Genomic DNA, 46,228 nt, shown 5'->3' on the forward strand with positions numbered 1-46,228 from the left:
TCAACAAGTACCGATGCAAAATACGAACCATCTCGGTTTTGGGATACCGTTACAGTTTTGATCGTGCCATCATACTGGCGATGAATCTTGGCTTTGACTTCACCAATAATCGGAAATTTTATAGTGTCCTCCAGAATTTTCACATTCTGGGGATAGGTGACAGATTGCCTGTTGTGCTTGGATTTGAAGCTAGGAAACCCACCACGTTTCTCAAAGAAGTTTTTGTAAGCAGTTGATAGATTCAGTGCTACTACTTGCAAGCTTTGTGAGTATGCCCCATCTTTCAACCAAGGGTATTCCTTCTTGAGCGCTGGTAGCATACCTTGGATAGCCAATCTGCTCAATCCCTTACCAGTTTCCTTGTAGGTTACTTGGCTCTTATTCAAACTATAGTTCCAAAACCATCGACAACAACCAAAAGCACCAGCAAAATACTGTTGCTGGTGGGCGCTTGGATAGATTCGGAACTTGTAAGCTTTCAGCATTTATCGGCTATCGGTGTTTCTGATAAAAGATTAACACAAGGATTTTGCGGTTGTCAATAAGTTGGCTTGTTTTCTCATCCAGCCTCAAACCTCAAACGCTGCGCGTTATGCGACTCGGCTGTAATCGTCAACTCGCTCGCCTTCGATCCCGACGCTCACGGATTGTACAGGTAGAGCGCGGGACTTCCCGGGTGTATGGTTAAATTGTAAAAAGTCCAGCATCACTATTTTGTCCGGAGGAGCTCAGTTGTGGAAATCATAGGAGCAATCGTAGGTTTTTTGGCGGGGATAGCAGTTGCTTACTGGTTAGTGGAAAAGCGGTTGCACAAGCAAAAGCAAGAACACTTGCTGCAAACTCGCAGAATAGCTCAGGATATAGAACTAGCTCAGATATCTCGAATGCAACAAACTACCGAATCTCCACACCAAGAAGGAGAAGATCGGTTGAGAAAGGCTACTGTTGAACACGAAAATTTACTCAGACAAGTTACAGCTCAATACGAAAATCAGATTCAACAAGTTGCGACTCAATACGAAAATCGACTCCAACAAGTTTTAGCAGAACGCGATCGGCTCCAACAAGTTGGAGGCTCCCACGAGCAGCAGATCCGACAAGTCACCCAGGAATTAGAAGCCGCTTACAATGCTAAGCTTCAGGAAAACATACAATCTTTGCAAGCCGAACACGAACGTCATATACTCACACTTTCTGACGAATTGCATGACAGTTATCAAGCTCAGATGGATGAACATTTTCAAAACCTGCAAAAACAACACGAAATTCAATTGAGACAAGCTGCCTCGCAATATGGGAACAGCGAATTTGACATACAATCAACGACGGGGGCTTTGCAACAGCAATACGAGAGTCAGTTGCAAGCCGCTCAGGAGCAGTTTCAAGCTCGCGAAGCTCAGATGCTAGCTACTATCAGGTCTTTGCAAGAGCAATACGAGAGTAATGTACAACAACAAGAAATCCCGGAGCAACAGTTCAGTCAGTTAAATCCAACAGAATTTACATCGGATTTACCACAACAGGAAGTTTGGCAAGAAGACCCATATAATCAATTCAATCAACCAGAGTTCAATCAACCAGAGTTCAATCAACCAGAAGTTGAACAAGAGTTAAATTACACAGGATTTTCCGAACCACAATCAATTGATTTAGAACAACTCGAAATCAGACAAACGCTTGAATCTCCCAGACAAACACCAAACTACTCATCGGTGGCGCAGTTGATGGGATGCGTTCAAAGTCAGGACACAGAAACTCGCAAATTTGCAGCGTCTGCTTTAGGTAAAATGGGTGCGGCTAATGCTTTGAGAACCGACGGTCAGCGAGCCATAGAAACCTTGGGTAAATTAGCTCAAGATTTCAACCCGGAAGTGCGCGAAGCTGCTGTAGAAGCACTAGCAATGATTAAGTCTGAAAAAGTGATTCCGCTCTTGCAAAGAGCTTTGCGAGATACAGATAGCGGTGTGGCAAAATCGGCAAGTGCGGCGCTCAATAAGTTTAAGTTTTACCCGCGCACTCCGGCGGTGAAACCGAAACTGATGGATATCAAGAAACCAAAGCGTTAAGCAGTTACGAGCCTAAATATAGCAATTTTCAATTGCCTAAAACAAATTAGGTACGTAGTTGCGCTTCAGCGCTCTTCATAAATATCAGGAAAGAGCGCTGAAGCGCAACTACGTACCTTTGTACCTTTATCGTCAACTGTCAACGAAGAGGGCGGGCCCGCACCATCCACCGCCCCTACAACTATCAACTATTTAAAATCGCTGTTTTGTACCGAGTACAAATTTGATGTCCCCGTCATCGCTGACACCCATATCCAAGCGAATTAATCCCAAGGACGATCGCACTCTGACACCCAAACCAACACCAGCCCCAGTCCCCGGTTTATCCCTGACTACCGCCGGTTTTCCCAACACGCTGTCACCCGTTCCCAAATCCGACGCAAAATCAACAAATATCACGCCACCCACATCCCTACCAACCGGAAACCGATACTCGCCGGAAGCCAAAAAATAACTCCGCCCGCTGCCAATTTCCCCGCCGTCGTAACCCCGCACAGAATTGCGGCCACCCAGGCGAAACGCTTCCGTCGGTGGCAAATCTCCAATTACCGTCCCCCCTTGCACGTTAAAAGCCAACATTTCTGGCAAAGCTTCCGACTCGCTGATGCCCAGCAAAGTTACTGGTACATATTGTATATAATTGGCTAGCAGTCGGTTGCTCGCAATGTTGCCGCGTCCCAGAGGTATCGACTGTTCTGTACTGAGGCTGAGAATTGAGCCGCTGGTTGGGTTGAATGGATTGTTTCGCCGATCGAGCGTAGCGCCAAAAGAAACAGTATACAATTCGTCAACACCCGCACCGCTGAATGTGAGAGGATTGCCGAGTACGTCCCGGCGAGCAAGATTTAAATTGCGATCGCGCGTGCTGATATTGGTATAATTCAGTCCCAAAGTTCCCCGCCAATCGCCCAAAGGTCGCGTAACAGCGAGATTTCCGCCCATCCGAATTTCTCGAACTCGATCGCCGTTGGGCAAATTAATATCTTTGTTGAAAATTTCCGAAATTCTGCGATCGCCAAAAGCTCTCACACTGTATCCCAAACGGTCATCGGCGGCAACGTAAGGACTGACAAACTGCACGTCGTACTCGATACCTCGGAGACTGGGCTGAATTTCCACCGACAACCGCTGCCCGTTTGTCCCGAAAGTGCGATCGACATAGGAAAGAGGAACAGCCACACCAACATCATCACTCAAAGTGACACTCGCCCCAACAGAACGAGCCGATCGCTCTTGGACATTGTAAATTACATTAATATCCGTCCCAACTTCTTCAGTAGAAACCGTCACCTTGTCAAACAATCCCAACTGCTGCAACTGCTGCAAATCCGATCGCACAACTTGCTGGCTGTAATTATCCCCCGCCTTAAGTTTGAGCTCGCCTCGGATAAAATCTTCCGAAGTTCTCCCCTTAATCGGATTTCCTTTTTTATCAACAGCTTCGCCTCGGGAATTAACAAAGCGAATTTTCACCTCTGCAACGTAAATGCCCTCAACATTTCTCCCTTGACTGATTGGTAGAGTACCGCCTAGCTGTTGCGCGTTGCCGTTGACTGCTTCCGGGATTTCGACTTTGGTGGCGATCGTCCCCGCAGTTGCTAACAGAGATGTAAAATCTTTATGGCGATCGGACTTGAGTGAGGGCGATCGAACTTCTGGAGCAACAGCAATCTCATCAGATGTTGGCAAATCCGGTACAGTTGCACTCACCTCATCCTCCTCCCTCTGCGCCCTTGTGGAATAGGCGTCTCGCCTGTCAACCTCTGCGGTTCCTTCTCTAACCTCCATCTCACCCTGCGCGACAGTCAGATCGATCGCCCGCGCCGCCAATTCCCCACCAGCCACCGCCGCCAAACTCAAAAATGCAATAATCCGAATTCGCATAAACATAAAACTAAAGAATACTCAACGCATATTACTCAAATTCGGTCGTGATGCCTAATACCCCATCTGGAAATAATACCCCTCTATTCTTCAGTCGGCGGAGGCCGACTTCGCTTGTGCAGTCGCGGTTTCAACCGCCGACTCCTCTCGACGAGAAGTTTCAACCCAGATTTAGTAACATTAGCCAACAAGAAACCCGGTATTTTTGAAGATACCGGGTTTCTGAGATGATTAAACTTGGGGAAAGATCGATCGCGGGCGATCGTACAATTGGGAAACCAAAAAATTATTTAAAGAGATTGCCGAGAAACACGCTTCTCAAAATGAGCCTGAGTCTGCTGCAACAGTTGTTCGCGACTGTCCTTAGCAGTGGTAATGGTAGGGAGCAAGTTTCGAGCTTGTAAAGTCATGTGAAGTTGTAAGTGTGCTACGTACTCACTGACATCTTCGCGCAGGGAGCAAGCCGGGTAACGTTTTAAAGTAGAGTTCAAAGTTTTCTCCTGCTTCGAGTTTGCAGTATTTTTGAAATAATAATAGAGACTATCACGCTCTATTTCTAATTCTGTACTCTGTAATGAAGTTTAACCTATGGACTGCTGTTTTGTTACAATTGTTTACGAGTATTGCTTTAAAGAAGTAAATCCACCTCATTAAAAGTAAAATGTCGATCGCCAAAAAGCTTACTGTGTATATATTCTTCCTTCTCCGTCAATAACAAAAGCCCTCTTCCCTCTTCCCTCTCCCCTCTTCCCTCTTCCCTCTTCCCTCTTCCCTCTTCCATCAAATTGTCAGGAGTCGATCGCCCATGCAGTCTCAAGCAGCAGTAGCACACAAGCACACATTAACTACATTTGTCAATAACCACAGCCAAACAGCCACCTACCTCGACATTGGCACTGGCCCATGCTTATTGCTGCTGCACGGTTTTTTCGGAGAAAAAACTTGCTGGCTACCCTTAATTGAATTATTGCAATCTCAATTTCGGTGCATCAGTTTAGATATGTTAGGTTTTGGAGAATCCAGCAAACCACAAATCCAATACGACGTAGCTGTAGAAGTTGCTTTTGTGCGGCAAGTTTTACAACAACTAAACATCGAACCATGCGGCATCATCGGGCATTCTTTTGGCGGCTGGGTAGCATCTGCATACGCCCTAAAATATCCCAAATCTGTCAGCAGTTTAGTGTTAGCAGCACCTGCGGGAATCCGGGACGACAGTTTTTGCGGTCAGTACGATGCTTTGCGACCCTTGCTGTGGCAAACGCCCGCCGTTGATTGGGCCTTGCAGCTAGCAAAACCTTTTGCTAGATTAGCGGGGAAAAGTGAGAAATTGCAAGAAATTTCCGGGTGGCGCAGGGAGCTAATGTATCAACCAGTAGCAAGGTCATTTTTAATGAGCCGGATGCGGCCAGAAGACGCCGTTGACACAGTAGAAAAAGAAATTCACAAATTGCAAATTCCTACCTTAGTCATAGCAGCAGATAGAGACGAAACAATTCCTCTATGGCACTGTCAAACCTACGCCAACGAGATACCGAGAGCTGAGTTAGCAATTATCCCTAATGCGACTCACGGGTTGCCGCAAACTCAAGCTCAAATCATGGCAAAGTTGATCGGTAAATTTTTGGATAATTAAGAAAACCTTTACAATAAGCAAAATGCTAAAAGATATGATAGGGCACCTTCGAGGGTTAGGACGCTCTGAATAGCTTTTTCCCAATGCAGTTGATTGCTTATTCTTGTTATTTTTCCTTATTTTTCCTTCTTTATTTTGCTACAAGCAACCAATAAAAAATAATTGTATTAAAGTATACTACTTTAATAGTAAAAAGAGCATATATTGCTTAGTGTATTGTACATTTTTTTTATGGTTATACAATCTTGTGTCAGCACGAACTACAAACATTTAGTTGATTCTGGAGTATTACGAATGGCGGCACTGAGAAACTACTTTAATCTGGAAGAAATTACGACAGCCAGAAAAGTTAGTGCAGCGGTAATTAACATCAGCGGCCGCCAGCGAATGCTTTCCCAGCGATCGGCATTTTTTTGCATGAGGTTAGTTAGCTCTGGGAATGCGGCAGAAAGAGCCAAACTGCGCGGGAATTTGTTAGAGGCGATCGAGCTTATGGAAAAATCTCACCACGATTTAATTCATACTGACAGCAGCATCAACTTGGCGAGTCCCCCTTCACCCACCGTCAAAGCGATGTATTTTGAGGCGCCGCTGTATCTAGACAAGCAACTGCGCGAATATATCGATCGCATAAAAGCATTAGTGCAAGTTCCCGACACCGAACTCAGGCAGGAGAATCCCCATCTACAGTACATTATCGAAGCTGCCGGTGGCGAATTGTTAACAGCTTTCGATGCCGTCGTGAGTCAGTACCAGCAAGAAAGCGAAATCGAACAATTTGAAATCGACCTCAAACAGGTTGAACTCTATCAAGAAAGCTGTGCAGCCACCTCCAAAGCCGAAGCTCAAGCAGCCCAAATCGATCGCGCACTTCGCGAACTCAAGCAAACTCAAGCTCAACTCCTCCACAGCGAAAAAATGTCTTCCCTGGGAGCCCTAATGGCAAGTATCGTCCACGAAATTAATAACCCAGTTAGTTTTATTTACGGCAACTTGAGCCATGCCGAAATTTATACCCAAGATTTACTGAACCTGCTGCGTCTATATCAAGAACACTATCCCAACCCCTGTTCCGAAATAAAAAATCAAATCCAAGACATCGATCTCGAATTTCTAGTTGAAGACTTACCTAAAGTTATGTCTTCCATGCACATGGGTTCCGATCGCATTCGCGAAATAGTCAAATCCATGGGCAGCTTTTCGCGAACAGATAACACTAACATGAACCTGTGCGATTTGCACGACAGTATTGACAGCACCATCCTAATTTTGCGTAACCGTCTCAATGCTAAAAAAGACCGTCGCGAGATTCAAATAGTTAAAAATTATGAAAAATTGCCTGGTGTAGAGTGTTATGCCGGACAACTAAATCAAGTATTTATGAATCTAATTAGTAACGCGATCGATGCTTTGGACGAGGCAGCAAAAAATCGGCCCGATCCAGCCCTAAAAATTTCGATACGCACAGAACTCGCTGGGCTAGATCGCGTCAGAGTCAGGATTTCTGACACGGGATCGGGAATGACAGCAGAGGTAAAAAAACGAATGTTCGAGCAGTTTTTTACCACCAAGGCGATCGGTAAAGGTACTGGTTTAGGATTATCTATTGTCTACAAAATCCTAGTAGAAAATCACCGAGGAACGCTCAGGTGCGAGTCCGAACCGGGGAAGGGAACCGAGTTTATCATTGAACTGCCAGTACAACAAACTTAAACAGTTGATAAGCATCCAAATTTATGATAAATTGTGGCACGGGCGTCCCGCTTGTATAAATAATTGTGCTTAAAAATTACCAGAAAGAATTGGTTGAAAGCCTGCACCCCGGGAGAAATTAAAATCAGACTATTCATTACCCGAAATAATTGGTTGAAAGCCCCAATCCCGGGAGAAATTAAAATCAGACTATTCATTACTCCAATCCTCTTCCTTCTTTTGTCAACTGTCAACTGTCAACTGTCAACTGTCAACCGTCAACTGTTAACTGTTAACTGTTAACTGTTAACTGTCAACTGTCAACTGTCAACTGTCAACTGTCAACTGAAACATCACCTACTCCAATTGTAACTTCAAAGTTGGCAATAGCTTTTCTAGATTCTTGAGAGATTTCTGTTGCCAAGGAACATCTTGTGAACCCACTACCAAAAGTTGAATCGTTTTCTTTTTCCGTACACTAATCACAAACTTAGACAGCATATTAATACCAGAACTATTAACAAAATCCAATTTTGTTAGGTTCAAGGTAATAGTAGGCGGTTCAGGATTAGCTACCTCATCTAATAGATCGACGATTGGCTTATAATCTGGCGCTCCATCTAAGCTGAGTTCGCCTTGGAAACAGACTGTCACCGATTTTGGATCGTATTGAATACAGTAGTCTTGACCTTTGATTTCGTGAATATCCATTGTTTTGTCGTTTCCTGAGTGAATTATTGTCGGACAAAAGAGCCAGTCGATTTTCCATTTTTCGATTTGAGATTGACTCCACAGATCAATTGAGGAGGTTCAACTTCGGTCTAAAATTTGGGGTTAACCACTGAGCAGTGTCGGGGGCTTGTATCCATTTGTGAATTCGTCAATCTTGAAAAAAATGAAACTAAACGCTAATTTGAACGATTGTCGTAATAGCTAGCATATTGGAACCATCAGACATCCTCTCAAATTTCCAACCAATCTTAGCTGAATAGTCATTAATCATCGTCAGCAATCCCAGTCCCGATGTTTCACTTTCAGATTCAGCATTCTTTTCAAGCTGCTGTAAATATAGTTCATCAGAGTCGGAATTAAACAGTTCTGCAATGAATTCCTGCAATTTATTCGCCGCTGGTTGCTGCACGTAGTTAGTGGCAAAAATTACGGCAGTCACATCAGATTCTCCTATAAAGTGTATCCCAAACCTTACCTTATGATTGCAATTATCATCAGTAAACTTGATGGCATTTTCTAATAGTTCATTGGCAATGTAGCTCACAGCTCCCTTACTTTGTTTAATCCGTTTCTCGCTGCTAGCATCCTGCTCGTCCACCGGGAGAAAGCTGGACAAATAATCGGCAACAAAATGAGCCGATACCCTATTGTTGCGCCAGCGCTGCTTGATCGGGCGAGAACTTGGCGTAAATGTAAGTTCTAGGGAGTCGTGTTCCGGTGGAAACTGGTCGATGAATTCTCCAAAGACTTGAATCATAGTTTGTAAACTTCCAAATGTCATTATTTTTCTGCCTCCTGTTAATATGTCAATGTCACTTCTGGGTAAATTTCCAGACGCCATTCCAGTTAGCGGGAAGACTATTTTTTAACAATTCTTGGATGCGTCTTAGGTAAATTTGCCTGGGTTTGTCAGCAGGATTTAGCTCTACTATATGTTCAAAACAATCTTGGGCATTAGCAAAATTTACCTGACAATATTGTTCTAGACCTTCGTCAAAAATAGGCAAAGTTTGAATCTTGAGCGATCGCACAGGTTCTACTTCAACATCTAACACCTCACAAACAGTAATGGCTTCTTGTCTACCTTTGACAATTGCCCGATCCAAAAATCGAATATGATATTTTTCGGGTTGACTCAAACGTTTTACCACAGCTTCTGAAATTAATAAAGATACCCCATAATACTTAGTTAAACTTTCCAGGCGAGCCGTGAGATTGACACGATCGAACAGCGCATCAGCTTGCATCCGATTGGCATCTCCAATAATTGCAACCATCGTATCACCGACATGGATACCAATGCCAATATTCAGCGGTATCTCCCCATTTATTTTACGGCTTTGATTTAATTTTTTCAACTGTTCAACCTTCATAATTCCCGCCTGAATAGCATCATCAACGCCGTCGGGAAAAACTGCCATCAGTCCATCTCCCATATACTTGACAATAAAACCGTTGTGCTTGCGAATTTCGGGACTAATTTGCTGTAAGTATGTATTGATGAAATTGAAGTTTTCTTGAGGAGTCATTTGCTCCGCCATCGTTGTAAACGAACGCAAATCCGAAAACATGATTGCCATTTCTTTGTTCACGCAATCTCCAAGCTGGAAATCTACAATGCTTTGCTTTCCCAGAAAACGGATTTTTTTTCGCTCGATCGCTGTTTATGACTATAACTTACAGTGGAAAATCTCTAAATCCGGATTTTGCTTCGATGCTTCAATACTAAATGAAACAGCGATATGATAAACCTGGCCGATGACCGTCAATCATAAATTATGCACAATATTTCCCTGTTGCTTCAATACTAGCAAAGTAATGTCATCAAATACCTTTTGCGCTCCAATGAATTTTCGCAAATCATCGATCGCAGATTGCTTGATTTGTTCGGCGCTCAAATGCCAGTTTTGAGAAACCACAGCACAGAGTCTTTCCATGCCGTAGAATTGTTTGTGGATATTTCTAGCTTCGGGGATGCCATCAGTGTAAAGCACGACACCATCCCCCGGCTCTAAATCTACTAAAAGATGACCGATCCAATCTGAAATATCCTCATCTAAGCCTATGGGAAATCCTAAATCCATCATGTCAATGCGTTCAATCTTACCACCTTTTCGGACTACGAGAGTTTCCTCATGTTGACCGCTAATACTAATTTGGCTGTCTGCGTAATTGAGGAGAGCTAGCGTCAGGTTTTTGTCCGAGTTCATCCGCTGAATATTTTTATAAATAGTGCGGTTCAGGGTATCTAAAAAGCGCACGGGGTCAAGTTCTTTAACTTCCTTGAGAGTCCGAACAGCCGTTTGAGTCATCACCATCAAAATACCACTTTCTAGTCCGTGTCCGGTGACATCACCAATGCAGAGCGTTACCACCCCATCATTAAAAAGTACGTCGTAGTAATCGCCACCAACTTCATCGGCTGCTTCCATAAATCCTGCAATATCTAACTCTGTAATTGCTGCTAATTCCGCTGGCTTTGGTAGAATTAACTGCTGCATTTGTTTGAGGAGATCGAGTTCTGCACTCATCCGAACATTCTCATTTTTGAGGCGCTGGTTGAGGGCAGAAATTGCTTGATTAGCTTGAGCAAGTTCGGCAGTACGTTCTTCTACTTTATCTTCTAGAGTTTGATAGAGCAGAGCATTTTCAATGGAGATAGCAGCTTGGGAAGATAGGATTTTTAATACTTCTAATCTGTCAGCAGTAAATGCACCTGTGGCGAGACTGTTTTCTAAGTACAGAATGCCGATCGCTTGACCTTTGTTAACAATGGGAGTACACAATACAGATTTAGGTTGGTGCTGAATAATGTAGGGATCTGCTGCAAAGATATTTTCTACAGCAATATCGTTAATTACCAAGGTTTCTCTGGTACGCCAGACGTAGTTAATGGCTGTGATGGGAAGATCTTGGCTTTGAGAAACTGGAATATTTGGCAAATAGCAGTGTTTGTCTACACATTTAGCAACAATCAATAATTTACTATCCCTTTCTAAGATCAGAGAGCCTTTGGATGCGCCTGCATTTTCGATCAGTATTCGGATCAAGGTTGATAGCAGTTCCTCGACGTTGATTTCTCCCGATATGGCTTGAGAAGCTTTAATTACTGTTTCTAGATCGAGAAAATTGGAAACATTTTGGCTGCTGGAAGTAATCTCTGCTACAATTGTTTCTGCAATTGTCTCTCCTGTATAAAAAGTGTTGTCTTGTTGGAGAATGGGGCCGAGTAATTGGGAATATTTTTGTTGTAGATCGTGGACTTTGGCCTGGGAACCCCAGCGAGCGTAAGCGTAGTAAGCGTCAGTTAGATAGACGCGGGCAATTTTATCTTTGCCTAATTGCAGGTAGAATTTAGCTGTAAGTTCGCTGAAGAGTGCTTCTTCTTGAAGGTATTTGTTTTCTTTGGCGGTGGCAATGGCGCGATCGTACAAATCGATGGCTTCGAGCCTGTTTCCCAATACTCGTGCTATTTCTGCTGCTACTAAGTCGTACTTGTGTTGGTAATTCATGGGTGCGTGGAATGCCCAGGTTTGCATTTTTTCCTGATTGGCTCTCACTTGGCTCAAATATTGCGATCGCGCGATCGGCTCAGCATCGGCATACATCGCCAGCAGGGCTAGGGAATGGTAAAAGTTGTGCTGCGGTACCATCATCAGCGAACCGACACCAACGACATATTGCTCTGCTAGCTGGGCATTTTCCACGGCACTTTCGATTTCGCCAAACAAATAATTGAGAACCAATTTAGCAAAATAAACGCCAAACAGGGAAGATACATTATTTGCTGCTACCAAAACTGGCAGCAGTTCATCTTCATTAAAACTCTCACCAACTAACCGACATTTGTCCTCAGCTAATCCTTGTAAATTTAATGCTAGCTGTCGCCATATCTTGGTATAATAAGTCTGATATTCTTGCTTGGACTTGACCATTGATTCAAGATACTGGTCGTATTTTAGATCTACAGATGTTAAGTCTTCACCGCTAAAGAAGCTGTAGATGCAAAGATACATAGCAGAATAGCAAGCATACTCCATATCGCCGCTTTCTAAGCCGCTTTGGACGGCCCAGAGCAAAGACGGTATTGTCGCTCGACTAGGTTCTTTCCAATGTCTCACGCAAGCATTGTAGACCATTATAACTTTAGATTCAAATTCTGTGGAGGTAAATTTATCTAATACTTGCAAAGATAGTTGACCGTATTGATAGCCTAATTCAATGTCTCCGATTGTTTCACAGATTAAGCTGCAACAAGCATAGGCATAACTAGCCGGGGCAGAGTTTCCATATTTACTGCAAATATGTGCCATTGTAAAGACAACGGCTGGGTAAATTTCTGGACTAGCTAGATAAGCGGCAGAGGCGATCGCACATAAAATCCTCAAAGCAGCAATTTTATAAGGATCGTTGATTTCTGGGAGATTAGCTAAAGCGGGTATCTCCACCACCGCCGGCAGTTGTGTTTCCAAAGCAACACCCAGCATTCCCAAAACTTGCAATCCAGTATCCACTGCCGATTTCATCTGATTTTGGGCAATATAAGACTGAATTTGGGCTTCGTAAACTCGGAATTGATCGAGGAGGTTGTGCGATCGAGATATAACTATTTGGGCCAGTTGGTGCGACAAATCGAAATTGGTATTCAAATATTCGGCTGCAACCGCTTCTACATAAAGATCGATCGTCAAGTCGTATAAATTTGTCCAGCTATCCTCTGGTAGCAGATTTCTGCCGATAGTTAAGTAATCAACAGCAGCAGCATAAGCTGTGGAAGTTTTAGCTTTGCGCCCAGCAATTAAATTCAAGGAAGCTAGTTGATGTCTTTCGGTGCGATCGACAATTAATTCCACTGCCATGTTCAAATGGTTGACAATATCAAATATCCGATCTTCCGTAGGGGCGGCGGATGGTGCGTGCGGGCCCTTGTGCAGTAGCAATCTGCCAATTTTCAGGTGAGTTGACTGCTTGGCATCGTCTGGAATCAAAGAATAGGCGGCTTGTTGAACGCGATCGTGCAAAAATTTGTAACTTGGCAATTGACAATCGGCAACCGCTAATGGCGCAGAGTCTCCACCATCTCCAAAAAATTTATAAACTTCACTTTGCGGTAAAATTAAACCTTCTTGCAATGGTTTCCACAAGTAGGCTGCGGTGTCTCTTTGAGATTTTTCACAGACAAGGGCTAAGGTTTCTAAATCAAATTGGCTACCAATACAAGCAGCTAATTTTAAAACATCTTGAGTAGCGATCGGCAATTTCTGCAATTTATTCGCCACAAACTCGACTACATCATCGCTGACTGCCAATTCTCTGATTTTAGTAAGATCGCACTGCCAACCACCCCGATCTACCCCTGGCAATGGGGAGGCAAAATCGAAATAGATTAACTTATCTTCGTGGAGTTGCTTGAGGAATTGATTGCTAAAAAAAGGATTTCCATTAGTTTTGTTGAAAATGATTTCTGTCAAGGAAAAAGCTCGGTGGGTCGCACAACTTAAAGCATCAGCAACCAGACGATTCAAGTCCACTATTGAAAGTGGCGCGAGATTAATTTGATTAATTATAGTGGCCGAGCGATCGCTGCCCTGTTTTTGTAGAGAAGATGAACCCGCACCTAGCTTGCGAATCTCTGATAAAGTCAGCATTAAGGGATGAACGTTGGAGACTTCATTATCTCGATAGGCGCCAATTAGCAACAAATGTTGACCTTCTGATTCGCCCACCAACAATTGCATTAATTTCAGAGATCCTGAATCTGCCCATTGCAAATCATCTAAGAAAATGACTAAGGGGTGATTTTTGGTAGCAAAGACACGAATGAACTTTTGAAATAATAGATTGAAGCGATTTTGTGCAGGATTTGGTTCTAGTTCAGAGACAACAGGTTGCTTGCCAATCAGCAGTTCTAATTCTGGGATAACATCAATAATTACCTGAGCATTATCCCCTAAAGCTGACAAAATTTTGGCTTGCCACTGCTGAACGCGAGCAGCACTTTCTGTGAGTAATTGCCGCATAAAACTTTGCAGAGCTTGTACCCATGCCGAAAAGGGAATATCGCGCTTGAATTGGTCAAATTTCCCTTTGATAAAGTATCCCCGCTGCTGAACTATGGGCTTGTGAACTTCGTTAATCACAGCGGTTTTGCCAATCCCAGAAAAGCCCGCTACCAGCACGATTTCGGTAGTAGCTGTACGGGGTATTTTCTGCGGTTCTCGGCTGTTGGAAGACGAAACATCCAAATCGGCTGCTGGGGGATTTTCCTGGGGACAGGCGACGCGCTCGAAGGCTGCTAATAGGCTCGAAACTTCGATTTCTCTGCCATAAAGTTTTTCTGGAATTACAAAGCGTTCGGAAATGTCTCTGCTGCCTAATTCAAACAGTTGAATAGTGCCACAATCTGAGTATTGTTTTAAGCATTTTTCTAAATCGTGTTTGATGCCAAAAGCTGTTTGATAGCGTGCTTCCGCTGTTTTAGCCATCAGTTTTAGCACGATGTCATTCAATACTTGGGGGATGGCAGCATTTAGGGCGAGTGGGGGAATTGGCTGGCGAGCAATGTGACAGTGAACCAACTCAATCGGCTCCTTAGATTGGAAGGGCAATTGTCCTGTCAGCAGTTCGTAAAAAGTTACTCCCAGCGAGTAAAAATCGGTGCGGTAGTCAATCCCGCGATTCATTCTGCCAGTTTGTTCTGGAGACATATAAGCTAATGTCCCTTCCAAGATATTGGGGTTTTTAATTTCTTGGTTTTCTTTCGGCAAAAACGATGAGATGCTAAAATCTATAAGTTTGATTTCTTTGGTTGTAGGGTTGATTATAATATTCTGTGGTTTGATATCCTTGTGAATAATGCCGCTGTGATATATTGTTTCTAATGTCGAGCAAATTTGAATGGCAATTTGCAAAAAAATGTCTAGGCGATTGGTGAATTTACCCTGGACTCCAAAAGCATCGTTGGTGATGTATTCAGCCAGAGAAATACCGCCAAAGTCCTCCATTACTAAAGCAAAACCGTTACGATATGTTTCCAGACTTAAATGTTTGACTATACCGGAATTATCAATATTTTTAGCAATGGTGTACTGATTGCGAAACTGCACCAGTTCGGTGAAAGTCGGATACTCAGACTTGAGAAATTTGATGACGACTGGTCGATTGTCTGATTCCGAAAAACCTCGATAAACCAAGGTTCGGGTGCCGGAGTAGAGTTGTTCGCTCATGCGGTAGCCGGGAATTGCGATCGGGGTCATAGTTGCTAAATCCTAGTCAGCTTTTATTTTAAGAGGACTTACGCACTCCGACGTTCATAACCGGGTTTTTTACCTAATCCGCTAGCTACAGCCTCTGTATTGTAGTAAAAAAACCCGGTTTCTGGCTGCCTGCGTGTAAGTTATGTTTAAGCACTATCAAACTTGTTTGTGTTCATTATTTATTAGTTTACTACTGCTCCCAAGATTTCGGGAAGATTTGACAAAAAATAATCATATGTCGAGCGCTAACCATCGCACGTATCATGAATTTTGTTAAAAATCTTTGAAGCGCTTGCTTCCGGGAAGCGGGAGCCTGTTCAAGTCACATCTGGGATGTCCAGCTTTCTGTTGGTTGAATTCGCTACAAATTTCTTGGTACAATAGATAGACATTTTGAATGGACGGAATTACGTTTTAAAAGCTCTAGCTACAGTTAATTAATTTTTGTGACGGTATTAAGAGCAACTAATAATGTTATGATATCAAAAAATCTACTAACCTCAACAAATCTGCGTTCATTAGCGCTCATCTGCCTGCATCGGCGGTAAAAAAATAAATACCAAATACAAATGCAAATTAATCAAGCCCTCCACAGCGCCCTGCTCGTTTCCAACCTCGAAAAATCCCAACACTTTTACAGCAATGTATTAGGACTGCAAAAAATCGATCGCGAATTAAAATTTCCCGGCATCTGGTATCAAGTCGGTAACTTCCAGCTACACCTAATTTTGGCGGCAACAATTATACCAGATGCCGTAGACTATGAGAAATTGGGGCGCAACCGACATCTAGCGTTTGCTGTGGCTAACTTAGAGGCAGCCAAAGAGCAATTAATCGCTCACAATTGCCCGGTACAAATGAGCGCGTCAGGTCGATCGGCATTATTTACCCAAGATCCAGATGGGAATATCATTGAACTGGGCGAGTAATACCATTTTTTTATGAGGCTGCTCCCGAATTCGGATCCCCCCTAACCCCCCTTAATAAGGGGGGGATAAGATTCTTTTCAAAGTCCCCCTTCTTAAGGGGGATTTAGGGGGATCGAGATATGTGCAACTTCACATTAAATTGGTATAACAGATGAAAATCATCGCCTACTCTTACACCGAACCGCTGCTAGAAGCCGCACCAGCAGCCGAAATTTGGGGCCAAGAGGTCGATCGCACATACCAAGACTTAGGAGGGCGCCAGCAACTCCAGCAACTGCTAAAAGACTGCCAAACAGAACCAGTCAAATACTTGCTAATTCAGCGTTTTGAAGAACTCGGCGACACAGTACAGCAAGTGTGCGCCCACCTCGAACAACTAGAAAACCTCGGCATTCAACTAATTGTCACAGACGAAAAACAAACAGAAAATAGAGCCAACTTGCTCAAACTCCTCGCCGAACTCCAGCGCAGCCAACACAGCCGCAGCATTCGCAAAGGACACGCCCGCAACCGCATCAAATCCCTTCCCCCACCCGGAAAAGCCCCCTACGGCTATCGGCGCGGCAAAGACAAATATGCGATCGACAAAACCGCCTCCCCCGCCGTCAAAGACTTTTTTGAACACTTTCTCATCTACGGTTCCCTGCGCGGTTCCGTGCGTTATTTAGCAAAGAAATACAACAAAAAAATCTCCGTCAGCACAGGCCGCCGCTGGCTGACAAATCCCGCCTACCGAGGCGATTTAGAATATCAAAACGGCGAAGTAATTTCTAACACCCACGTCCCGATTATTTCCCGAGAAGAAGCCGCCCAAGTAGACAGATTGCTGCGGCGCAACAGTCGCCTTGCTCCCCGCAGCGCCAGCGCCCCGCGTTCCCTCGCAGGTTTAGCAATTTGCGCCGAGTGCAAGTCGTCCATGACAGTTACGAAAGTCACAGCCTACCGCAAAGACAAAGAATACCTTTATTTGCGACCGATTAACTGTCCCCAACAGCCTAAATGCAGCGGCATTTCCTACGAAGAAGTGTTGCAATTAACCATAGCAGGGATTTGTCGCGATTTGCCCGATGCGATCGCCCAGTTGCAAATGCCGGACATCCAAGGCATCAAAGCCGGAATCGCTGGGGCGATCGCATCTAAACAAAAAATTATAGAACAACTGCCCGCCCTGATTGAAAGCGGCATTTTGGACGCAGAAACCGCAGATTTGCGATCGTATAAAATCCGCACAGAAGTTGCAGAAATGCAAAGCAAATTAGCGAAAATGCCCCCCGTAAATTTGCGAGAAACTGCTCAAACTGTTTCTCTTCCCCAATTTTGGCTGGATTTGTCTGAATCGGAACGCAGGTTTTATTTTCGAGAGTTTATCGATCGCATTGAAATAATTCGGGAGAATTCAGAAGTGAAACTGCAAATTATTTTTATTTTTTAATATTGAAAAATTGACAATTAACAATTCATATCATTGTCGATAGAATGAGTTTGTAGTGAGGACTTTAGTCCTGGCAATCGAAGGAATAAAGTAGTAGTAGGGTGCGTCAGCGACTTCTGGCGGACTACCTAAAAATTAGGCTAATCGCTGACGCACCCTACAATATCTTAGACTATTAACTGTCAACTGTCAGGGGTTTTAACTGTCGATCGCACTGCTGCACAAAAGAGGTAACTACAGAGTGATAAAATCGGTAGCGGTGAGAGCATTGGCAGCAACACCGTTAAGCTTCGCTAACAATTGATTGGTACCCGTCACGCTAATCAAAGTTTGATTGCTGCTAGACGCAATGCTGAGTTGATTGAAACTCAAACCGGGAGCCAACCCAATTAAATCCTCGCCCTTGCGGAAATCAGTAATGATGTCGCTACCCAAACTTTGATTTAGGAAAAACACATCACTTCCCGAACCGCCAGTCAAAGTATCATCTCCTATATCCCCGGAAAGGAAATCGGAACCAGCACCGCCAGCAAAGAGATCGTTACCCTTACCGCCGAAAAGCGTATCGTTACCGGCGTCACCGCATAGAACATCGTTTGCATCGTTACCAAACAGTACGTCGTTGCCAATACCGCCATCGAGACTGTCGTTTTCTTTGCCGGAGTAAATCGTGTCATCTCCTGCCCCGCCAAACAGCAAGTCTGTACCTTCATTACCAAACACAAGATCGTTGCCGTTGCCAGCATTGATAGTGTCATTTCCTAAGTTGCCGAAAAGGAAGTCGTCGCCATCTTCACCGATCAAGATATCGTCATCTTTGCCGCCAAAAATGGTGTCGTTGCCGATACCGCCGGCAACAGTATCTTTGCCCAAATCTCCCATTAAGAAGTCATTGCCATCGGCGCCAAGAATAGTGTCATTATCTTTGCCACCACTGATGGTATCGTTGCCAGCGCCACCTTGGATTAAATCAGTGCCGTCATTGCCGAAGAGCAAGTCGTTATCTGCACCGCCGTCAATGTTGTCATTGTCGCCCATGCCGTAGATAGTGTCGTTGCCGCCCAGTCCGTTAATCGACTCGGGGATGCTGCTACCCATGATGAAATCGGCATTGTTACCCCCATTGACAGTTTTTTGGACGGGGTTGGGGGTAATGGTAGCAGAGTTTAATTCCGGGGCGCTGAATCGATCGAGCAAACAATTATCTGTGCCCGGTATCGGAGTCGGAGTTGGTGCCGGTGTCGGCGTGGGGGCGGGTGTGGGTGTCGGAGTTGGAGTTGGTGCCGGTGTCGGCGTGGGTGCGGGTGTGGGTGTCGGAGTCGGAGTTGGTGCCGGTGTCGGAGTTGGGGCGGGCGTGGGTGTCGGAGTCGGAGTTGGTGCGGGTGTCGGAGTTGGTGCGGGTGTCGGAGTTGGGGCGGGTGTTGGTGTCGGAGTTGGTGTCGGAGTCGGCGTGGCTGTCGTTGTGAATTCAAAAGCGCCGATATCGACGATCGCACTGCCGTTACCATCACCATCCTGGGGGCGAGTCACACCGCGCTGATCCTTAGCTGGCGCGCCCGCACCAGTACCTGTGTCAATGGCGGGACTTCCTGCTAGCAGGGGCAACACGAAAGCACCGTTGATATTTTGCAAAGGGCCGAGTTTCGGATCTGCGATCGTCACCTTTGCTGTAGCGTTATTGTCGTTTGGATCGCCTGTCGTGAGTTTAGCTGGAAACTGAAGATTATTCCCGCCATCAATTAGTTCTCTTCCAGTTTGGAATTTAACTTTAAAAGGATTGCCAGCCGTGTTGCTATCAAAAATCGAATTTTTGACAGTAATTGGCTGATTGCCAAAGGTTGCAATACCTCCCGAAAACTCTCCAGCGGTGTTCTTGGCAAAAGTCGAATTGACGATGTTAGTCGAAAAGGCATCTTTGTTACCGACAACCATTCCGCCGCCTTGTTTAGCAGCCGTGTTGCCGGAAAATGTACTGTTGACAATGTTGATATTACCCTCTTCTCCCAGCCACAAGCCACCACCGTTATCATCGGCTGTGTTGTTAGCAAAGGTGGTATTTGTCACTGTCAAATCTACATTTCCGTGGCGAACTCCACCACCAGAACCTCCCTGACCCGCTGCATTTTTGATAGCCTTGTTGTTAATAAAAGTGCTATTTTCCAAAACTACTTTGTCTTGGTTGTAACCAAACAAAAAGGCTCCACCTCCTTCTCCTGTCCCGATATTGCCGTCAAAAGTGCTGCCTCGGATGATAATGTTGCCAGGAGTAGGGCCTGGTGTTGCATTGGGCCCAGAAGCATTAGCGCCATCGACGTAAACTGCCCCGCCAACGCCTTTATCTGTGCGGTTGCCAGTGAATTTCGAGTTTTCGATCGTCATGCTGCCCAACAGGTTATTCACAGCCCCGCCGTAGCTGCCTTTGTTGTTGGTAAATTCGCTATCTTTGATACTCAGAACACCGCCGCTTTTAGTGGCGATCGCCCCGCCGCCGCGTTCGGTATTGCTAGCCAAAGAACCGTCATTGCCGCTAAACTTGCTGTTAATTACTGTTGTGGTGCTGCGGAAACCGGTGTAAACGCCACCGCCGAAACCGGCAACATTATTGTTGACTTGGCAATTTTCTAAAGTTAAAGTGCTGTTACCGCCAGTTTGAATGCCGCCGCCGCTGCTAGTCGCCTCATTATTCGGATCGGTTCCCGACACTTTGCCGTCGGCAACAATCAGGTTTTTTAGAGTAACATTGGTGGAACCTTCGGTGAGGATTACCCGCGAAGTGTTGTTGCCACTGATGGTTAAATTGCTAGCAGCACTTGCATCAATTGTCAAGTTTTTGTTGATGACAAGTTGACCGGAAGTGAGGGTGATTTTTTGATTGGCAAGAGAGGAGGAAAATTGAATAATATCGCCGGCTGCTGCGGAGGCGATCGCGCTTCTCAACGAACCTGCTCCGCTATCATTAGCGTTGGTAACGGTAACAGTGGCTAAAGTCCCTTGGTAATCGGCCATTGCTTCTGGAGTCAAGGCAATGGGTGCTTCAATATCACCCTTGGTAAACTCCAAATTCCAGTTACCACCGCGGCCAGTGCGATCGCTAGATGCCGCAATATCAGCCCCGGTTAACTCCGAAAGGCGATCGACAAAATTAGCCCCATCACCCGCCGCCACATCGCAACCGTAAAGCATGATATCAGCGCGATCGCTCAATGCCGTGCGCCACCCTTCCAACTGGCTTGCATACTGCGGCAAATTATCCGAATTCAGCGTCGCCGAACCTAGCTGCAAACTGCCAGAATTCCCGTGAGAAAAAATGTGAACTTGGTCTACAGTTCCGCCCGCAGCAGCAATGGTTTGCAGTTTCGCAGTAATTTGCTCGACTCCGTTGCTATTTTTATCTAAAATGATTGTCTCAGAATTTGCGATCGCGCCGGCCGCCAGAGTTTGATAGTCATCTAAGTCCGAGTCAATGAAGACAAGAGATTTAGGACGAGAATTGCCGAGAACAGACTGTGAATCAATACTGGTAAAAGTTGAATTCATTTTTCATACCCATGATGATGTTTGCTATTTGCTGGTAAATGACCTTAAACAGTTGACAGTTGACAGTTGACAGTTGACAGTTGACCGTTCGAGAGCTACCTTTACCAACAAGGAAGAGGATTGGAGCAATGAATAGTCTGATTTTAATTTTTCCCTCAAATGGTTCGGGCTTTCAACCAATTATTTCTGGTAAAATATACATTCTGAAAACCCCGGGATTGCTAAAAAACTTCGTGAAAGCATCGGGGGACTACAATCAAGAGAATCTTGGGTTTTTCTCCATGATTTAAATCAGAAAAATACATTCAGACAGAATTATTGCTATGTGGCGATTGCCTGGGTGCATCTGGTTTTAGCAAATATATCTGTAGGGGCGAAGCATGACCGCAGTCAATATGGGATTATAACTAATAACTTATATGCGGTCATGCTTCGCCCTCTTCAACAACCAGATGCACCCGATTGCCTCGATTTCAATTAACCGCAGAGGATGTAATTTCAATCCAGAGAAGAGCTGCTGCGGTTCCAAATTACTGATTGACCTAAAGCCCCAAAATCTGCTCTCAAAGTCTGTTGACAGTTGACAGTTGACAGTTGACAGTTGACAGTTGACAGTTGACAGTTTCAACAATTCCAATGCAACTGGAAACGATATCAATTTGAGGTATTTGTCGATCGCCAAAAGTTCCAAAAAAATCCGAAATTCCGGTAACTAACAGTAGGGTGCCCAGCGGAAGCATTAGTGTCAACTTAAGCCTGAAATGCTTGATAAATTTGGGTTTGACGCCAAGTCTAGATCCCCCTAAATCCGCCTGATAGTCGGGGGACTGTCGATCTGACTCTTGTTCCCCCCTTTTTAAGGGGGGCTAGGGGGGATCGGGATTTAATAGTCAAACCACAATCTCTGACTAGACTTGAGATTAAGTTGACACCTATGCAGCGGGAGGAAATTCTCAGTCTTTAGTCAAAACATTCAACCCGCCGGGCACCCTACCCGATGTTTTGCCGGTAGTAAGGTGCGCGTCGCGCACCCTACCAGAGGCAGTTAGATTGTTACCTGAGTGAAATCGCCAGCGCTGAGAGTACCGGGTACACCGTTAAGCTTCGCTAACAATTGATTGGTACCCGTCACGCTAATCAAAGTTTGATTGCTGCTAGACGCAATGCTGAGTTGATTGAAACTCAAACCGGGAGCCAACCCAATTAAATCCTCGCCCTTGCGGAAATCAGTAATGATGTCGCTACCCAAACTTTGATTTAGGAAAAACACATCACTTCCCGAACCGCCAGTCAAAGTATCATCTCCTATATCCCCGGAAAGGAAATCGGAACCAGCACCGCCAGCAAAGAGATCGTTACCCTTACCGCCGAAAAGCGTATCGTTACCGGCGTCACCGCATAGAACATCGTTTGCATCGTTACCAAACAGTACGTCGTTGCCAATACCGCCATCGAGACTGTCGTTGTCTTTGCCGGCGTAAATCGTGTCATTTCCTGCTCCACCAAACAGCAAGTCTGTACCTTCATTACCAAACACAAGATCGTTGCCGTTGCCAGCATTAATTGTGTCATTTCCTAAGTTGCCTACCAGGTAGTCGTCGCCATCTTCACCGAGCAAGATATCGTCATCTTTGCCACCAAAAATGGTGTCGTTACCGATACCGCCGGCAACAGTATCTTTGCCCAAATCTCCCATTAAGAAGTCATTACCATCGGCGCCAAGAATAGTGTCATTATCTTTGCCACCACTGATGGTATCGTTGCCAGCACCACCTTGGATGAAATCTGTGCCGTCATTGCCGAAGATCGCGTCGTTATCTGCACCGCCGTCAATGTTGTCATTGCCGCCAAGTCCGTAGATAGTGTCGTTGCCACCAAGTCCGTTAATCGACTCGGGGATGCTGCTACCCATGATGAAATCGGCATTGTTACCCCCATTGACAGTTTTTTGGACGGGGTTGGGGGTGATGGTAGCAGGGTCGAGTTGCGGGGCATTGAGGCCATCGAGCAGGCAAGCATCGGAGGTGGGAGTGGGAGTTGGCGCGGGTGTTGGTGTCGGCGCCGGAGTTGGTGTGGGAGTGGGAGTCGGCGCGGGTGTCGGAGTTGGCGCCGGAGTTGGTGTGGGAGTGGGAGTCGGCGCGGGTGTCGGAGTTGGCGCCGGAGTTGGTGTGGGAGTTGGAGTTGGCGCGGGCGTTGGTGTCGGCGCCGGAGTTGGTGTGGGAGTGGGAGTCGGCGCGGGTGTCGGAGTTGGCGCCGGAGTTGGTGTGGGAGTGGGAGTCGGCGCCGGAGTCGGTGTCGGCGCCGGAGTTGGTGTGGGAGTTGGAGTTGGCGCGGGTGTTGGTGTCGGCGCCGGAGTTGGTGTGGGAGTGGGAGTTGGCACGACTCCATTGGTGTATTCAAAAGAGCCGCTGTCAACGATCGCCCCTGGAATAGTATCGCCATCTTGAGGGCGAGTCACGCCGCGTTGATCCAAAGCGGGTGCGCCACTTGCAACCCCTTTATCAATTGCTGGACTTCCGAGCAGCAGAGGCCTGACTAAAGCGCCGTTGATGTTTTGCAGGGGGCCGAGTTTGGGATCTGCGAGGGTCACACTTGCCGTAGCATTGACATCGCTGCCGTCATTGGGGTTTTTGGGCGGCCACTGAAAATTCCCTCCTTGATCGCTATATTGGGCGGTGACGTGTTGCTGAATTCCCCAAGGGTTTCCTCCGTTAGCCGCTGTATTGTTGGAAAGAACCGTGTTTTTGAGGGTGACATTATTGGCATCGGCGAAGATACCTCCACCAACCCAACCGGCGCTATTATCGGCGATCGTCGTGTTGACAATAGTTGTGCGTGCACCAAGAGTCATGGCACCGCCCAGTTTGTTGAAATCACCAGCAGCAAACGCGGTGGAGTTGCCAGAAAACGTGCTGTTAGTAATCGTAGCAGGGGCATTTCGCATCCACAGGCCACCACCTTGATTGTTGGCTTTGTTGCCAGCAAAGCTAGTGTTGGTAATAGTCAATCCCTGGTTGGTGCTGTCGCTCAAAACCGTTACCGCACCACCGTTTCCAGGATTTCCACCGCCGGGACTGCCTGTTAGCGCCATAACTTCGTTATTTTGGAAGGTGGTGTTTTCCAAAATTACATTGTCTTGGCTGCCCGTGAACAGATAAGCTGCACCTCCTTCACCTCGACCTTTATTGTTCTGAAATACGCTATTGGTAATCTTGATTGTGCCGGAAGCTTCATTTAGACCGCTGGCTCTGTCTGTGTAAATAGCGCCACCGTTACCCCTTAAACCAGGATTACCTTGACCTGTTGCGTAAGAGGCTGCGCTGGTGTCGTTGCCGATGAATCGCGAATTGTCAATTGTTAACTTGCCCTGAAGGCTGTTAATTGCCCCACCGTTAATTCCCTTGTTGTTGGTGAAGTCGCTGTTGGTGACAGTAAAAGCTTTGGAGCTCAAAAAGCCGATCGCACCTGCACCGCGTTCGTCATTAGCTGCGGTGGCGATGTTGCCGTTGAATTTACTGTTCGATACTGTCAGGGTATTGTTGAAATTACCGAAAATTGCCCCACCACCTTGATCGGCAACGTTGTTATTAAACTGAACGTTGTCTACTGTGAGCCTTACTTCGTCGGTTGTGCCGATCGCCCCACCTGTCCCAGTCGTTTTACCGTTGGCAAGAGTGAGATTTTTGACCGCAAAATTCGTCGCAGTCACAACGTTTGCATTGACAAAAAAGGCACGGGATGAGTTGTTACCGCTGATGGTTAAACCCGCTGCACCGGCGCCGTCAATGGTGAGGTTTTTGCCAACGGGAATATCGATTTGACCGCTGGTAAGGGCGATGGTTTGACCAGCTAGACCAGGAGCGAAGGTAATTGTGTCCCCGGCAACAGCGGAGGCGATCGCAGCTCTCAAGGAACCTGCTCCGCTATCGCTATTATTCGTGACGACGATAGTAGCTAAATCACCTTGGTAATTTGCCATCACATCGGAGTTCAAGGCTAAGGGAGATTCAATTTGACCCTTAGAAAATTCTAAATTCCAGTCGCCGTTTTTACCAGTGATGTTGGTGGATGCAGCAACGTCAGCCCCCGTTAATTCGCTTAACTTGTCAACGAAACTAGCGCCTGTCCCTGCTGCTACATCGCAACCGTAGAGACTGATGTCGGCTTCTGGAGCTAGTGAAGTCTGCCACTTTTCCAACTGGCTTTTGTATTGATCGATGTTATCTGAACCCAGAGCGGTATTACCGAGTTGCAGGCTGCCAGAACTGCCGTGAGAAATAATGTGTACCGAGTCGATCGCCCCGTTGGTAGAGGCGTAGTTTTCAATTTCAGATGTAATTTGTTGGATGCCATTTTTGGTGCTATCGAGGATTACTACCTGCTGTCCAGGTAGCACTCCCGCTGCAATTGACTCGTAATCTTCCACCCCGGAATCAATGAATACTAAGGAACGTGGGTGCAATTTTTCCAAAGAAGATTGTGAGCTGGTTTGAGCGAATGTAGAACTCATTTGTGATACTCCATTAAGGGCGTTATTGGTAGATACAGCCCAGGAGTGTTCTTATCAGTCTTATTTGAATTCATATTAACACCTATTTTGAAAATAGTGCAACATTTACCAATTAATAATTTAAATATTTTATTTTCCGGATTGTACATACTTGCGCTTGTAGTTACTCGATTTTTTGGCAAGAATTGTTGGAATATCTAATAAATGTGTGGCGCACATTCAAAAAAAATACAGCTTTTTTAAAGCCGGATTTTTCAGAATTATTAGCTGTAAATGCCGATAATTATCGGCACAAAAAAATGGGCTAAGCGTAATTTACTACTCAGCAACCCCTTTAAATTAGATTGAGTGTTTTTGTGTTTAGTCTGATATTTCGGGTATGCGGACACGGCTCAGCCTAAGTCCCTACCTGTATTTCAGCGAATTTGAGAATGAATTATATAATACCTTTTGAATGATTGCGTCAATGAAAACCAAGAATGCAAGTATAGGCCAGAGCAAAACTAGGAGCGACCTCAGTCATCCCCACTTTGAAAATCTAAAATTGTACGAGATAGGCTGCGTGGCTGGCTAGATTTTTGAAACACCAGAATACTGATACCAAGTTGGTTTTGTGGCATTTACTAAGGATCGAAACAGTCTGACATTAAGTGCCGATTAATCGATCGCACTTAAGTTGTTTGCGCGCGGGCACAGGAACTTTGCGGAGTTGGGCTGTCACTACACTACAAAGGCTATGAGAATTATTTAACGGGAGTTGATACGATCGATCGCACATTCAGTCAGATCGCACCGTCGCGCCCCATCACGCGGTTAATGACAATTCCATTGTGGCCAATCACCCTCAGCACGTTCCACAACCTCAATTACATCACTCTCCTTAGCAAACAACCGATCGCACCCGCGGCCGTTGCTGAGTGTGTCGCTATCTCGATCGGCATAACACGAACCCAGTCCGTTTTTGTCACTTAGGGAACTGTGCCTTTTTAGCAATTGGCTGTCATCTGGTTCGAGGCAATCTGAAGTGCCGCCAAAAATTGTGCAAACTTTGTCAATCTCTCTAATCAGGATAGAGGCATATTTTTGAAGTGCCGAGATAACTTGCTGGATCCCGTCAGACATAGACTTGACTAAAATTACTGCAAGCGTCGCGAAAATCCCAGAGACAAAATATCCGCCGTCATTGATGCTGGAGTCATTAAATGCAAAACTTCTGGATCCGGGATTTTGGTATTCCGAGGCGGGATTGGTTTCCGTCAAAGAAGTGAACATATTCCTTCCTCCAAAAGGGTGTTGGCTGGTAGATGTACCCTTGGAGTCAGAGCGTTGGAAACAGGCAGGAACTAGGTTGGTTTGGCTCGCGGCCATTGCACTCATCTATCAGTTTCGCCTATTTCTCTGGTGCTGCCATCCGCGATCGCACGGAATTTATGTTTTCTGTATTTTCCCAAATTAGCGATCGGTCAGTAATTACCGATAGATCCATTATCCTGTAGGTGACCGCTTCAACAAAGTGTCCTCAAAACCCCCGATTGCGATCGATCCCATCTAAAATCTCAAACCTCAAATGCTCGATCGCAGACACAAGCACTCTGATGCAAATTAGGTACGTAGTTGCGCTTGGGCGCTCTTAAACCTCAAATACTCGATCGCAGACACAAGCACTCTGATGCAAATTAGGTACGTAGTTGCGCTTGGGCGCTCTTAAACCTCAAATACTCGATCGCAGACACAAGCACTCTGATGCAAATTAGGTACGTAGTTGCGCTTGGGCGCTCTTAAACCTCAAATACTCGATCGCAGACACAAGCACTCTGATGCAAATTAGGTACGTAGTTGCGCTTGGGCGCTCTTTCAATATATAAGAGCGCTGAAGCGCAACTACGTACCTGATTGCGTACCTTATATTTAATGTGAAAGTTGCGTCTGGTTCGACAATACCACCCTTCACGAGTCTGTAGTAGAGGGCGGTTTTTTCCCCGCATTCCGGATGTTAATAATCTTGTTGAGCGCCTCGAACCAAAAACCAGCTCCCATAGAAATCGCTACGCCGCTCAGCATCCAACCAAACAATTTTCCCATCAAAGTCGGCAACAATACATTCCCCTGGGCATCTAGTTCTAACCTGTTCGGTTCGCTCCAGCCAAAAGGTAGAGCTACATTATCCAAAGCTCGATCGACCTGATTTTGAACTTTTGTGAGATTGGTTAAATTATCCAATTTTGTGTTAGCATTTTTTTCCACCAACTGCTTAGCGTACAAATTAACAGTCGATCGCAACATCGAATCCTTCGACAACCGATTAACAATAGTAATCGTATCAGCGTTAGCAGTCAGGGCGATCGCAGTTCCGAGCAAAATCGCCACCCCTCTAGAATTCCGCTTGTAAACCCCCGAAGCGCGCTCCATCGATCGATCGAACCAACCTTCAATTTCTTTCTGAAACCGCTGCAACTGCTCTTGAGTATCTCCACCGCCTGTTTCAGCGCGCTGTGCCAAAATATAAAGACTGCGTTTCAAAGATTCTGGCATACTGTCCAAGGTTTCTTGAATTTGTTTGTAAATTGGACTCTCCTGTTTCTCATCCATAATTTGCGCTACCGTATCCTGACTTTTCCTAACTTTCCTCACGGTATTTAACAAATTGCTCAAACTCGGTTGCAGTTGCGCCCGCAAAGCTGCCCGCTCAAACTCGCTATCAAAACTCGCCTTAATAAAAGCCATCTGTCTCTGAAATTCTCTTCCTCCCTGCTCGGTTTCCGGCAGATAAACCTGAGAATCGTTAATATAAAATCCCAACTTTTCTGACATCCTATCCAAACAGTTGTTCAAACTTCCCAAATCATTTTTATAATCTTCAACAACTCGATTAAACTCCGCAGTCAGCCAGCCAAATTCTTGCTCAATAATTGGTTTCTTAGACTCCGGCAGATTCAGACCCTCTCCAATGACTTGAATTTGTGCCAACTGTAAATCTTTAAATCTCTCCAGTCTGCCTTTAGAGATAGATTCCACCAAAGGAGCAATTTTTAAAGTATCCAAAAGGCTCGCAGCAAAACTATCGGCTGGAATATAAGACGGCCCTGTTGATTTATTGCCAAAAACATTCTTAGTACCAGTCATTCGGCGGTATAAATCTCCCATGCGGTGGGTAACAGAGCGAAATCCCTGTGATAGAAGACCTTTCGCTCCTTGATTCAAATCCTTGATAATCGGATTGGCATAAATCGAATTTGCCAACTGTCCGACTCGCTGCAATTGCAGCGGATCTTTGGTGCCTTCGCTGCCTCCAGAAATCAGCACCTCGATCGACTTCTTTAAATGTTCCGCCCGCCACTGCAAAACAGTAGCAATCAGTTCCTGAATTTCGGAAGCTAGCAAGCTTAAAGTCAGGTAGATAAACACTAAGCCAATTATAATATCTATGATTACAGGTAAGTTCATGGTATTGCCCCGATCGCAAATAACTGCTGTATAAGTTTACCTTCTGTTTGGGACGCTAAAAACTCTCTTAAGTTATGTCAGAAATCTTTCGATTCCTAAGCCGCAAACCGAAAACTCGCTTCAATGACAGCTTGACAGACAAACTGTGGATGCTGGCTTTTCTGTTGGCTGCGGTGCTGATTTTCGCGCTGAATCTGGGCGGCGTGGCGTTGCGGGATTGGGATGAAGGGATTGCAGCCCAGGTAAGCCGCGAAATTTGGCGCGGTAATTTAAATTGGCTGTATCCGACGATCGGCTCTATGCCTTATTTAAACAAGCCGCCGCTGGTACACTGGCTGATCGGGCTGTGTTTTAGGGCAGGTGGTGTCAGCGAATTGACGGCGAGGTTGGTACCCGCCATGCTGACGGCGGCTTCAGTACCCCTTCTTTACGCCATTGGCAGGGAGTTGTTTCCGCAGCGCTCGATCGCCATTTTTTCGGCTTTCGTCTATCTGACGCTGCTTCCGGTAGTGCGGCACGGACGTTTGGCGATGTTAGACGGAGCAGTTTTGTGTTTTTTGCTGTTTGCGATGTGGTGTTTGGTGCGATCGCGCCGCGATTTGCGCTACGCTTTGGGCGCGGGGATTGGCTTCGGACTGATTTGCCTGACGAAAGGCGTGATGTTGGGGCTGCTGCTGGGCGCGATCGGCTTTGTTTTCCTGGTTTGGGATACCCCGCGACTGCTAACTTCTGGGTATCTTTGGGGCGGATTGGCGATCGGAACTTTGCCAGTAGCAGGTTGGTATTTTGCCCAATGGCTGCACTACGGCCAAGATTTCATCAACACCAATTTAGTCAGCCAATCTTTCCGGCGCATTTCCAACACTGTAGGGAATCACAAAGGCCCGCCCTGGTATTATCTATTAGAAATTTTAGAATCAGCATGGCCCTGGCAGTTATTTTGGCTGCAAGGGCTGCGCTTGAGTTGGGAAAATCGCAAATTTCCCGGTGCCAAATTAGTATTAGTTTGGACGGGAGTATACCTGCTAGCTATTTCCGTGATGAATACCAAATTACCTTGGTATGTGTTGCCAGTTTATCCAGCTTTTGCTTTAGCAGTTGGTAGCTATCTCGCCGAAGTTTGGGAACAAATGTCAGCCCCAGAAGAATCCGCAAAAGACGAAACTGAAGAATATTTTAATGCTATATCTTTGTTACCTCATCCAGCAATTTTGATAGTAATAGCCATAGTTGGTGCCGTCGGCTGCGCCTACTTCAGTGGCTGGGTACGGCTGGGCGGACAAATTGTGTCGCCCCAGCGCGACTTGCAGTTAATGCTGATGTTTGTAGCTTTGACAATGATACAAGCCGCCGTATTGCTGCACCGCAAAGACAGACAATTTTTATTAGTTTTAATTTGGGGAACTTACGTCACGCTGTTAGTATTGTTCGCTTCCGATAACTGGGTTTGGGAACTAGGAGAGGATTATCCCGTAAAGCCGATCGCCGAAATCGTCCGCACCGGAACCCCAGCCGGCCAGCAAGTCTTTACATCTCATAAATTACCTCGTCCGTCGCTGAATTTTTACAGCCAGAGACAAGTTATCGTCGCCGACGCGCCGACGCTGCAACAGAAATGGCAAACTCTCCCTCAACCTTATTTTTTGTTAGAGAAACCTGTTCTTAAACATCTAGCCTTGAAGAATGCTGAGGTTGTCAAAACAGCCGACGATTGGGTTGTGGTAACTCGCAAATAAGCAATTTTTCCCAATTATCGTAGGGGCGGGTTCACCAACAATCAGTGCCGCTAACAGACAAAAACAATAAACCCGCCCCCGCCCAACAAACCACCTAAATCGACATTATTTTTATGCAATTTTCCCCAATTATCGTAGGGGCGGGTTCACCAACAATCAGTGCCGCTAACAGACAAAAACAATCAACCCGCCCCCGCCCAACAAATAACCTCGATCGACATCATTTTTATGCAATTTTCCCAATTCGCGTAGGGGCGGGTTCACCAACAATCAGTGCCGCTAACAGACAAAAACAATAAACCCGCCCCCACCCAACAAATAACCTAAATCGACATCTCGATCGACATCATTTTTATGCAATTTAAATGCGCCAATTCCGGTCTGGGTTCATGAAGGTTATTAGTTGGGTTGGGGCGGGTTTATAGAGATGATTGGTGAATTTAAAATTTGGTTGGCGAACCCGCCCCTACAAGATTTGGGTTAATAAGAACGATCGACCAAGTTTGACAGATAAAAAAATCTGTATCGCCTTGTATGGCAATTAAATATTCATTTTTGATTTTTTTTAGAAGAAGTAGTAGAGTTTCCAGAAAAATGTTACACTAAACAAAAGAATTAGTTAAATGATCTGCGATCGAACTATGCAACTTACCGAACAGCGATACTACTCGACCGAGGAATATCTAGCACTAGAGGAGGCTGCTGAGTGCAAAAGCGAATATATTGACGGTGAAATATTTCCTATACCAGATGTCTCTACTAATCACAATCAAATAGCGCTCAACTTTAGTACCGAACTAAATTTTGCCTTCAAAAAACTCGACTATCGAGTGTTTATGAGCGATGTCCGCTTGTGGATGCCCAAGAGGCGTATCTATACCTATCCCGATGTGATGGTAGTAGTTGGAGAGCCGGAGTATTATAATAACCGCAAGGATACGATTACCAATCCCAGGGTAATTATTGAGGTTTTTTCAGAGTCAACTAAAGGATACGATTGCGACAAAAAGTTTGAGGGATACCGCACGATTCCCACGGTTGAGGAATATTTGTTGCTCGACCAAAATCGTAAATATATCGAACATTTTTCTAAGACGGATACTAAGCGATGGTCGTTTGCTGAGTACAATGAATCGGATGAGGCGATCGCGCTTGCTTCTGTATCTTTTGAAATTTCTGTGGCAGATATCTATAATAAGGTGAATTTTGAAGAGGTAGATCGAGAAATTGCACCGGAAATAGGAGAAGTTTGATTCGGTGAATTTGTGGCAGATTTATTGGCGGGCGATCGCACTTTTTAGCGATCGAGCTTGTGAAAATCTCAGTTTTGGCTATAATAGTATTATTTTTGAAGCATACCTAATCAAAAATCATGGCAACAACAGTAAGCGTAGAACACATTGAAATGACACCGGGAATACGAGGCGGAAAACCCCGGATTGCTGGAACGAGAATCGCCGTACAGGACGTGATGGTGATGCACCTAAAAATGGGTTACTCTCTTTTAGAAATTGCTACTAAGTACGATTTGCTTGTAGCAGCAGTTTATGACGCTATGGCTTATTATTACGATCATCGCCAAGAAATTGACAAAACAATGGCAGAAGATGATGCTTTTGTGGATGAATTTATTCGTCAAAATCCAGGTAGGTTACAAGCAAAAATCAAGGAATTAAAAGGTGAGTCCGAGAATTAGGTTTCATTTAGATGAGCATATCGATCGCGATATTGCTAGGGCGTTACGTCTCTATAGCATTGATGTGACAACAACAGTGGAAGCGGGATTAAGGACTAAGATGGATGAGCAGCAGTGGTTGTTTATTCAACAACAGCAGCGAGTGCTTGTGACTCAGGATCGAGATTTTCTAGTTATGGCTGCTATGAGCAAGGATCATCCTGGTGTGGCTTACTTTAAACAGGGTAGTCGTTCGATCGGACAAATAATAGAAATGTTGATTTTGCTTTATGAAATTTACACACCTGAAGATATGGTGGGAATGGTAGAGTATTTGTGAGAGCGAAGGGCGATCGCACTTTTTGTCGTAAAGGGCGATCGCCTGTGGAACTAAACTGATTATAATTGCTAAAATAAAGCTAAACTGCTCTTTATCTATAATCAGATTATGACTGTTATTGAACAGATTTATGCGATCGTCAAAACTCTTCCCCAAAATCAAGCTAGGGAAATTCTCACTTTCGCTGAGTCTATTCGTGCCAAGTACCTGAATTGGAATCAATCCACCGACACAGTAGATGCTTTAACTCCTTGGCAGGAAGTGGTTTATTCCCTAGCTCGAACGTGGGCAGAAGACTTTCCTACTCTGGAAGAGATTCGTGCTGAGTCGGGGGAAGACATCTTGCGGGAGAGCTTTTAGATGTATATTTTGGATACAAACACATTAATCTACTACTTTAAAGGACAAGAACAAGTTTCCCAAAACCTTCTGTCAGAGTGAAAACAGCTTTATGGTGGAAAGTAGCGATAAATATCTTTCCGGTGAAGCACCCTGGCAAAAGTAACAGTTTCGCCATCAAAATAAAAACCTATTCGATAGTCGCCAACCCGAAGCCGATACGCATTATCATCACCTTTCAATTTTTTTAAGTTAACAATTGTCTGTAAATCATTACTATTTGGAATTTCCGCAAAAGCAAAATCCTTGATTTGCTCAAAGACAGGCGTACTTTTAAGAGCTTTTAAATCCTTTAAAAAACTGGGTAGATATTCGACTTTCATTCTGTTTCCAGTTCGGCAAGTGCTTGCTGTAAATTTAACGGGGTTTCATTTTTAACTTCGCCCATAGCCAATAGAAGTCCTCTATCTTCGATCGCTTCTAGGAAATACTGATAGTCGGTATAATCTAGAATAACTTGACTAATGTTGCCTTCGGCATCGAATATCAATTCTTTAGCCAGTGGATAATCTTCTATTTTCATACACTTTTATGGTGAGATGAGTTGGAAGGGAATGATGCTTCATAGGTTGAGTTTTAGTCAATTATAACAAATTAGATGTTGTTTGTCTATTCTGATTTTAAGGGCGATCGCGCTTTTTGTCGTAAGGGCGATCGCCTGTGGAACTAAACCGATTATAATTGCTAAAATAAAACTAAACTGCTCTTTATCTATAATCAGATTAAGTCTTACGCATGGAGCCCAGAAACCGGGTTTTTGCGAAAATACTTCGCCACAGCCCAAAAATTCGGTAAAAACCCGGTTTCTTTGTCGGAGCGCATCAGTCCTGCAATACTTATTCTAGGGCTTTAATGCGTTACTGACATCCCCGAATATTCCTTCTAATTCCTGACCATTCACTGGCTAAACTAGATTGACTACTAGAGATTTTCCGACCCAACATTTGAGGATTTCTTTCATAAAAAATCAGGTCGGCTTTATAGTCACATATTTTTACTTTGTCGTTGGTATTTGAAGGTGTACCGTAGTTAGAAAAGTTGGCTAGTTCTTGAATAGACATCATACTATCATTCGTGCGACCACTAATTACCCATGTAGGATAGCTATAAACTCCTGCTCTTTGGCACTGCGAATTAAATTCACCATTTCTACCATTGGGGTAGCATTCAATGTATTGAACTTGGCTGAAGGAATCTCCGAACAATTGCGCCTGTCTTCGAGTGTAAGGACACCAAGAAGCGCCATACAGCTTAGCGCCTGCTTGTTTGAGATGATAGGCTAGGGATGCGGCGGTTTGTGCGGTGGCTGGTTTGACTAGGCTGGTACAATCTATGCCAATTGCACCGATCAGGGCTAGTGTTGCTAATATTTTGAATTTTAGTTTAATCATGATTCAAGCTCTGTGAGAGGGTTGGGATTTAAGGACGGTGGTTGTGGGGATTGTTTTAGAGGGCGATCGCACTTTTTGACGTAAGGGCGATCGCCTTTCTCTGAAGCATTCTTTCAGAGGATGACACTAAGGGTTTTAAACATTTATTATCTGGCTAAGTTGGTAGTTCAAAAAGCCTCAAATCATCCTTATTCAACCATTCTCCTTTGATGACAGCCAGGTATTCACCATTTGCAATAATGGCAGTTTTCGGTTGTTCAAAAGGTACATTTCCAAAAATTTCTACACTAATTTGACTGATATTTAAACCGTTGGTTAAACCAATGCTACTGATACCTCGAATATCGTCTGTTCTGCCAAAAAGCACTAAAAGACCGGCCCGAAAGTCCTCAATGATATCAACTTTATCTCGATTGGCTTTATCTGTAATAGGCAAGCCCGTACCAGGTGCCAACAGAAATAAACTCTTACCCAAACCGCCGATTAGGATGTCTTGTTCTTTGTCCAATCCACCGAAAAGAACATCATCCCCATCGCCACCATCTAATGTGTCTGAGCCTGTTCCACCAGTGAGTATGTCAATGTCACCACCGCCCCTTATTGAGTCGTTGCCCTTTCCGCCTTCAAGTACATCTTTTCCAGAATCAAATAACCCATCACCGCCTATCAGCGTATCGTTACCTGCTCCACCATCGAGAGTGTCATCACCGCTGTCACCATTAATTTCGTCATTACCAGAATCGCCAAAGATTTTGTCGTTTCCTGAGCCTGTGAAAATTGGGTTACCACCTCCAAATAAACCAAAAAGGTTACTACCGTCTAGCTTGTTGTTTCCAACGTTGTCTATAAAAGTGCCGTAGACAATATCATCGTCATTGCCTGATTTATTTTTCTGAACTAATAAAATAGGTTCAGGAAGGCCTTCTACTCCTTTAGGGGAATTAAGTGCTAAAACTCCTTCATGGACGTTTCCTGGTGGCAGTGGAAAACCATAAGCATCGATTTTTATAGTATCATCAACAAATGGTTGAGAATTGAGCAAACGTTCGCCAATTATTCCAGGGTTTTCAATTAAATTTCTGAAAGCATCTACAACCCAACCATGTTCGCTAGCAGCGTCGCGACGCCCCAATCCAAAATCCATTTGAAATGACTCTTCTGCTTGACTAGCAAATGTTTGATTTCCTGCTAAACTTCTGCTGCCTACAAACGCTCTGGAAAAATCAGCTACTTGATCGAAACGTTGGGGAGCATCTGACTTATCGTTTCTACCATCTACATCATAGTTACCGAATCCGAGTGTTTGCAAGTTCAAGATACCTAGTGATGCTGGATCGAGAGCAGTTAAAGTTTTAACACCTGTTCCCGGACTTCCTTGCTTCTGTTTGTATATCGAACCAATTTCCGCACTGAGTAAGGAGCCAAGACTGTGACCAATCAAATTTAGACTTTGGCTTGCTTTATTTGCATCAATTCCTAAAGATTCGAGAATTTCTACTGTCTTTTCAGCCACAGGTCTAATCCACTGGGCAGCAATTAAATTTCCTCCTTCCACGGCAGCAAATAAGTCTGAAACATCCTTATTTTTTTTACCATTATAAGATGCTTGTTGCCAATTTAAAAATAGAACTGTATCATTCTTTTTTAGGTTAGCAATAGATTTTGCTAGCTTAAAGGTTTTTCCGTCAGGGCCATCGTTCCAACCGTGCGTAACTAACCAGGTTTGTCCTTGCTGGGAAGGCGTTGGCGACACAGGCTTTGAATCGTTCGGCAAAACATATTGAATATCAATAAGGCGTTTTGCAGGATTCTCTACGATGCTTTTATCTCCTACCTTAAAATCTTGACGCAACGTTCCGTAGGGACTGTTTTTAAGAGATGTAGAAGCATCATTCAAAAGTGTTGTTACGTTATTAATTAGAGGATCTACTTGGATTGTAACAGGATCGAGTAATTCTTCTAGTTTAATTTTACCCGCGACGATCCCATTCAAAGTTGTATCTATCCCTGTTTTTAGTAAATTTTTTATGGGAGATAGAGAAAAATCTGCATCAACTTCTCGTTGTAAATTAGGAACTCGCTCTGTTCGGATATTAATCTTCGTGTCGCCAAAACCAAGAGCCCGCAAGTTCAAAGTATCATTACCACCTTTACCATCAGACTTTAACTTCACCCTGAAAGTCAGCTTTTGTCCTGGCAAAACGTCAGTAAACTTAGGCGGTGTAATCTCCTTCACATAACCGAATTCATCACTAACAGGAACAACATTAATTTCTCTTCCAACTACGTCTAACCCTGTGGCGATCGCATCCACCAAATTAGAACTATCGGATTTTAATTCTACCACAGAACCAAATCCCAATCCATCACCATCGCTGTCATCAACCAAGTCTCTGTAAGTGGCAACTTGATCCTTGGTGACAGCAAAAACTGGTACAAGATTAGCATTAATCAATGCTTGTCGAACCTGGGGAACAGATGGATAATCTTCTCCAGTTCCCGGCGGATTTCCATCAAGAATTGTGTCGAGATTATTGGACTTGGTAATGCCAGCTTTTCTCCCATCGCCAGCCTGATGAAATTCTGCATCCGTTGCTACAACAACAACACGGCGAGCACTGTCACGGAAACCAATTTCACTTTGACTGCGAAGTGCCGTTTGTAGTAGTCCTTCTAGCTGTGCTTCCGGCCCATCAAATTCTCCGCCACTTCCGTCACGAACAGTTAAGTTATTTACTGTTGATTGTATGGCTGTTGCATCAGTAGTCTGTTGCTGATTTAGACGATAGACATAATCACCACTTATTCCAAATGGAGCTATAGGTTTATCTGTGAAAGAAGCCACTCCAAATGTACTGTCTGGTTGGCGCTTCTGCAATGCACTGACTAAGTTTGGTACTAGCCTGCGTACAGTAGGCAAATCGTCATCAAACGAACCTGAAAGGTCTTGCAGCAGAAAAACATCAAGCGGTAGCTGATTAGTAACTACTGAAGCACTCCGATCGCCATTTTCTTCTATACTGCGAACCGATCTAATAGGCTCTGAACCATCCCCAGGCACCGTGACTGTTATTTCTAAAGTAATTTCGCTACCTGGTGGCAAAAACACATCGATCGTATCTGCTGACAAAATTGTTCCGGGAGTGCTCGACAGTACCTCTCCTTTCTTAATTTGAATACCAGATGCTCCCCCAATTCGATCGCTAATACCCTTGACAAGCGTATCAAAAACCCCCGCTCCCGTTCCAGGATTTATCGCAATTCGCGATCCATCCGCCGTGAAACCAAAAAGCTTCTCGCCCTCAAACATCAATGCTAAAATATTACTAAAGCCAATATCGCCAATTTTGGCTGCTTCACCAGTTAGAGACACTGCATACAAACTATCGCTTGTCGCCCCCTTCGATGTCGCTAAAAATCGATTATTCGGAGCATCAAATGCCAAGTCCCCACTGCTATTGAATCCAGCAGATTCCAAGTTGGCGATTAAATATGCTCCCGCATTAGTGGTATTAATCGCGTATAAGTTAGAATCCCCAGCCGCATAAAGGATATCATTTGCAAATTCTAGAGCATTAATGTTGACACCCGCAGGAAGGCCGCCAACAAATGAAGTTAAACCCGATACTGGATCGATTTTGAATAACTGAGTAGGCGTAATTCCGAAAATCGTCCCGTCTTTAGCAACAGCGATGTCGGAGAAACTGAAGGTACTAGCAATTTGGGTGAATTTTGCTGACGGATCGATCGTTCCAACTTGTCCGCTTAGTCCGTCGAAGGTCGAAATGAAAGACGAACTGGCCCCTAACTGGCTAGCACTGCGGGTATCCGAAGCATAGGACAAGATTCGATCGCCCTTAATCTCTTCCTCCAGAGGTGCGATCGCACTTACATCCACTGAACTACCCAACAACACATCATCTTTTAGTAACTGCATAATCCCATCTCCTCAAAAATATAGTTGCGTCAAAACCAGCAAAGCCCGCCTAGCAAGCTTTCCTAAATATCTATCAGGACGTTCATCTGCTTTTTATGCAAATTGCCCTATTCTTGTAACAAAACTTTACATTGCTCCCAACAGCAGATAAGCTGTATGCCCGATCGCCCTCAAATGCACCATCAAACCTAGCTGATAGCCAAGCACATCATTTCACATTACTCCACAATCCTGAATCTGCAAAGGCTAAACGGCTCACCATTTGGCTCAGCATCAAAGGCTCATTTGGCTCATTTGTCTCATTTGGCTCACTTCTCGGCTCACCAGATCGTGTAACATTCTTGACTAACGCAGAGTTTCCGTAGGGGAGTACCAATGGCTGGTTTGCTCAGAGCATCCGAAGAAGGGCTAAAAATCATTGACATGGTAAGACGCAATCTCGGATGGAATAAAACTGAGGATACTTGGTGTGTTGCCGCTTTAGTTTCAACAGCTACCTTAAAGCGGTTTTGGGCGAAAATAGGAATTAGACGAGAGAACTTTATCAATATTTGCAAAGCAGTAGAAATAGAAAACTGGGAATACATTGCTGAAGGCTACAAAATTCAGAAAACAGAACCACTTTTAGCAGCCGCGATCGCAGATATCCCCCTAGACAACCAAACCGATCGCACTTTCCCCCTCCCAGAAAACTTACCCCCCGTCAGAAATTGGGTACAGCGCACCAAAGAAATCGACATCTTAAAAACTACGATCATTAACTCAGATATCACCACCATCTCAATTGTCGGATTACCCGGAATCGGCAAAACCACCCTCGTCAGCCAACTAATTCGCCAACTCCACACCGAAAAAACCCCCTTCACCAGCGCCGCTTGGCAATCCTTGGAATCCGCAACAGGCAAAGCACCCCCATGCGATCGCACAATTGACTCCCTCCTATTCACCCTCTCCAACGGCGACATCACCACCGCCACCAACGCTCAAAATGACTGCGGCAAAAAAACCGAAAATCTGCTCAAAATCCTCAGAGACAAACCTTGCTTGCTCGTTTTCGATCGCGCCGACACACTTTTGCAAGCAGGAGAAGCAAAAACGGCTGGTTATTTCGCGGGCGATCGTGCAGAATATACTTGGTTATTCAAACAGCTATTAGAAACAGAACATCAAAGCAAAATCATCTTCACCAGTCGCGAAAGCTTAGCCGAATTGCCGCCAACTGTCACCCGCGAAATCCAGCTCAACGGATTGGAGCCAGATAGCGCAATTTCCCTGTTGCAATCCTTTAACCTGACTGCAAATCCAGAGGAATTAGCGAAAATGGGCGATCGCTATTCTGGACATCCCAAAGCTTTACAACTCGTCGCAGCCTTGATTCGAGACGATACCGAATTTCAAGGAAATGTCGGGATGTTTTTACACCAGAGAGACTGGTTGCTGGTTCGAGATATTGAGAGATTAATTGATGAAATCCTAGCGCGTCTGGGCGACGGCGAGCAAACTTGTCTCAGCCGAATTTCTGTCTATCAAACCTCAGATTATCCCCTATCTTTTGCCGGCATTAGCGCTCAAATGCCAGAAGTCAGCAAGTATGAGCTTAAAGAAAATATTATCCTTGCACTGAAGCGCCTACAATTGCTATATTACGATCGCCATCTCAAATCCTATCAGTTGCATCCGCTAGTCCGAGAAAAGGGCGAACACCTGCTAAGTCAAAATCCCGAAGATTTCCGTACCGCGCACGATCGAGCTTATAATTATTATATCAGCATTCCGCTCAAACCAAAATCGGCATGGCAAAATATCGAGGATATTCAGCCGTTAATCAGAGCGCACTATCATGCACGTCAGGCGGGAAATTTAGATGCGGCAAATGCGATTATTTCTGAAGTTTGTGAGTATTTGCGACAGTGGAATTGTGCAGACTTGGTGTGTGGAAATATAGAGTTGCCATTGTTAACGGAGGTTAAAAACATAAATCTGTAGGGGCGGGTTCACCGAAAATAATTGCCAAAAACCCACAATTTCATAAACCCGCCCTCACGCCACCATCAATCCCAATCTACCTCTTTCAAAATAATGATTTTGTGGATTTTCTGTTAAAATAATTGATAGATATGACAGTAGTAGGGTGCGTCAGCCAATTCTCGATACCCGCCTCAAAATTATGCTACGAGCTGACGCACCCTACAATATTTAACTTTTTTAAAATGGTACAATCACTGCAACTAAGAGGGCTGAAGCCCAACAACGTACCTTATGCTGTTTATCGCGTAGATTTGCCGGATTCAGATTAATTGTTTTGCATTTTCTAGCTGTATTCCCGTTCGATTTTCAATGCCGTTTCGACTCTTTGATACTCGGCCTCAACTTGTTGTAAAAGGCCGGAGTCCAGCCCAGATAAAGGCTTATTTGCCTCTGTCCCCATCCGGCCCATGATTTCTAGTTCCTCGCACAACTCAAACAAGCGAAAAGCACCGAGAGTACCGCTAATCGATTTCAAAGAGTGAGCAGTTCGCCGCAAAGCTAGCGGATCGGCGTTTGACAGAGCCGCAGAGATGTCTTGCAGCAGTTCGGGGGCTGTTTCGAGGTAAATGTCGATCGCCTCTTCCAAAGCTTCGACATCTCTCAGTCCCTCTATAATCTTGGCACTCAGACAATCGCCGTTTTCTGACAAAGTTCGATCGACATTTGATGCACCCCACCTGACAGCGGAGGATGAATTGGCCATTGTCACTTGTTGATTTTCCACAGCCGCATTCGTTAGCGCAGCCCTCGAAGAGGATCGCACTTCTAAGTCACTTGTTCCTCCTATCTGTTCAATCTGCGAGCTCACACAAAAAATCGGCTGCGGACAATCGAATTCCCCATTTGAGCGAGATTTACACGCGCTCAAAGCTCGAACCAACTCCTCAATCTCGATCGGCTTGCTCAAATAGTCGTCCATCCCCGCAGCCATGCACTCTTCGCGATCGCCCCGCATCGCATTTGCCGTCATCGCCACAATCCAAGGCCTCGTCCATTTTAAATTTTGGATTGTGGATTTTGAATTGTTAGATTGCTCATCACTACATTCAGGATTATTGTTAGATTGCTCATCACTAAATTTGGGATTTTCGATTTGGGATTTGCCATTGTTAGATTCTCCGTCAGTTATTGAAACTTCTGATTCTTCCCTGCTATTTTCTAAATTCAAAGCTGCTGAAAATGCCTCGCGGATGCGGCGGGTAGCTTCCAAACCGTCCATTTCCGGCATTTGCACGTCCATCAGCACAACATCGTAGGGCTGGCGGTGCAAGGCTTCGAGCACTTCCATACCGTTTCCTGCCACATCCGCCCGATACCCCATCCGCTGCAAAATTTGCAAAGCCACCTTCTGATTCACCAAATGATCGTCAGCCAACAGAATCCGCAGCGGTAAATTCTCGGCCAGCACGGGTATGCTTTGCAATAAAGGCCCGCTGGTTCGCTGCACTCTAATTTCAGCAGTCTGTTTCCCAAAAATATTGATTAAAACATTGTAAAGCTGAGATTGTTTGATCGGCTTGTTCAAAAAAGCAGCAAAATCCACCTCAATCGCAGGGGTGTTAATTTCTTGTCTGCCGATCGAAGTTAGCATCACTAACGGCAACTTTTGGCACTCGGGATACAGGCGAATTTCCGCAGCTAAAGCCAACCCGTCCATATGTGGCATTTGCATATCCAAAATTGCCAAGTCAAACACCTCTTTAGCCGCGATCCAATCTAAAGCCAAACGAGCCGAAGCTGAAGCCCTAGGCACCATTCCCCAAGACTGAGCTTGGAGAGTCAAAATTTGGCGGTTGGTTGCATTGTCATCGACTATTAAGACTCGCTTCCCAGTTAATTCAGGTTGAGTAGTGCTCAAATTAACTGGTAAGGAACTGTTGCAGCCAGAAACGATCGTGCTGAAATAAAAAGTAGAGCCCGCGGATTGGGGATTTTGGTCGATCGGCTCGCTGCTGAGTAAAGATTTGCTAGAGCCATATTTTTCGGCAATTTCGCAAGATTCTTCACCTGCGATCTCAAAAACTGCCACTTTAAAATCTCCCGGAGGATTGCCAGCCAGACAACCCATACTTTGCACCCACATCCTGCCGCCCATCATTTCGGCCAAACGCTTGCTAATTGCTAAGCCCAATCCCGTACCGCCGTACTGCCTGCTCGTTGAAGAATCAACCTGACTGAAAGATTTAAACAACCGATCCATGCGATCGCACGGAATGCCGATACCAGTATCTTTAACCGCAAATTGTATTTCGTATACTTTGTGAATTGCTCGCGGTTCGCCATTAATTGCTGGCAGTTCTTGAGCGTGGATCGTGGACACTGCAAGCTTTTTGGCAGTCACCGAAACCACCACTTCTCCAGATTCAGTAAATTTAACAGCATTGCTGAGCAAGTTGATTAAAATTTGCCTCAAGCGGGCGCTGTCACCAAGCGCTGTTGGTGGTACGGAGCGATCGATCAAGTAACCCAATTCCAGTTTTTTTTGTGCCGCCTTAGCAGCTACCAAATCGAGAGATTCTTCAATACAAGTGCGGATGTCAAACGGATGTTCCTCCAAGTCCAATTTGCCCGACTCAATTTTCGAGAAATCTAGAATATCGTTGATCAGCGTCAGCAAAGCATCGCCACTGCTGCGGATAGTTTCTACAAAATCGCGCTGTTCCTGACTTAATCGGGTATCCAGCAGTAAACCTGTCATGCCGATGACTCCATTCATAGGAGTGCGAATTTCGTGGCTCATGGTGGCCAAAAATTCGCTTTTGGCTTTGGTAGCAGCCAGTGCTTCGTCGCGAGCTTTTGCCAAATCTACGCCTGTTTGCTGGCGTTCTAATTCGCTGCCCACCCACTGAGCCATCAGTTTCACCAACTCTCTATCTACAGCTCGGAACGGTTCTGTCAGAGGAGTCGGAGCAAAGAAGCATAGAGTGCCGTAAACTTCACCTGCCACGGTGACGGCAGTGCCCATGTAAGCTTCGATGTTGAAGGCAGGATTGGGAGTATTGAAACACAAACCCGAAAACCTCACCGACTCAAAGTACATCGGTTCTTTTGCCATTGCTGTAGCCACGCAAAAGGTTTTTTCCAGATCGTAGATTTGTGATTTGTCGATCGACTCATCGGGACATTCAACAGCAATTATTTGATAGTTGTCGCCTTGAATGTGCGACAAAATTCCCACGGAAAGGCCTAAATGTCGGCATCCCATTGCCAGCAGTTCTTGGAGGCGCAAATCAAAGGTAGAAAGGCGGCCCTGCGGGTCTGTACGGGGAGCAGAAGTCACTTGGTACAAAGCTTTAATTGCAGCTTCGCTTTCTCGGAGTTCTTGTTCTGTTTGCTTGCGGACGCTGATGTCGCGGGAAACGCCGATAATTTCTTGCACCGAGCCCGTTTCGGGATCGCGGATCGTGCGGCTGGTGGTTTCAAACCAAATGTAATTGCCGTCTTTGCAGCGGATCCGGTAGCTGACGGTGTAAGTAATTGGCAGCGCCAGGACTTTCGAGTGAGCTTTGGCGACGGTTTCTACATCGTCCGGGTGAAAATAATGGTTGGGGAGGCCGCCGATCAGTTCGGAAGGTTCGTATCCCAGCAAAGCTTTGCTGGCGGGCGAGACGTAGAGAAACACGCCTTTGGGGTTGTGTCTGGTAATCATGTCGGTTGAGTTTTCTGCCATCAACCGATAGCGGTCTTCGCTCCTTAAGCGTTCGACTTGAGAATTGCCCAATGCTTCTAGCATTTGGTTGATGGTGTCGGCCAAACTGCTGAGTTCATCGCCTCCTGCCATTTGAACGCGCAAGTCTGGATCGCCGTTGGCTGCGATGTTGCTGACGCTAGTGCTCAAGTCCGCCAATCTCGCCAAGACTAAATTTTCTAACAACAGCAGGGCGATCGCGCTAAATATTAAACCTACTGCCAATATCGAGAAAGTAAAGAGTTCTAGGGTAGCCTGACCTTGCCTAGAGATTACCCGGTCTACTTCTACTCGCAGCAGCAGCGCTAGCTTGCCCCGGATGTCCCGAATCAGGGCGTATCCTGCGACTACGCTGTCGCTGAGCGGCTCGATTAAAATTTCTACTGATTTGAGGTTGGAAATTTTGAGTTTGAGATTGTCCAAATCCTGCCTGGAGCGAGCCAGCACCTTAGCGCCTGGCCCGGAGTAGTTCGTGGCTCCCACTTTAAAATCTAAACTCGGCAATCTAAAATCCACTGACAGGTGAGTCAGTTCCGAAAGCAAACCAATTTCGGTGTTGTCGAGGTAGCGTGCCAGGATCAGCGTCCCCCGCGGCGGGCCTTGAGCGTTGCTGTTGACGATCGGTTTTGAGGCTATCAGCAGCGTGGCTTCTGGCAGGGTGACGACGCCTGTTTTGGCGGGGTACCCCTCCTCAGAACTTGTCTGGGACTCGATCAGCGCCTCGGTCAAGTGCTGTTGCAAGCTTGCCGGAATTGGGATTTCGGTTTTGGATTTCAGGTCAAAACCTTTGCTGAAGATGGTCTTACCGTCGGAGTCCAGCAGCACCAATAAGTTTAATCTCAAGTAAACAAATGTCGTATTGACGAAATTTGACTTGATAAATTCCTGGTCCCGTGTATCGACAAAAGAGTACGTATCATCCCACTCGGCGTAATCTTGGGCGCTGGTGTCTAAATTCGACAAGTCATCATCTAAGGCATCCAAAGCCCGCGCGACATCCTGGCGGACGTACTGTGCCTCCAGGTTGTTAAAATCGTGCAGCAAAATGGTTGATGCAGTGGCATAGAGAACCACAATCAGGCTGATCAGAGCTGCACCGATGATTAATAGTGTTTTTTTTCGGAGTTGCATGGCGTCGGCCTCCTCACGGTGTTACTAAGCAAGTAGCCTGGGGAGGTTGGAGACGTAGGTTGTTTAGCATTGGCGATCGCACGGCCTGCGTGTTTTGACTGTTGTGGGCGGATTTGCAAAAGCCCTCGGTATTTCCAAGGTATCGGGTATGTCGCCCCCCACAGTCAGTGTAGTATTTTCACAGCTTTAGCTAGTTCGGCGGGAATCCCCACATCATATCGTTTACAGATTGGTGTGGGATGAAAGCCAGGTTTGTTGAGGTGGGATGGTTGACCGATTCCGTAGGCGTAGCCTGTCCGAAGGACATAGGACAGGAAGACCATCACCGCCGAAACAAACAATCTTTGATATAATTGAACTACAGACAGCATAAACGCGGAGGGCGATTGTGAAAACCAAGCAGTCAATTCCGCGATCGCCAAGCGGGCAAAGTAGCTAGTAATGATTGTCACGCCATAATTGGGTCTTGGAAGGACTTAGCCCTTGGAGGGAATGTAAGTCCAACAGAATTACGGAGTTCGCTTTGGCGATTCCCGATGAATTGGGAAGCCTAGACCATACCCCTTTGCGGTTGGTGTAGGTAGTTCACTGCAATGATATAATATTGGCATGGAAAAGCAAGTGTTGACGATAGTTTGTAAGATTAACCCCACTCCTGAACAGGTTGCCAAAATAGAGACAACCCTCCAGGCGTTTGCGGATGCTTGCAACTACATCAACGAGGTCGTAGAACCCAAGATTACCCACAACGTAACCATTCAAAACCAGGTTTACGGTGAGGTGAG

31 protein-coding genes are annotated in these 46,228 nt (G+C 45.3%); 13 read left to right on the forward strand and 18 right to left on the reverse strand.

Annotation, left to right across the window (positions count from 1 at the left end; translation table 11 throughout):
• On the reverse strand, positions 1 to 485 hold a 485-nt coding region (locus QZW82_RS26515), incomplete at its 3' end, for an RNA-guided endonuclease TnpB family protein (RefSeq protein ID WP_293155355.1).
• Between the two features lie 249 nt (positions 486 to 734).
• Between QZW82_RS26515 and QZW82_RS26520 the strand changes: the two genes are divergently transcribed.
• Positions 735 to 2,066, forward strand: coding sequence for a HEAT repeat domain-containing protein (locus QZW82_RS26520; RefSeq protein WP_293155358.1), 1,332 nt, complete (start codon positions 735 to 737; stop codon positions 2,064 to 2,066).
• 192 nt (positions 2,067 to 2,258) lie between these two features.
• Here QZW82_RS26520 and QZW82_RS26525 read toward each other — a convergent pair whose 3' ends face one another.
• Together QZW82_RS26525 and QZW82_RS26530 are read right to left on the reverse strand one after the other, a co-directional pair.
• A complete protein-coding gene (locus QZW82_RS26525; RefSeq protein WP_293155361.1) occupies positions 2,259 to 3,950 on the reverse strand; it encodes a BamA/TamA family outer membrane protein in 1,692 nt (563 codons plus the stop codon).
• Between the two features lie 290 nt (positions 3,951 to 4,240).
• Complete coding sequence (locus QZW82_RS26530; RefSeq protein ID WP_293155365.1) at positions 4,241 to 4,441, reverse strand: hypothetical protein; 201 nt, start codon at positions 4,439 to 4,441, stop codon at positions 4,241 to 4,243.
• A gap of 314 nt (positions 4,442 to 4,755) precedes the next feature.
• Here QZW82_RS26530 and QZW82_RS26535 point away from each other — a divergent pair, with 314 nt between their 5' ends.
• The 3 genes from QZW82_RS26535 to QZW82_RS26545 all read left to right on the forward strand — a co-directional run bounded on the left by QZW82_RS26535 (position 4,756) and on the right by QZW82_RS26545 (position 7,581).
• Positions 4,756 to 5,586: an alpha/beta hydrolase gene (locus tag QZW82_RS26535; protein ID WP_293155368.1), complete on the forward strand. Its 831-nt coding sequence runs from the start codon at positions 4,756 to 4,758 to the stop codon at positions 5,584 to 5,586.
• A gap of 231 nt (positions 5,587 to 5,817) precedes the next feature.
• Positions 5,818 to 7,299 carry an ATP-binding protein gene (locus QZW82_RS26540; RefSeq protein ID WP_293155371.1) on the forward strand — a complete coding sequence of 494 codons (1,482 nt, stop codon included), beginning with the start codon at positions 5,818 to 5,820 and terminating at the stop codon, positions 7,297 to 7,299.
• Between the two features lie 153 nt (positions 7,300 to 7,452).
• Positions 7,453 to 7,581: a hypothetical protein gene (locus QZW82_RS26545; protein WP_293155374.1), complete on the forward strand. Its 129-nt coding sequence runs from the start codon at positions 7,453 to 7,455 to the stop codon at positions 7,579 to 7,581.
• A gap of 54 nt (positions 7,582 to 7,635) precedes the next feature.
• Here QZW82_RS26545 and QZW82_RS26550 read toward each other — a convergent pair whose 3' ends face one another.
• From QZW82_RS26550 to QZW82_RS26565, 4 genes are all read right to left on the reverse strand, one after another.
• Positions 7,636 to 7,989: an STAS domain-containing protein gene (locus QZW82_RS26550; protein ID WP_293155378.1), complete on the reverse strand. Its 354-nt coding sequence runs from the start codon at positions 7,987 to 7,989 to the stop codon at positions 7,636 to 7,638.
• 190 nt (positions 7,990 to 8,179) lie between these two features.
• On the reverse strand, positions 8,180 to 8,767 hold the full coding sequence (locus tag QZW82_RS26555; protein WP_293155381.1) for a DUF6272 family protein: 588 nt from the start codon (positions 8,765 to 8,767) through the stop codon (positions 8,180 to 8,182).
• A gap of 55 nt (positions 8,768 to 8,822) precedes the next feature.
• A complete protein-coding gene (locus QZW82_RS26560) occupies positions 8,823 to 9,602 on the reverse strand; it encodes an adenylate/guanylate cyclase domain-containing protein (protein ID WP_293155384.1) in 780 nt (259 codons plus the stop codon).
• A gap of 177 nt (positions 9,603 to 9,779) precedes the next feature.
• Complete coding sequence (locus QZW82_RS26565) at positions 9,780 to 15,266, reverse strand: AAA family ATPase (protein WP_293155387.1); 5,487 nt, start codon at positions 15,264 to 15,266, stop codon at positions 9,780 to 9,782.
• A 569-nt stretch (positions 15,267 to 15,835) separates the two neighbouring features.
• Between QZW82_RS26565 and QZW82_RS26570 the strand changes: the two genes are divergently transcribed.
• Positions 15,836 to 16,195 (forward strand): VOC family protein, encoded by a 360-nt coding sequence (locus QZW82_RS26570; RefSeq protein ID WP_293155390.1) that lies wholly within the window; start codon positions 15,836 to 15,838, stop codon positions 16,193 to 16,195.
• A 151-nt stretch (positions 16,196 to 16,346) separates the two neighbouring features.
• Entirely contained in the window at positions 16,347 to 17,627 is a 1,281-nt protein-coding gene (locus QZW82_RS26575; RefSeq protein WP_293155393.1) for a recombinase family protein, read from the forward strand.
• A gap of 234 nt (positions 17,628 to 17,861) precedes the next feature.
• Here the strand turns inward: QZW82_RS26575 and QZW82_RS26580 are convergent, their stop codons facing one another.
• Positions 17,862 to 21,164: a DUF4347 domain-containing protein gene (locus QZW82_RS26580; RefSeq protein ID WP_293155396.1), complete on the reverse strand. Its 3,303-nt coding sequence runs from the start codon at positions 21,162 to 21,164 to the stop codon at positions 17,862 to 17,864.
• A 128-nt stretch (positions 21,165 to 21,292) separates the two neighbouring features.
• Here QZW82_RS26580 and QZW82_RS26585 point away from each other — a divergent pair, with 128 nt between their 5' ends.
• On the forward strand, positions 21,293 to 21,454 hold the full coding sequence (locus QZW82_RS26585) for a hypothetical protein (RefSeq protein ID WP_293155399.1): 162 nt from the start codon (positions 21,293 to 21,295) through the stop codon (positions 21,452 to 21,454).
• A 273-nt stretch (positions 21,455 to 21,727) separates the two neighbouring features.
• Here the strand turns inward: QZW82_RS26585 and QZW82_RS26590 are convergent, their stop codons facing one another.
• The 4 genes from QZW82_RS26590 to QZW82_RS26605 form a co-directional block, all read right to left on the reverse strand.
• The gene (locus tag QZW82_RS26590; RefSeq protein ID WP_293155402.1) at positions 21,728 to 21,904 is read right to left on the reverse strand and encodes a hypothetical protein; all 177 of its coding nucleotides are present in this window, start codon (positions 21,902 to 21,904) and stop codon (positions 21,728 to 21,730) included.
• Between the two features lie 305 nt (positions 21,905 to 22,209).
• Positions 22,210 to 25,674: a DUF4347 domain-containing protein gene (locus QZW82_RS26595; protein WP_293155405.1), complete on the reverse strand. Its 3,465-nt coding sequence runs from the start codon at positions 25,672 to 25,674 to the stop codon at positions 22,210 to 22,212.
• A gap of 813 nt (positions 25,675 to 26,487) precedes the next feature.
• The gene (locus tag QZW82_RS26600) at positions 26,488 to 27,051 is read right to left on the reverse strand and encodes a hypothetical protein (protein WP_293155408.1); all 564 of its coding nucleotides are present in this window, start codon (positions 27,049 to 27,051) and stop codon (positions 26,488 to 26,490) included.
• Between the two features lie 570 nt (positions 27,052 to 27,621).
• Positions 27,622 to 29,118 carry a hypothetical protein gene (locus QZW82_RS26605; RefSeq protein WP_293155411.1) on the reverse strand — a complete coding sequence of 499 codons (1,497 nt, stop codon included), beginning with the start codon at positions 29,116 to 29,118 and terminating at the stop codon, positions 27,622 to 27,624.
• A gap of 74 nt (positions 29,119 to 29,192) precedes the next feature.
• Here QZW82_RS26605 and QZW82_RS26610 point away from each other — a divergent pair, with 74 nt between their 5' ends.
• From QZW82_RS26610 to QZW82_RS26630, 5 genes are all read left to right on the forward strand, one after another.
• Positions 29,193 to 30,854, forward strand: coding sequence for a glycosyltransferase family 39 protein (locus QZW82_RS26610; RefSeq protein ID WP_293155414.1), 1,662 nt, complete (start codon positions 29,193 to 29,195; stop codon positions 30,852 to 30,854).
• 641 nt (positions 30,855 to 31,495) lie between these two features.
• Positions 31,496 to 32,107, forward strand: coding sequence for a Uma2 family endonuclease (locus QZW82_RS26615; protein WP_293155417.1), 612 nt, complete (start codon positions 31,496 to 31,498; stop codon positions 32,105 to 32,107).
• A 119-nt stretch (positions 32,108 to 32,226) separates the two neighbouring features.
• Positions 32,227 to 32,550 carry a DUF433 domain-containing protein gene (locus tag QZW82_RS26620; RefSeq protein ID WP_363318917.1) on the forward strand — a complete coding sequence of 108 codons (324 nt, stop codon included), beginning with the start codon at positions 32,227 to 32,229 and terminating at the stop codon, positions 32,548 to 32,550.
• Positions 32,534 to 32,869, forward strand: a complete 336-nt coding sequence (locus QZW82_RS26625; RefSeq protein ID WP_293155420.1) for a DUF5615 family PIN-like protein — start codon at positions 32,534 to 32,536, stop codon at positions 32,867 to 32,869. Before QZW82_RS26620 ends, QZW82_RS26625 begins: the two co-directional genes overlap by 17 nt.
• Before the next feature lie 108 nt (positions 32,870 to 32,977).
• Positions 32,978 to 33,229: a DUF2281 domain-containing protein gene (locus tag QZW82_RS26630; RefSeq protein WP_293155423.1), complete on the forward strand. Its 252-nt coding sequence runs from the start codon at positions 32,978 to 32,980 to the stop codon at positions 33,227 to 33,229.
• Between the two features lie 89 nt (positions 33,230 to 33,318).
• Here QZW82_RS26630 and QZW82_RS26635 read toward each other — a convergent pair whose 3' ends face one another.
• The 4 genes from QZW82_RS26635 to QZW82_RS26650 form a co-directional block, all read right to left on the reverse strand.
• Positions 33,319 to 33,591, reverse strand: coding sequence for a type II toxin-antitoxin system RelE/ParE family toxin (locus QZW82_RS26635; RefSeq protein WP_106150286.1), 273 nt, complete (start codon positions 33,589 to 33,591; stop codon positions 33,319 to 33,321).
• Complete coding sequence (locus QZW82_RS26640) at positions 33,588 to 33,791, reverse strand: hypothetical protein (protein ID WP_236505969.1); 204 nt, start codon at positions 33,789 to 33,791, stop codon at positions 33,588 to 33,590. The genes QZW82_RS26635 and QZW82_RS26640 overlap by 4 nt, the downstream gene beginning before the upstream one ends.
• Positions 33,792 to 34,125: 334 nt before the next feature.
• A complete protein-coding gene (locus QZW82_RS26645; protein WP_293155434.1) occupies positions 34,126 to 34,659 on the reverse strand; it encodes a hypothetical protein in 534 nt (177 codons plus the stop codon).
• A 154-nt stretch (positions 34,660 to 34,813) separates the two neighbouring features.
• Positions 34,814 to 38,596 (reverse strand): VWA domain-containing protein, encoded by a 3,783-nt coding sequence (locus QZW82_RS26650; RefSeq protein ID WP_293155436.1) that lies wholly within the window; start codon positions 38,594 to 38,596, stop codon positions 34,814 to 34,816.
• A gap of 375 nt (positions 38,597 to 38,971) precedes the next feature.
• Between QZW82_RS26650 and QZW82_RS26655 the strand changes: the two genes are divergently transcribed.
• A complete protein-coding gene (locus QZW82_RS26655) occupies positions 38,972 to 40,582 on the forward strand; it encodes an NB-ARC domain-containing protein (RefSeq protein WP_293155439.1) in 1,611 nt (536 codons plus the stop codon).
• A gap of 325 nt (positions 40,583 to 40,907) precedes the next feature.
• Here QZW82_RS26655 and QZW82_RS26660 read toward each other — a convergent pair whose 3' ends face one another.
• Together QZW82_RS26660 and QZW82_RS26665 are read right to left on the reverse strand one after the other, a co-directional pair.
• Positions 40,908 to 45,443 (reverse strand): response regulator, encoded by a 4,536-nt coding sequence (locus QZW82_RS26660; protein ID WP_293155442.1) that lies wholly within the window; start codon positions 45,441 to 45,443, stop codon positions 40,908 to 40,910.
• A 164-nt stretch (positions 45,444 to 45,607) separates the two neighbouring features.
• Positions 45,608 to 45,895, reverse strand: coding sequence for a hypothetical protein (locus QZW82_RS26665; RefSeq protein ID WP_293155445.1), 288 nt, complete (start codon positions 45,893 to 45,895; stop codon positions 45,608 to 45,610).
• Positions 45,896 to 46,228 lie beyond the last annotated feature (333 nt).

The organism is Microcoleus sp. bin48.metabat.b7b8b9.023 (assembly GCF_013299185.1).
In the GTDB taxonomy this organism is placed as follows: Bacteria; Cyanobacteriota; Cyanobacteriia; order Cyanobacteriales; family Microcoleaceae; genus Microcoleus.

Excerpts from the sequence above, each read along its gene's own strand:
- QZW82_RS26630 (WP_293155423.1), top strand. The coding sequence starts at position 32,978 with ATGACTGTTATTGAACAGATTTATGCGATCGTCAAAACTCTTCCCCAA.
- QZW82_RS26575 (WP_293155393.1), top strand. The coding sequence starts at position 16,347 with ATGAAAATCATCGCCTACTCTTACACCGAACCGCTGCTAGAAGCCGCA.
- QZW82_RS26565 (WP_293155387.1), bottom strand. The coding sequence starts at position 15,266 with ATGACCCCGATCGCAATTCCCGGCTACCGCATGAGCGAACAACTCTAC.
- QZW82_RS26660 (WP_293155442.1), bottom strand. The coding sequence starts at position 45,443 with ATGCAACTCCGAAAAAAAACACTATTAATCATCGGTGCAGCTCTGATC.
- QZW82_RS26540 (WP_293155371.1), top strand. The coding sequence starts at position 5,818 with ATGGTTATACAATCTTGTGTCAGCACGAACTACAAACATTTAGTTGAT.
- QZW82_RS26585 (WP_293155399.1), top strand. The coding sequence starts at position 21,293 with ATGAATAGTCTGATTTTAATTTTTCCCTCAAATGGTTCGGGCTTTCAA.
- QZW82_RS26525 (WP_293155361.1), bottom strand. The coding sequence starts at position 3,950 with ATGCGAATTCGGATTATTGCATTTTTGAGTTTGGCGGCGGTGGCTGGT.
- QZW82_RS26655 (WP_293155439.1), top strand. The coding sequence starts at position 38,972 with ATGGCTGGTTTGCTCAGAGCATCCGAAGAAGGGCTAAAAATCATTGAC.
- QZW82_RS26580 (WP_293155396.1), bottom strand. The coding sequence starts at position 21,164 with ATGAATTCAACTTTTACCAGTATTGATTCACAGTCTGTTCTCGGCAAT.
- QZW82_RS26550 (WP_293155378.1), bottom strand. The coding sequence starts at position 7,989 with ATGGATATTCACGAAATCAAAGGTCAAGACTACTGTATTCAATACGAT.
- QZW82_RS26605 (WP_293155411.1), bottom strand. The coding sequence starts at position 29,118 with ATGAACTTACCTGTAATCATAGATATTATAATTGGCTTAGTGTTTATC.
- QZW82_RS26535 (WP_293155368.1), top strand. The coding sequence starts at position 4,756 with ATGCAGTCTCAAGCAGCAGTAGCACACAAGCACACATTAACTACATTT.
- QZW82_RS26600 (WP_293155408.1), bottom strand. The coding sequence starts at position 27,051 with ATGAGTGCAATGGCCGCGAGCCAAACCAACCTAGTTCCTGCCTGTTTC.
- QZW82_RS26620 (WP_363318917.1), top strand. The coding sequence starts at position 32,227 with ATGGCAACAACAGTAAGCGTAGAACACATTGAAATGACACCGGGAATA.
- QZW82_RS26615 (WP_293155417.1), top strand. The coding sequence starts at position 31,496 with ATGCAACTTACCGAACAGCGATACTACTCGACCGAGGAATATCTAGCA.
- QZW82_RS26610 (WP_293155414.1), top strand. The coding sequence starts at position 29,193 with ATGTCAGAAATCTTTCGATTCCTAAGCCGCAAACCGAAAACTCGCTTC.
- QZW82_RS26570 (WP_293155390.1), top strand. The coding sequence starts at position 15,836 with ATGCAAATTAATCAAGCCCTCCACAGCGCCCTGCTCGTTTCCAACCTC.
- QZW82_RS26595 (WP_293155405.1), bottom strand. The coding sequence starts at position 25,674 with ATGAGTTCTACATTCGCTCAAACCAGCTCACAATCTTCTTTGGAAAAA.
- QZW82_RS26645 (WP_293155434.1), bottom strand. The coding sequence starts at position 34,659 with ATGATTAAACTAAAATTCAAAATATTAGCAACACTAGCCCTGATCGGT.
- QZW82_RS26590 (WP_293155402.1), bottom strand. The coding sequence starts at position 21,904 with ATGCTTCCGCTGGGCACCCTACTGTTAGTTACCGGAATTTCGGATTTT.
- QZW82_RS26635 (WP_106150286.1), bottom strand. The coding sequence starts at position 33,591 with ATGAAAGTCGAATATCTACCCAGTTTTTTAAAGGATTTAAAAGCTCTT.
- QZW82_RS26640 (WP_236505969.1), bottom strand. The coding sequence starts at position 33,791 with ATGAAAATAGAAGATTATCCACTGGCTAAAGAATTGATATTCGATGCC.
- QZW82_RS26650 (WP_293155436.1), bottom strand. The coding sequence starts at position 38,596 with ATGCAGTTACTAAAAGATGATGTGTTGTTGGGTAGTTCAGTGGATGTA.
- QZW82_RS26555 (WP_293155381.1), bottom strand. The coding sequence starts at position 8,767 with ATGATTCAAGTCTTTGGAGAATTCATCGACCAGTTTCCACCGGAACAC.